Origin of the sequence: Allosphingosinicella sp. (assembly GCF_035626655.1) — a bacterium.
Lineage (GTDB): Bacteria > Pseudomonadota > Alphaproteobacteria > Sphingomonadales > Sphingomonadaceae > Allosphingosinicella.
Map to the genome: position 1 here is coordinate 1 of NZ_DASPNF010000011.1, position 53,782 is coordinate 53,782.

Annotated in this window: 60 protein-coding genes and 2 tRNA genes (1 of these 62 cut by a window edge); 33 read left to right on the top strand and 29 right to left on the bottom strand. The window is 69.4% G+C overall.

Annotated features, from left to right (window positions below; translation table 11 throughout):
* Positions 1-654, top strand: a 654-nt coding sequence (locus VEC11_RS11250) for a hypothetical protein (RefSeq protein WP_464131231.1), incomplete at its 5' end; no start/stop codon positions are given.
* On the opposite strand, the gene VEC11_RS11255 is transcribed toward VEC11_RS11250, so the two are convergent.
* The 7 genes from VEC11_RS11255 to VEC11_RS11285 form a co-directional block, all read right to left on the bottom strand.
* Positions 641-1,369 (bottom strand): metallophosphoesterase family protein, encoded by a 729-nt coding sequence (locus tag VEC11_RS11255; protein ID WP_464131233.1) that lies wholly within the window; start codon positions 1,367-1,369, stop codon positions 641-643. The genes VEC11_RS11250 and VEC11_RS11255 overlap by 14 nt on opposite strands.
* Complete coding sequence (locus tag VEC11_RS11260) at positions 1,353-2,141, bottom strand: nucleotidyltransferase family protein (protein WP_464131235.1); 789 nt, start codon at positions 2,139-2,141, stop codon at positions 1,353-1,355. Before VEC11_RS11260 ends, VEC11_RS11255 begins: the two co-directional genes overlap by 17 nt.
* Before the next feature lie 46 nt (positions 2,142-2,187).
* The gene (locus VEC11_RS11265) at positions 2,188-2,613 is read right to left on the bottom strand and encodes an FKBP-type peptidyl-prolyl cis-trans isomerase (RefSeq protein WP_464131237.1); all 426 of its coding nucleotides are present in this window, start codon (positions 2,611-2,613) and stop codon (positions 2,188-2,190) included.
* Positions 2,614-2,623: 10 nt separating this feature from the next.
* Entirely contained in the window at positions 2,624-2,899 is a 276-nt protein-coding gene (locus VEC11_RS11270; protein ID WP_464131241.1) for a hypothetical protein, read from the bottom strand.
* Positions 2,900-2,944: 45 nt separating this feature from the next.
* The gene (locus tag VEC11_RS11275; RefSeq protein WP_464131243.1) at positions 2,945-6,274 is read right to left on the bottom strand and encodes a DUF4062 domain-containing protein; all 3,330 of its coding nucleotides are present in this window, start codon (positions 6,272-6,274) and stop codon (positions 2,945-2,947) included.
* A complete protein-coding gene (locus tag VEC11_RS11280; RefSeq protein WP_464131245.1) occupies positions 6,274-6,753 on the bottom strand; it encodes a hypothetical protein in 480 nt (159 codons plus the stop codon). Before VEC11_RS11280 ends, VEC11_RS11275 begins: the two co-directional genes overlap by 1 nt.
* 57 nt (positions 6,754-6,810) lie before the next feature.
* A tRNA-Gly gene (locus VEC11_RS11285) sits at positions 6,811-6,885 on the bottom strand.
* Positions 6,886-7,044: 159 nt separating this feature from the next.
* Between VEC11_RS11285 and VEC11_RS11290 the strand changes: the two genes are divergently transcribed.
* From VEC11_RS11290 to VEC11_RS11300, 3 genes are read left to right on the top strand one after another with little or no spacing between them, the layout of a single operon-like run.
* Positions 7,045-7,956 carry a tetratricopeptide repeat protein gene (locus tag VEC11_RS11290; protein ID WP_464131249.1) on the top strand — a complete coding sequence of 304 codons (912 nt, stop codon included), beginning with the start codon at positions 7,045-7,047 and terminating at the stop codon, positions 7,954-7,956.
* Positions 7,957-7,972: 16 nt separating this feature from the next.
* Positions 7,973-8,596 (top strand): LON peptidase substrate-binding domain-containing protein, encoded by a 624-nt coding sequence (locus tag VEC11_RS11295; protein ID WP_464131251.1) that lies wholly within the window; start codon positions 7,973-7,975, stop codon positions 8,594-8,596.
* The gene (locus VEC11_RS11300) at positions 8,593-9,000 is read left to right on the top strand and encodes a hypothetical protein (RefSeq protein ID WP_464131253.1); all 408 of its coding nucleotides are present in this window, start codon (positions 8,593-8,595) and stop codon (positions 8,998-9,000) included. Before VEC11_RS11295 ends, VEC11_RS11300 begins: the two co-directional genes overlap by 4 nt.
* On the opposite strand, the gene VEC11_RS11305 is transcribed toward VEC11_RS11300, so the two are convergent.
* Positions 8,997-10,217: an FAD-dependent oxidoreductase gene (locus VEC11_RS11305; RefSeq protein WP_464131255.1), complete on the bottom strand. Its 1,221-nt coding sequence runs from the start codon at positions 10,215-10,217 to the stop codon at positions 8,997-8,999. The two genes, VEC11_RS11300 and VEC11_RS11305, sit on opposite strands and share 4 nt — an antisense overlap.
* A 101-nt stretch (positions 10,218-10,318) precedes the next feature.
* Between VEC11_RS11305 and VEC11_RS11310 the strand changes: the two genes are divergently transcribed.
* From VEC11_RS11310 to ribA, 5 genes are all read left to right on the top strand, one after another.
* On the top strand, positions 10,319-12,640 hold the full coding sequence (locus tag VEC11_RS11310; RefSeq protein ID WP_464131257.1) for a DNA translocase FtsK: 2,322 nt from the start codon (positions 10,319-10,321) through the stop codon (positions 12,638-12,640).
* 7 nt (positions 12,641-12,647) lie between these two features.
* Entirely contained in the window at positions 12,648-13,163 is a 516-nt protein-coding gene (locus VEC11_RS11315) for a hypothetical protein (RefSeq protein ID WP_464131259.1), read from the top strand.
* A gap of 82 nt (positions 13,164-13,245) precedes the next feature.
* On the top strand, positions 13,246-13,857 hold the full coding sequence (locus VEC11_RS11320; protein ID WP_464131261.1) for a LolA family protein: 612 nt from the start codon (positions 13,246-13,248) through the stop codon (positions 13,855-13,857).
* A gap of 225 nt (positions 13,858-14,082) precedes the next feature.
* Positions 14,083-14,877 (top strand): exodeoxyribonuclease III, encoded by a 795-nt coding sequence (locus VEC11_RS11325; RefSeq protein WP_464131263.1) that lies wholly within the window; start codon positions 14,083-14,085, stop codon positions 14,875-14,877.
* A complete protein-coding gene (gene ribA / locus VEC11_RS11330; RefSeq protein ID WP_464131265.1) occupies positions 14,877-15,923 on the top strand; it encodes a GTP cyclohydrolase II in 1,047 nt (348 codons plus the stop codon). The genes VEC11_RS11325 and ribA overlap by 1 nt, the downstream gene beginning before the upstream one ends.
* 25 nt (positions 15,924-15,948) lie before the next feature.
* Here the strand turns inward: ribA and VEC11_RS11335 are convergent, their stop codons facing one another.
* The 4 genes from VEC11_RS11335 to VEC11_RS11350 are packed head-to-tail and all read right to left on the bottom strand — an operon-like array spanning position 15,949 to position 18,117.
* Positions 15,949-16,611 (bottom strand): HAD family hydrolase, encoded by a 663-nt coding sequence (locus VEC11_RS11335; RefSeq protein ID WP_464131267.1) that lies wholly within the window; start codon positions 16,609-16,611, stop codon positions 15,949-15,951.
* Between the two features lie 5 nt (positions 16,612-16,616).
* A complete protein-coding gene (locus tag VEC11_RS11340; protein ID WP_464131269.1) occupies positions 16,617-17,039 on the bottom strand; it encodes a DUF4864 domain-containing protein in 423 nt (140 codons plus the stop codon).
* A 51-nt stretch (positions 17,040-17,090) separates the two neighbouring features.
* Positions 17,091-17,456 (bottom strand): hypothetical protein, encoded by a 366-nt coding sequence (locus tag VEC11_RS11345; protein WP_464131273.1) that lies wholly within the window; start codon positions 17,454-17,456, stop codon positions 17,091-17,093.
* A complete protein-coding gene (locus VEC11_RS11350) occupies positions 17,449-18,117 on the bottom strand; it encodes a YggS family pyridoxal phosphate-dependent enzyme (RefSeq protein ID WP_464131276.1) in 669 nt (222 codons plus the stop codon). The genes VEC11_RS11345 and VEC11_RS11350 overlap by 8 nt, the downstream gene beginning before the upstream one ends.
* Before the next feature lie 58 nt (positions 18,118-18,175).
* Between VEC11_RS11350 and VEC11_RS11355 the strand changes: the two genes are divergently transcribed.
* Positions 18,176-18,649 (top strand): thiamine phosphate synthase, encoded by a 474-nt coding sequence (locus VEC11_RS11355; protein WP_464131278.1) that lies wholly within the window; start codon positions 18,176-18,178, stop codon positions 18,647-18,649.
* Here VEC11_RS11355 and VEC11_RS11360 read toward each other — a convergent pair.
* Positions 18,646-19,380, bottom strand: a complete 735-nt coding sequence (locus VEC11_RS11360) for a hypothetical protein (protein ID WP_464131280.1) — start codon at positions 19,378-19,380, stop codon at positions 18,646-18,648. The genes VEC11_RS11355 and VEC11_RS11360 overlap by 4 nt on opposite strands.
* Before the next feature lie 235 nt (positions 19,381-19,615).
* Between VEC11_RS11360 and VEC11_RS11365 the strand changes: the two genes are divergently transcribed.
* The 4 genes from VEC11_RS11365 to holA are packed head-to-tail and all read left to right on the top strand — an operon-like array spanning position 19,616 to position 24,156.
* Positions 19,616-20,089: a DUF3576 domain-containing protein gene (locus VEC11_RS11365; RefSeq protein WP_464131283.1), complete on the top strand. Its 474-nt coding sequence runs from the start codon at positions 19,616-19,618 to the stop codon at positions 20,087-20,089.
* Between the two features lie 25 nt (positions 20,090-20,114).
* Complete coding sequence (gene leuS / locus VEC11_RS11370; protein ID WP_464131285.1) at positions 20,115-22,616, top strand: leucine--tRNA ligase; 2,502 nt, start codon at positions 20,115-20,117, stop codon at positions 22,614-22,616.
* Complete coding sequence (lptE, locus tag VEC11_RS11375) at positions 22,613-23,122, top strand: LPS assembly lipoprotein LptE (protein ID WP_464131287.1); 510 nt, start codon at positions 22,613-22,615, stop codon at positions 23,120-23,122. Before leuS ends, lptE begins: the two co-directional genes overlap by 4 nt.
* Positions 23,123-23,133: 11 nt before the next feature.
* Positions 23,134-24,156: a DNA polymerase III subunit delta gene (gene holA, locus VEC11_RS11380; protein ID WP_464131290.1), complete on the top strand. Its 1,023-nt coding sequence runs from the start codon at positions 23,134-23,136 to the stop codon at positions 24,154-24,156.
* Between the two features lie 42 nt (positions 24,157-24,198).
* Here the strand turns inward: holA and VEC11_RS11385 are convergent, their stop codons facing one another.
* The 6 genes from VEC11_RS11385 to VEC11_RS11410 are packed head-to-tail and all read right to left on the bottom strand — an operon-like array spanning position 24,199 to position 29,854.
* Positions 24,199-25,095 carry a ParB/RepB/Spo0J family partition protein gene (locus VEC11_RS11385; RefSeq protein WP_464131292.1) on the bottom strand — a complete coding sequence of 299 codons (897 nt, stop codon included), beginning with the start codon at positions 25,093-25,095 and terminating at the stop codon, positions 24,199-24,201.
* Positions 25,092-25,877 carry a ParA family protein gene (locus VEC11_RS11390; RefSeq protein ID WP_464131295.1) on the bottom strand — a complete coding sequence of 262 codons (786 nt, stop codon included), beginning with the start codon at positions 25,875-25,877 and terminating at the stop codon, positions 25,092-25,094. Before VEC11_RS11390 ends, VEC11_RS11385 begins: the two co-directional genes overlap by 4 nt.
* Entirely contained in the window at positions 25,874-26,521 is a 648-nt protein-coding gene (gene rsmG, locus VEC11_RS11395) for a 16S rRNA (guanine(527)-N(7))-methyltransferase RsmG (RefSeq protein ID WP_464131300.1), read from the bottom strand. Before rsmG ends, VEC11_RS11390 begins: the two co-directional genes overlap by 4 nt.
* On the bottom strand, positions 26,521-28,323 hold the full coding sequence (mnmG, locus tag VEC11_RS11400) for a tRNA uridine-5-carboxymethylaminomethyl(34) synthesis enzyme MnmG (protein WP_464131303.1): 1,803 nt from the start codon (positions 28,321-28,323) through the stop codon (positions 26,521-26,523). Before mnmG ends, rsmG begins: the two co-directional genes overlap by 1 nt.
* Before the next feature lie 38 nt (positions 28,324-28,361).
* Positions 28,362-29,624 carry a tRNA uridine-5-carboxymethylaminomethyl(34) synthesis GTPase MnmE gene (gene mnmE / locus VEC11_RS11405; protein WP_464131412.1) on the bottom strand — a complete coding sequence of 421 codons (1,263 nt, stop codon included), beginning with the start codon at positions 29,622-29,624 and terminating at the stop codon, positions 28,362-28,364.
* Positions 29,621-29,854: a DUF6489 family protein gene (locus VEC11_RS11410; RefSeq protein WP_464131307.1), complete on the bottom strand. Its 234-nt coding sequence runs from the start codon at positions 29,852-29,854 to the stop codon at positions 29,621-29,623. Before VEC11_RS11410 ends, mnmE begins: the two co-directional genes overlap by 4 nt.
* Before the next feature lie 75 nt (positions 29,855-29,929).
* Here VEC11_RS11410 and VEC11_RS11415 point away from each other — a divergent pair, with 75 nt between their 5' ends.
* Positions 29,930-30,628, top strand: coding sequence for a dienelactone hydrolase family protein (locus VEC11_RS11415; RefSeq protein WP_464131311.1), 699 nt, complete (start codon positions 29,930-29,932; stop codon positions 30,626-30,628).
* A 166-nt stretch (positions 30,629-30,794) separates the two neighbouring features.
* Here VEC11_RS11415 and VEC11_RS11420 read toward each other — a convergent pair whose 3' ends face one another.
* From VEC11_RS11420 to hemE, 4 genes are all read right to left on the bottom strand, one after another.
* Complete coding sequence (locus VEC11_RS11420) at positions 30,795-31,484, bottom strand: YjbE family putative metal transport protein (RefSeq protein WP_464131313.1); 690 nt, start codon at positions 31,482-31,484, stop codon at positions 30,795-30,797.
* Between the two features lie 24 nt (positions 31,485-31,508).
* Positions 31,509-32,765 (bottom strand): transcription termination factor Rho, encoded by a 1,257-nt coding sequence (gene rho / locus VEC11_RS11425; protein ID WP_464131315.1) that lies wholly within the window; start codon positions 32,763-32,765, stop codon positions 31,509-31,511.
* A 193-nt stretch (positions 32,766-32,958) separates the two neighbouring features.
* Positions 32,959-33,411, bottom strand: coding sequence for a CopD family protein (locus VEC11_RS11430; protein ID WP_464131414.1), 453 nt, complete (start codon positions 33,409-33,411; stop codon positions 32,959-32,961).
* Positions 33,411-34,460, bottom strand: coding sequence for a uroporphyrinogen decarboxylase (gene hemE, locus VEC11_RS11435; RefSeq protein WP_464131317.1), 1,050 nt, complete (start codon positions 34,458-34,460; stop codon positions 33,411-33,413). Before hemE ends, VEC11_RS11430 begins: the two co-directional genes overlap by 1 nt.
* Before the next feature lie 367 nt (positions 34,461-34,827).
* On the opposite strand from hemE, the gene VEC11_RS11440 reads away from it, so the two are divergent.
* From VEC11_RS11440 to VEC11_RS11490, 11 genes are all read left to right on the top strand, one after another.
* Positions 34,828-35,652: a pyruvate, water dikinase regulatory protein gene (locus tag VEC11_RS11440; protein ID WP_464131319.1), complete on the top strand. Its 825-nt coding sequence runs from the start codon at positions 34,828-34,830 to the stop codon at positions 35,650-35,652.
* Complete coding sequence (locus VEC11_RS11445; protein ID WP_464131321.1) at positions 35,649-36,242, top strand: Maf family protein; 594 nt, start codon at positions 35,649-35,651, stop codon at positions 36,240-36,242. Before VEC11_RS11440 ends, VEC11_RS11445 begins: the two co-directional genes overlap by 4 nt.
* A complete protein-coding gene (gene aroE / locus VEC11_RS11450; protein ID WP_464131323.1) occupies positions 36,242-37,045 on the top strand; it encodes a shikimate dehydrogenase in 804 nt (267 codons plus the stop codon). The genes VEC11_RS11445 and aroE overlap by 1 nt, the downstream gene beginning before the upstream one ends.
* On the top strand, positions 37,042-37,638 hold the full coding sequence (coaE, locus tag VEC11_RS11455; RefSeq protein WP_464131325.1) for a dephospho-CoA kinase: 597 nt from the start codon (positions 37,042-37,044) through the stop codon (positions 37,636-37,638). Before aroE ends, coaE begins: the two co-directional genes overlap by 4 nt.
* A gap of 8 nt (positions 37,639-37,646) precedes the next feature.
* Complete coding sequence (gene dnaQ, locus VEC11_RS11460) at positions 37,647-38,348, top strand: DNA polymerase III subunit epsilon (protein ID WP_464131327.1); 702 nt, start codon at positions 37,647-37,649, stop codon at positions 38,346-38,348.
* A 159-nt stretch (positions 38,349-38,507) separates the two neighbouring features.
* Positions 38,508-39,083, top strand: a complete 576-nt coding sequence (gene hpf / locus VEC11_RS11465; RefSeq protein WP_464131416.1) for a ribosome hibernation-promoting factor, HPF/YfiA family — start codon at positions 38,508-38,510, stop codon at positions 39,081-39,083.
* Between the two features lie 63 nt (positions 39,084-39,146).
* Positions 39,147-39,614 (top strand): PTS sugar transporter subunit IIA, encoded by a 468-nt coding sequence (locus tag VEC11_RS11470; protein ID WP_464131329.1) that lies wholly within the window; start codon positions 39,147-39,149, stop codon positions 39,612-39,614.
* Positions 39,604-40,068 (top strand): PaaI family thioesterase, encoded by a 465-nt coding sequence (locus tag VEC11_RS11475; protein ID WP_464131331.1) that lies wholly within the window; start codon positions 39,604-39,606, stop codon positions 40,066-40,068. The genes VEC11_RS11470 and VEC11_RS11475 overlap by 11 nt, the downstream gene beginning before the upstream one ends.
* 10 nt (positions 40,069-40,078) lie before the next feature.
* Positions 40,079-40,414 (top strand): DUF1491 family protein, encoded by a 336-nt coding sequence (locus tag VEC11_RS11480; RefSeq protein ID WP_464131333.1) that lies wholly within the window; start codon positions 40,079-40,081, stop codon positions 40,412-40,414.
* A 57-nt stretch (positions 40,415-40,471) separates the two neighbouring features.
* The gene (locus tag VEC11_RS11485; protein WP_464131335.1) at positions 40,472-41,044 is read left to right on the top strand and encodes a cell wall hydrolase; all 573 of its coding nucleotides are present in this window, start codon (positions 40,472-40,474) and stop codon (positions 41,042-41,044) included.
* A 40-nt stretch (positions 41,045-41,084) separates the two neighbouring features.
* Positions 41,085-41,579 (top strand): MmcB family DNA repair protein, encoded by a 495-nt coding sequence (locus VEC11_RS11490; protein WP_464131337.1) that lies wholly within the window; start codon positions 41,085-41,087, stop codon positions 41,577-41,579.
* A gap of 7 nt (positions 41,580-41,586) precedes the next feature.
* On the opposite strand, the gene VEC11_RS11495 is transcribed toward VEC11_RS11490, so the two are convergent.
* Positions 41,587-42,201 carry an ankyrin repeat domain-containing protein gene (locus tag VEC11_RS11495; protein WP_464131339.1) on the bottom strand — a complete coding sequence of 205 codons (615 nt, stop codon included), beginning with the start codon at positions 42,199-42,201 and terminating at the stop codon, positions 41,587-41,589.
* Between the two features lie 88 nt (positions 42,202-42,289).
* On the opposite strand from VEC11_RS11495, the gene VEC11_RS11500 reads away from it, so the two are divergent.
* From VEC11_RS11500 to VEC11_RS11510, 3 genes are read left to right on the top strand one after another with little or no spacing between them, the layout of a single operon-like run.
* Positions 42,290-42,874 (top strand): SCO family protein, encoded by a 585-nt coding sequence (locus VEC11_RS11500; RefSeq protein WP_464131341.1) that lies wholly within the window; start codon positions 42,290-42,292, stop codon positions 42,872-42,874.
* Positions 42,871-43,302, top strand: coding sequence for a YcgN family cysteine cluster protein (locus VEC11_RS11505; RefSeq protein WP_464131343.1), 432 nt, complete (start codon positions 42,871-42,873; stop codon positions 43,300-43,302). The genes VEC11_RS11500 and VEC11_RS11505 overlap by 4 nt, the downstream gene beginning before the upstream one ends.
* 37 nt (positions 43,303-43,339) lie before the next feature.
* Positions 43,340-43,999: a M48 family metallopeptidase gene (locus VEC11_RS11510; RefSeq protein WP_464131345.1), complete on the top strand. Its 660-nt coding sequence runs from the start codon at positions 43,340-43,342 to the stop codon at positions 43,997-43,999.
* Here VEC11_RS11510 and VEC11_RS11515 read toward each other — a convergent pair.
* Positions 43,996-46,050: a transglycosylase domain-containing protein gene (locus VEC11_RS11515; protein ID WP_464131347.1), complete on the bottom strand. Its 2,055-nt coding sequence runs from the start codon at positions 46,048-46,050 to the stop codon at positions 43,996-43,998. The genes VEC11_RS11510 and VEC11_RS11515 overlap by 4 nt on opposite strands.
* A gap of 433 nt (positions 46,051-46,483) precedes the next feature.
* On the opposite strand from VEC11_RS11515, the gene VEC11_RS11520 reads away from it, so the two are divergent.
* Positions 46,484-47,638, top strand: a complete 1,155-nt coding sequence (locus tag VEC11_RS11520) for an aromatic ring-hydroxylating oxygenase subunit alpha (protein ID WP_464131349.1) — start codon at positions 46,484-46,486, stop codon at positions 47,636-47,638.
* Here VEC11_RS11520 and VEC11_RS11525 read toward each other — a convergent pair.
* The 3 genes from VEC11_RS11525 to VEC11_RS11535 form a co-directional block, all read right to left on the bottom strand.
* Positions 47,565-48,926, bottom strand: a complete 1,362-nt coding sequence (locus VEC11_RS11525; protein ID WP_464131351.1) for an amino acid permease — start codon at positions 48,924-48,926, stop codon at positions 47,565-47,567. The genes VEC11_RS11520 and VEC11_RS11525 overlap by 74 nt on opposite strands.
* A gap of 111 nt (positions 48,927-49,037) precedes the next feature.
* A tRNA-Leu gene (locus VEC11_RS11530) sits at positions 49,038-49,124 on the bottom strand.
* Positions 49,125-49,292: 168 nt separating this feature from the next.
* Positions 49,293-50,393 (bottom strand): 6-phosphofructokinase, encoded by a 1,101-nt coding sequence (locus VEC11_RS11535; protein ID WP_464131353.1) that lies wholly within the window; start codon positions 50,391-50,393, stop codon positions 49,293-49,295.
* A gap of 72 nt (positions 50,394-50,465) precedes the next feature.
* Here VEC11_RS11535 and VEC11_RS11540 point away from each other — a divergent pair, with 72 nt between their 5' ends.
* Complete coding sequence (locus VEC11_RS11540; protein ID WP_464131355.1) at positions 50,466-51,791, top strand: MATE family efflux transporter; 1,326 nt, start codon at positions 50,466-50,468, stop codon at positions 51,789-51,791.
* On the opposite strand, the gene VEC11_RS11545 is transcribed toward VEC11_RS11540, so the two are convergent.
* Complete coding sequence (locus VEC11_RS11545; protein WP_464131357.1) at positions 51,763-52,488, bottom strand: DUF3426 domain-containing protein; 726 nt, start codon at positions 52,486-52,488, stop codon at positions 51,763-51,765. The genes VEC11_RS11540 and VEC11_RS11545 overlap by 29 nt on opposite strands.
* 99 nt (positions 52,489-52,587) lie before the next feature.
* On the opposite strand from VEC11_RS11545, the gene ftsE reads away from it, so the two are divergent.
* On the top strand, positions 52,588-53,376 hold the full coding sequence (ftsE, locus tag VEC11_RS11550) for a cell division ATP-binding protein FtsE (protein ID WP_464131360.1): 789 nt from the start codon (positions 52,588-52,590) through the stop codon (positions 53,374-53,376).
* Positions 53,377-53,386: 10 nt separating this feature from the next.
* A protein-coding gene (locus tag VEC11_RS11555) for a cell division protein FtsX (protein WP_464131362.1) crosses the window boundary here: on the top strand, positions 53,387-53,782 show its 5' portion. The gene runs 501 nt beyond the window's last position; 396 of the gene's 897 nt are visible here — the first part of the coding sequence; its start codon is at positions 53,387-53,389; its stop codon lies beyond the right edge, outside the window.

Sequence of the window (53,782 nt, forward strand, 5' to 3'; positions counted from 1 at the left end):
ACCTCCTCGCGCGTCGCCGTCGGCAGCGCCGACCGTACCGAGGCCCTGGTCGCCGTCATCGCCGCCCGCCGCGCGATCGACCGGGGCGTCGCTTTGGGCTTCCTCGAGCGGGTGTTGCAGCTGCGCTTCCCGAACCAGCCGCAGGCAGTCGGCGCGATCATCGCCGCCGCGCGCCAGCCGGTCACGCTCGCCCAGCTGCAGAGCGAGCTGGAGGCGCTGGGGCCGCAATTGATGGGCGCGCCGCCCAACCAGAGCTGGTGGGGCGCGTTTCGCGACGAGATCGGCAGCCTGATCGTCGTCCGACGCGCCGACACGCCCTCGGCCGAGCCGAGCCAGCGGCTGGACCGGGCCAGGCGATGGCTGCAGGCCGGTGAGGTGACCGCGGCGATCGCCGAGGTGCAGCGCATGCCCGGTCAGGAATATGGCGCCGCCTGGGTGACGCGGGCCGGGCGCTATGCGCTTGCCCACCGGGCACTCGACGCGATCGAGAATGCCGCCTTGCTGGAGCCGCACGCCCCGCCCGCCCAGGCGCAGCCGGCCGCGCAGCAGCAGCAGAGTCCGGCGCGACCTGCCGCTCGACCCGCGGCGCAGCCGGCCCGCCAGCCGGCGCGGCCGCAGCCCGCCCCGGCCCGCCCTCAGCCTACAGCGCGATAAGCGCGTAGGAGCGGCCCTTCTCGGCCTCCACCACCATCCGCGCGCAATTGTAGACGGGGGTGCCGCGCGGCGTCCGGCCCTCGTGGGTGCCGCGATGGGCATGGCCGTGGACGACGGCCGAGACATGGTCGAACCGGTCGATCGCGTCGGCGAGGCGCGAGCAGCCGAGGAAGGGATAGATTTCCGGCGGCTCGCCCGCGACCGTGTCGGCGACCGGCGAATAATGGAGGACGGCGACGTTCCGCTCGGTCTTCAGCGAGCGCAGGGCATTTTCGAGCTTGCGCGCCTCGTCCAGCGCCGCGTCGACGAAGGCCTTGATCGGGCCTTCGCCGAAGGCGCCGAGCTCGCCGCGGCCGAAGCCGCCGAGAAAGCCCTTCACCCCGGCAAAGCCGACTTCCCTGATCACCACCGCCTGCTCGGCGAGCACGGTCATGCCGGCGCCGTGCAGGATCTTCGCCACCTCCTCGGGCTGGCCGCATTCATAATCGTGATTGCCGAGCACGCCGACCACCGGGATGGTGCAGGAGCGCAGGTCCTCGGCGAGGATCTCGGCCTCCCGGGTCTTGCCGAAATTGGTGAGGTCGCCGCACAAGGCAAGCACGTCGGCGACCTCGGAAATCTCCTGGAAGAGGTCGCGGTAGCGATGCTCGCTGGTTTCGGTGACGTGGAGATCGCCGATCGCGGCCAGGGTGAAAGGCTCAGGCCTTGCGTTCATGCCGCTCCTCGATCCCCTTGCCGACCACGTCGGCGAAGCCCCATTCGGCGATGTCGGTGATGTAGTCGCGCGGGCTGAACAGGCGGCCGCGGCAGATCTTCATCCGCGCCGCCGGCATCTCGGCCTGCGCGTGCAGCCGGCCGAGCAGTTCGTCGAACAGCCAGCGCGGGATGCACTCGCGCTCGGTCGGGTAGATGAAGCGGAAGTTGAGGACGTGGATGAGCAGCACCTCCCAGTAGAGCTCCATCGCGTTCAGCAGATAGCGCCAGTCGATCTCGTCATGCTTCTTCAGGATGACATGGACGACGTCGGCGCCGTCATAGCGGTAGCGGTCCTGCAGGAAGAGCTTGGAGAGGACGAACTCGGTCGGCGGGGTGATGCGGACGTTGGTGCCGTAGACCTCCACCTCATAGGCCTCGCGATACCATTCGTCGGTGATCGGGATGGAGGCAGTGGAGATGTTGTAGATGACGTCAAAGAAATGCTCGCCCTTCCAGACCTTGCCGATCCAGCGCTCGTCCTCGATGTCGATGCGGTAGCCGCGGGCCTTGAAATAGCTGAGGATGCGGGGCGCGTCGGACGGCTTGCAAAAGACGTCCAGATCCTTGGTCGGCCGGGTGATCCCGGTATAGCAGGAGAGCGCATAGGTTCCCGACAGGAGGAAGGGGATGCCGGATTCGTCCAGCAATTTCAGGCTCTCCACATAGAAATCCACCGCCTCGGGCGGCGGCTCGAAGGCGGAGGCGTCGAGCGTTGGCAGCTGTGTGCTCATCGGGGGTCAGAACGGCCCCGTCATTGAAAGCGTTCCGAGTCCGCGCCTAGCGGGGCCGGGGCTGCACGCCGCGGCCGATGCGCCGCAAGGTGAGCGTGAAGACGAGGTCGTTGTTCGGCGGCACCATGCCCGGGCTGCCGCGCCGGCCATAAGCGAGCCGCGCCGGCACCCAGAAACGGTAGCGCCCGCCCTCGTTCATCAGCAGCAAGGCCTCGGTGAAGCCGGCGATCGAGCCGGCGACCGGGATGCCGGCGGGCGCGCTGGTCCGCTCGACGAGACGGCCGTTCCGGGCGAGCCGCACCTCGTACATCACCTGGACGGCATCCGCGCGCGTCGGCCGGCGCCCCGTCCCGGGTGCGAGCACCTGGAAGCGCAGGCCGGATTCGGTGGTGACGACGGGCGGTTCCGGCGGCGATCCGGCGGGCGGCGCGGGCGCCGCCGCCTGCAGGGCAGCGGCGATCAGCAGCAGCATGAAAGGACGCTCAGCCGCCGGGAATCTCGTCCGCGGTCGGATTCCACTGCCGCTGCGCGCGATCGATCGTGTCGCGATTCTCGCGCCGCGCTTCCTCCCACTGCGCCCGGGTCTTGCAGACCCGCGTCCGGCCAAGGCGCGAGCCGAGCTCGCCCGTGGTCCTGCAGATACGCTCGTGCGCCGAACGCGGCGGCGCCGGCGGCTCCTGGGCCGCGGTCTGAACCTGAGCGGTCGCGGCGGCCGGCATGATCGGCATGACAAGGGCCAGAATTGCCAGAATCTTCATGGCGCTATCCTCCCGCGCCGGAGCATCGCCAAAGCAGCCCGGCTGTCAAGGATCGCTCGATTGCGTGCTGCCGGGCGCTCCCCCTTCGCGCGCATCCCGCGCCGCGCACCAGGCGGCGAGCGGAAAGGCGGGCCCTGCCGACCAGTCGGGCACGCCGAGCGGGCCGATGCGCAGCGCCGGCACGAGCGGCTCGGTGCGCAGCCGGGCGGCCTCGACGAAGCGCGCCGCGCCCGCAGGCAGGGCGGGATGCTCGATCGCCGCGACCGCCTGCCGGATGGCCGGCGCCGCCTGCGGCCGGGCCAATTCGAGCGCGACGAGATAGGAACGGGCGCCGCCGCCGAGCGTCGCCCGGCTGTCGCCGTCGAACCAGCGGCTGCCGCAGAGCAGGGGCGGCGGGATCGCGTCGAACAGCAGGCGATAGGCGGCGCGGCCATATTCCATCGCCGCCAGGCCATCGATGTCGAACATCATACCGAAGCTCGGCGCATAGGACAGGCTGCGCGCGGTCTCCGGATCGGTCAGGATAGGATCGCGGCGGGCCCGGTCGATCACCCGCGCCGCCGCGGCGCGTGTCGCCGGGTGCGCCCCGCCGAGCGCCTCCTCCAGATGGTCGACGACATAGCGCAGCAGGTTCGGCGCAGAGTGGTCGTCGATTCGCGCCAGGGCGCGCGCGAGAAGCGCCGCGGCGGAGAGGGTCGAGGGATGCCTGAGGCCGAGCAGCCGCTCGCGCGCCTCGAGCACGGCACGCGCCTCATAGGACGCCTCGATCAGGTCGCCGCGGTCGCACAGGCTTTCGATGCGGTCGGCACGCGCATCCAGCGTCGCCGGATGACCGGCGCCGAACATCGCCGCCAGCCGGTCCAGCGCCTCGGCCCGCAATATTGCAGCCCCGGCTCGATCGCCTCGCGCGAGGGCGCAGTCGGCCAGCGCCCGCAGTGCTGCCGACAGCGTCTCGACGAAGGCCGGTCCGCGCAGCCGCAACCGTGCCACCGACGCCTTTAGCAGGGGCTCCGCCTCTGCCTCGCGCCCGGCGGCGATCAGCGCCCGCGCCAGCGCAAGCGCGGTTGCGACGCTGTCGTCATGATGCACCCCCAATCGCGCCTGCTGCCGTGCGAGCAGGCCGCACAGGCTCAGCGCCGCCTCCCCCGTCCGGCCGCGCGCCAGCTGCAATTCGGCGACGGCGCGCTCCGCGGCCAGCGCGGCCTGGTCATCCGGCCCGAGCCGCGCTCTCAGCGCCTCGAGGAGCATGGTCTGGAAATCGCCGACGGCCGTGCTCGCGGGATCGGCGAAGCGCAGGAAGCCCGCGATCGCCTGGCCGAGCCCGAGATCGGCACCGCCATGGCCGTGCCAGGCTTCGGCAAGCAGCGGCGCCGGGTCGCGCCCGAATGCGGCCAGAGCGCGCCAGTGGCCGAGCAGCTCGGTTTCGCCCCGGGCAAGGAGCGCCCGGAAGCGGCCGGGATCGACGAGCACGGCCTCAAGACGGTCCCAAGCGCCGGCGCGCGCGAGCTGCCAGGGAACCTCCTCCGCCCGGCGCGCGGCGTCCGCGCCGTCCAATCGCCTGGCGAGGGCGAGGCGGACGCCGGCGACGAGATCTTCGTCCTGGCAGTAGCGCGCGCCCACCGCCGCACGCGCCGTCTCGCTCGCCAGCGTCAGGCGGCGGCCGCGCCGGATGAGGCTCTCCGCCTCGATCAGGAAGGCCGACCATTGGATCGGCGTGACGCCCACCATCGCCGCGAGCTCGGATTCCTCGATCCCGGCGCGGCTCGCCCAGAGCAGCCGGAAGGCATTGGCGACCAGGTCGCGCCCGCAGTCGGTCTCGAGCCGGGCGAGCACGCGATCAACCAAGGCGGCGAGGTCGCCGGCCTCGAGATAATGAGTGAGGTACGCGCCGAACCGGTCGAAGTCCGCCGACAGCCGCAACTCGTCGAGCAAGGTGTGCAGGAAGAGCGGGTTGCCCGCCATCGGATGGCCGAGGATGCGCTCGAGATGCGCCGGCGCGAACGACTTGGAGAAACGCGCCGCCGCCTCGCCCAGCAGCCGGCGCCGCGCCGGCCGCTCGATCGCGTCGAGCGTGATGTCCTTCCATTGGCGCCGGCGCCAGACGTCGGTCACCGGATCGTCGCTTCGGGCATCGCTGAAGACCGGATTCGGATCGAAGTCGGACCCGAGGACGGCGCCAAGCCCCGCGTCGAGCTCCGGCGCCGGGCTGGCGACCATCTCGGTCCGGGTGCGGCCGCCGATGCGGTCGAACGGAGCGGCCGAAAAGTCGGCCGAATCTCCCTTTGCGGAGGCGAGCAGGACGAGACCCTCGGGCAGCGCCGTCGGCAGCCACAGCAGATCCTGGCCCTCGGCCAGCCGGTCGAGCGCGTCCAGCACCAGCAGGATCGGCCTGCCGCTTGCGCCAGCCAGCGCCGCCGCTGCGGCGAAGCAGGCGGCAAAGGCCGCTGCGGTGGCTGCCCCCTCGACCTCGACGGCCGCACCCTGCAGCCTCAGCCAGCCGACCAGCCGGCGGAGAATGTCGCCGGGACGATCGCTTTCCGGCCCGGCACCGACATGATGGCTGAACAGCGGCTGTGCGCTCCGTTCGGCCCGGTCCCGGCTCCACCGCGCGAGCAGCGCGCTCTTCCCGCTGCCCGGCGCACCCGTGACCAGCAGCGGCAGCGACCGAGCCTTCCTGCCCCATTTGTCGAGCGCGGCGAGCGCCGCCTCGGCTCCGACATGGCCATCCGCCAAAGCGAGCGCCACAGCCTCATGCTCGGCCGTCTCGCGTGCCACGGGATCGGCGAAGGCCGCTTCAGGAAAGTCGGCTTCGATCAACGCCTCCAGATCGGCGCGCAGCCGCGCGACCAGCGCCTCGGCGGTGGCCAGATTCTCGACCAGCGGCAGGCCGCTGTCGCGAATGCGCTGCTTCAGCGCCGCAAGCCTCCCGGCCGTGCCCGGCGGGCTCGCCCGCCCGGTCGGCGCGCGGAAGTAGAAGAGCGACCGCTCGGCGATCAGCGGCGAATCGTCGAGCGCGGCACGAAGCATCTCGATCTCGGTGACGCTCGCCGCCGTGCAGGCCGCAAGCCGGGGGTAGCGGGCAAGCAGCCGCGGCTTCGCCTCCCAGGTCGCGGCGCTGTAATGGTCGCCGAGCAGGCCGACGAAATAGGCGCAGCGCGCAATCTCCTCGAGACAGATGGGAATCACCTCGCCGCGCGCCTCTTGCTCGGCGGTGATCCCCCAGCGCAGATCGACCTCGACCAGATCGACGCCGCGCGTGCTGAGCCGCCGCCGCATCTCCGGGAACACCCGCCGGACCAGCAGATCGCGCTCCTCCTGGAATTCCTGCAGCGTGGAGGAAATGAACACGCGCGCGATGGCGGCGCGGTCGGCCATCAGCGGCCTTCGCCCTCCTCGCCGGCCTGAGCCGCGCGAACCTCGGCGCTGAAGTCCCGGCCCATGCGCGTCCGCACGACCCAGCTTTCCGCGTCACGCCGGGCGACGGTGCGCACCATCGATTTGCCGGGCTGGCCGGCGATCTGCTGGACGAAGGTGACGCGTTCCGGTGCGAGCGAGACATGCAGGCTGACATGACGGGTCCGCGCCATGTTCATAACGGTTTCGCTCACCTTCTCGCGCGACTGGACGTCGCCGGCCCCGGCCGACGTCGCCACCGGCAGCTCCAGCACGAGCGCGAGAGCCTTCGCGCCTTCCTCCTCACGAACGGCCAGGTCCCGGCGGACGGGCTCGAAGATAGCGTTGAGCTCGTCCCGCCGCCGCTGCTTTGCGGCGGGACTGCCGGCGAGGGCGGCCATCACGATGTAGAACAGCACGAACCCCGCAACGGGGATCAGGACCCACCAATACCAGGCCATTGCCGACTCTCCCTCCGGCGGCGGAGAGCCTATCATTTCGGCTGTGTTTTGGAAAACTGGAGCGGGCGAAGGGATTCGAACCCTCGACCCCAACCTTGGCAAGGTTGTGCTCTACCCCTGAGCTACGCCCGCTCTGAGCTTGCGCCGCCGGCTCCTGGCCGCCCGGCTGAGGTAAGGCGGCGGCTGCTAGCATGGGGCCTTGAGGCCCGCAACCCCCGACATGCGGGCTTGGCAGAACTGCCGCATATCCCACATAGGGGCGCGAGACAGGCGCTGATCGGAGAGTTCAACGTGGCCACCCTGGGACTGAGCGAAGCCGAACGCGAGGCGGTCGAGAGATTCCGCCGCGACGTGATCGAGCCGAGCATGACCTCCTTGATCCTGCTCGACTTCTGGGCGGAATGGTGCGGGCCCTGCAAGCAGCTCACGCCCCTGCTCGAGAAGGTGGCCGCCGATTATGCCGATCGCGGCGTCAGGCTGGTCAAGGTCAATGTCGACGAGGAGAAGTTCATCGCGGCCCAGTTCCGCGTGCAGCAGATCCCGACCGTCTACGCCCTGTTCCAGGGCCAGCCGGTCGCCGATCTTTCGAGCGCGCGCACCGAGGGCCAGGTGAGCGGCGCACTCGACCAGTTGCTCGCCCAGCTGCCGATCCAGGGCGAGGCCCAGCAGAAGGAAGCGGAGATCGAGCCGTTGATCGCGATGGGCGAGCAGGTGCTCGGCGACGGCGACGGCGAGCGCGCCGCCAATATCTTCGCGCAGATCCGGGAGATGGCGCCCGAGCATCCGGAAGTGATCTCCGGCCTCGCCCGCGCCCTGGTCGCCGCCGGGAAGATCGACGAGGCGAAGGCCGCGCTCGACGCCGCCCCCGAGAAGCTCGCCAAGGATCCCGCCATCGCCCGCGCCCGCTCCGCGCTGGCGCTGGCCGAGGCGGCGCCGGCCGGCGGCGAGACCGCGGAGCTGGAGGCCCGGATCGAGCAGGATCCCGACGATCACCAGGCGCGGCTCGACCTTGCCGGCGCTCTGATGGCGCAGGGCGACCGGGAGGGCGCCGCCGCCCAGCTGCTGGAGAGCATCCGCCGCGACCGCGAATGGGAGGAGGGCGCCGCCCGCAGGCGGCTGCTGCAGATCCTGGAGGCGGTCGGCCTCGAAGACCCCTGGGCAGGCCAGCAGCGCCGCCGTCTCTCCGCGATCCTGTTCGGATGAGCGGGGGGCTGCGCCGGTGACGCTGCTTCGCGTCCCGATCTTCCCGCTCGCCGGGGCACTGCTCTTCCCCCGCACCCAGCTGCCGCTGCACATTTTCGAGCCGCGCTACCGGGCGATGGTGCGCGATGCGATCGCCGGCGACCGGCTGATCGCGATGGTCCAGCCGAAGGACAATGAGGAGCCGCCGGCCCTGTTCGAGATCGGCTGCATCGGCCGGATCGAGGCCTGCGACGAGCTCGACGACGGCCGCTTCAACATCGTGCTGGAGGGGCTCAGCCGCTTCCGGATCGCGCGGGAGGCGGCGGTCGGCACGCTCTACCGCCAGGTCGATGCCGACCGCGCCGGCTTCGAGGAGGAGGACGAGCCCGTGCTCGGCCTCGCCCAGCGCGCCGAGGTGGAGCGCGAGGCGCGGCGCTATGCCGACGCGCTCGGCTATATGGTGGAATGGGAACAGGTCTCGCGCCTCGACGACGAGATGCTGGTCAACGGCATCGCCCAGATCGCTCCGCTCGACGTCGGCTCCAAGCAGGCATTGCTCGAGGCGACCCTGATCGCCGACCGCGCCGACCTGCTCGTCCAGTTCATGCAGTTCCAGCGCATGGCCCCCGGCGGGGCGGACGGGCCCGAGACCCTCCAATGAGCGGCGCGGTCGATCTCAGCGGCGACTGGATCGGCTTCTACAATTACGACTTCCCCTGCCCGCCGACCCAGTTCGAGGCGGCGATCCGCGATTGCGGCGGCCTGATCACCGGCGTCACCACCGAACGGTTCGACGGGCCGGACGGGCTCGGCACGGTGCTGCAGGCGGTGATCGACGGGCGGCGCGAGGGCGCGATCCTGCGCTTCACCAAGATTTACGACGATCTCGCGCTGGCGCCGGACGTGATCTTCTACGAAGGCCTGATCCAAAGCGAGGGCGACGAGGTCGAAGGGGATTGGTCGATCCCGGGCCAGGGCGCCGGCACCTTCATGATGATGCGCAAGAGCGGGAAGAAGGCGGCCGAGACGCTGAAGGTGGAGGAGAAGGTGCCGGCCGGCCGCTAGATGGGCAGGCCCCGCAGCAGGAGCGGCAATTCCCCGGCCTCGCCGCGCGCCTCGGCCATGAACCTTTCCTTGAGCGGCCCGATCCGCTGGACCGCGCCCATGCCGAGGCGGCGGATCGCCGAGGCGGCGCGCCCCGGCACGCCGTAGAGCCGGGTCAGGCTGTCGGTGGCGAGCGCGACCGAGAAGGTGTCGAGGCTGCGCCAGCGCTCGTAGCGGGCCATGAGCTGGGCATCGCCGGGGTCGAGGCCGAGGCGCGCGCCTTCGACCAGCACCTCGGCGAGCGCGGCGGCGTCGCGGAAGCCGAGATTGAGGCCCTGGCCGGCGATCGGATGGATGCCGTGCGCGGCGTCGCCGATCAAAGCGAGGCGCTCGGCGGTGATGCTGGCGGCATGATGGAAGCCGAGCGGATAGTTGAACCGCGGCCCGGCCAGCTCGATCGCACCGAGAAAGCCGCCCATCCGCTTCCCGATCTCATGCGCGAGCGCGCGGTCCGGCAGGGCCAGGGTCGGCGCGGCGTCGCGCGCCTTGACCGACCAGACGATCGCCGAGCGCGGCCGCCCGTCCTCGCCCGCCAGCATCGGCAGGATCGCGAACGGCCCCGTCGGATAGAAAATCTCGTAGGCGGTGGCCTCGTGCGACCGCTCGTGGGCGATGGTGGCGACGATCGCGACATGATCGTAGCGCCATTGCGCGACGGCGATGCCGGCCGCCGTCCGGGTCGGCGAGTTGCGCCCCTCGGCACCGATCAGCAAAGGCGCGGCGAGCAGCCGCCCGTCCGCCAGCGCGACGCGGACGCCGGCGCCGTCGCGCACGACCCCGGCCGGGCGGGCGGGCATCAGCAGGTCGAGCCGCTCCGCCGCCAGCGCCGTGTCGCGGAGCGCGCCGCGCAACAGCCGGTTTTCGACCATGATGCCGAGCGGATCGTCCTCCTCGCCGGGCGCGAACAATATGCCGCCGGGCTGCAACCCCTCGCTGACCCTGATCGCGCGGATCGCGCAGGTGACGCCCGCGAGCCTTTCGGCGACGCCGATCGCCTCGAGCATCCGCCAGGAGGAGCTGGCGACGGCGGTCGCGCGCCCGTCATAGCTGGGCGCGACCTGGGTGGCCGGATCGGCCGGGTCGACGACGAGCGTGGAGAGGCCGTGCCGGTCCAGCGCGATGGCCAGGGTCAGCCCGACCAGGCCGCCGCCGAGAATGATCACGTCCGCGCGCTGCATTTCGTCCCCCTAACGTTGCAATGAAGCAACGCCAAGCGCTTGACCGGGGAGTCACCAAGGGCGCATTAGGGAGCAGACGGGGAACATTTGGGGCACAGCAGATGGCGTCAAGCAGCGCGCGCAAGGCAGGGCCCGGCCGTCTCGACCAGTTGCGGGACGGCTCCAAGAGGCTCGCCAGAAGGTCGGGGAGCTTCCTCGCAGGCCTCTTCATCCTGATCTTCACCGCCTGCGCGCTCGTCGCCTTGCTCACCTACCACCAGAGCGATCCGTCGCTGAACACCAGCGCCGGCGGGCCCGTGGCGAACTGGATGGGCGGCGCCGGCGCCTGGCTGTCGGACATCCTGCTCACCCTTTCGGGACCGCCCGTCGGCCTGCTGCTGCCGCTGCTGCTGATCATCGGCCTCAGGCTGCTGCGCGGCGTCGAGCCGGGGCGCTGGCTGCGCAACCTGCTCGTCACCTTCGCCGGGATCATGCTGATCGGGCTGGCGGCCGGCATGTTCGCGGGCGGCGAGCTCTGGGGCCTGCCGGCCGGGTGGGGCGGCGGCCTCGGCCTGGCGCTCGCCAAGGGCATGGAAGCGCTGCTGAGCCTGCTCGGCGATCCCGGCATCGTGCAGCCGTTCCGGATCGCGGTCATCGCCATTGCCAGCGTGGCCGGGCTGGCGCTCGTCCTGCTCGGCCTCGGCCTCACCGCCGAGGAACGGCACTGGATCGCCTCGCGGCGGCTGCCGGTCCGCGGCGGCGGCGCGGGCGACGCGGACGGGGAAATCGCCCCGCCCGCCAATCGCCCGGCCCGCGCGCCCGTCGCGGAGCGCCCCTCGCGCGCCCCGGTCATCGCCGAGCCTGCGCGGGCGAAGGACAATGCGCGCCGGCCGCTGCGCGAGCGCCAGCCCTCGCTGGCGCTCGGCGACGCCTATACCCTGCCCTCGGTCGACCTGCTCAATCCGCCGCCGCCGCCGGTCAACGTCACGATCGACCGGGCCGCGCTGGAGCGCAACGCGCGGCTGCTGGAGTCCGTGCTCGACGATTTCTCGGTCAAGGGGGAGATCGTCGAGGTCCGCCCCGGCCCGGTGGTTACCATGTACGAGCTGGAGCCCGCCTCCGGCATCAAGGCGAGCCGCGTCATCCAGCTCGCCGACGACATCGCCCGCAACATGTCGGCCCTGTCGGCGCGCGTCGCCACCATCCCCGGCCGCTCGGTCATCGGCATCGAGCTTCCCAACGCCAAGCGCGAATCGGTGAGCTTCTCGGAGCTGGTCTCGAGCCCGGCCTTCGAGGACCAGGTGGCCTCGCTGCCGATCATCCTCGGCAAGAATATCGCCGGCGACCCGGTCGTCGCCGACCTCGCGCCGATGCCGCATCTGCTCGTCGCCGGCACCACCGGCTCGGGCAAGTCGGTCGGGCTCAACTGCATGATCCTGTCGTTGCTCTACCGGCTGACGCCCGAGCAGTGCAAAATGATCCTGATCGACCCGAAGATGCTGGAACTCAGCGTCTATGACGACATCCCGCATCTGCTCGCGCCCGTCGTCACCGAGCCCGCCAAGGCGATTCGCGCGCTGAAATGGACGGTCGAGCAGATGGAGGACCGCTACCGGATGATGGCCTCGGTCGGCGTCCGCCAGCTCTCCAGCTTCAACGCCAAGGTGCGCGAGGCGAAGATGAAGGGCCAGCCGCTCGGCCGGCGCGTGCAGACCGGCTACGATCCCGAAACCGGCCAGCCCCGCTACGAGATGGAGGAGCTGGACTATGAGGTCCTGCCCCAGGTCGTGGTCGTGGTCGACGAGCTCGCCGACCTGATGATGACCGCGGGCAAGGAGGTCGAGTTCCTGATCCAGCGGCTCGCGCAGAAGGCGCGCGCAGCGGGCATCCACCTGATCATGGCGACGCAGCGCCCCTCGGTCGACGTGATCACCGGCGTGATCAAGGCGAACCTGCCGACCCGCATCTCCTTCTCGGTCACCTCGAAGATCGACAGCCGCACGATTCTCGGCGAGCAGGGCGCCGAGCAGCTGCTCGGCAAGGGCGACATGCTCTACATGCCCGGCGGCAAGCAGATCGCCCGCGTCCACGGCCCCTTCGTCTCCGACGAGGAGGTGCGCGCCGTCGCCGATTACTGGCGCGGCCAGGGCCGGCCCGATTACGTCCAGGCGGTCACCGAGGAGCCCGAGGACGGCGGCTATATGTTCGAGGGCCAGCCGGTCGGCGAGGACGATGCCGAGACCCAGCTCTTCCGCAAGGCGGTCCAGGTCGTCGCCGAGAGCCAGAAGGCATCCACGTCATATCTCCAGCGGCAGCTGCGCGTGGGCTACAACAATGCCGCGCGGCTGATCGAGCGGATGGAGAAAGAGGGCTTTGTGAGTCAGCCCGACCATGTCGGCCGCCGCGAGGTGCTGATGGACCCCGAGGGCCGGCCTTTGGTCTGAGCCCGTCATGGCCGCCCCCGATTTCGCCCGTGAATTGATCCGGCCGGTGTCGCTGAAGCCGGCCGAGGGCGCGGTGCGCGACGCCGGGCGACTGATCGCCATGGTCCACGAGCTGCATAAGGCCGGCTATCAGCGCATCCGCATCCTCCCGAACATGGCGCCGAACGGCGTGCACTGGCGCTGCCGGATCAGCGATGCCGACAATTTCACGCCCGACGGCCTGGAGTTGCGCGGCGCCGGGCCCGGCCGGGTCGCCATGTACAGTTCGGGGGATGGATCGCGTTACTTCGGCTGGGAGGATGGCGGCACGCTGACCGCCCGCTTGCTGGCGCGGCGCTTCCTGGAGGTCTTTCCGGCGATCGCCGCGCACGGCGCCGGTCGGGACTGGGCCTATGCGGGCTGGCTGACCGACGTGCTCGGGCGGGCCGAGCATGGCAGCTTCGTTCGCTTCTACGCCGATTATCCGCTGGCCGAGGACGAGCTGGCGCTCTGGCGGCCGCCGCCCGTCCCCGCCGGCGCGTGAGGGAACCGCCGGGGTTCACTGGACATTCAAGCGGGGTGCGCGATAGGTCGCGCGACCCCCGTTCCTTGAAGGAAGTTACGTGATGACGCGCTTCAGCGCCCTTTTTCTTGCCGCCCCGCTGGTGCTCGCGGCGCCCGCGCCTGCCTTTGCGCAGACCGGCCTCGCCCAGGTACAGGCGCATCTGCGCGCCGTGCAGACGATGACCGCAGGCTTCACGCAGACCGACGCCCGCGGCCGCTCGCTCAGCGGCCGGCTGACGATCAAGCGCCCTGGCCGCATCCGCTTCGATTATGGCCGCGCCGCGAACATGCTGATCGTCGGCGACGGCCGGGCGCTCACCTTCCTCGATTATTCGGTGAACCAGCAGCAGCGCTGGCCGATCAACGACTCGCCGCTCTCCGTCCTGCTCAACCCGAGCCAGGATCTGAGCCGCTTCGCCCGCGTCGTGGAGGACAATCCCCGCTTCCTGTTGCTGCAGGCCCGGGACCCGCGGCGGCGCGAATTCGGCACGATCACCGTCCGTTTCCTCAAGTCGGCCTCCGCGCCCGGCGGCCTGATCCTCGAGGGCTGGAACGCGATCGACGCGCAGAACAACCGCACGGTCGTCAACCTCAGCGGCCAGCGCTTCAACGTGCCCGTGGCGGACAGCGCCTTCGCCTATCGGCCGATCCAGCGCCGGGGCCCGCGGCGCTAGCCGCCGCGACAAGGCGCCCCAAAATGGCCCAAATCCGTTCATCCGCGCGACAGGTGGGGGGTCCTAATATTCAGGCTGCAATTGCGGCGTTCCGCCCCGGGTTTTCCCCCTGTTGCCCGGCCGGTCATCGCAATTGACCTCGCGTAACAACGCTTGGTGGCCCTCGCTCCACGCCCCCGGAGCGGGGGCCTTCCATTTTGGGGGACGCTCGCTAAGTCCCCTTGAATGTCCTCCACGCTGAAGATCGCCTCCTGGAACATCAATTCCGTGCGCGCCCGTACGGACATCGTGCAGAAATTCCTCGTCGAGGAGGCGCCGGACATCCTCTGCCTGCAGGAGACGAAGGTTCGCGACACCGAATTCCCGCAGGAGCTGTTCCGCCGGCTCGGCTACAGGCATCTCTTCATCTGCGGCCAGCCCATGCATCACGGCGTCTGCATCGCCTCGAAGGTGCCGCTGCGCGAGGATCATCGGCACGACTGGCAGGACAATGGCGAGGCCCGCCATATCGGCGTGCTGCTGGAGAACGGGGTCCGGCTGGAGAATGTCTACGTGCCCGCCGGCGGCGACATTCCGGACCGGCAGCTGAACGTGAAGTTCGGCCAGAAGCTGGATTTCGTCGGGCGGATGACACGCTGGTCCGAGACGCTGGACCGGCCGACGATCATGGTCGGCGATTTCAACATCGCCCCGCTCGAATGCGACGTCTGGAGCCACAAGCAATTGCTGAACGTGGTCAGCCACACGCCGGTCGAGGTCGAGGCGCTGAACCGGCTGCAGGCGAGCAACGACTGGGTCGATCTCGGCCGCCATTTCTTCCCGGCGCCGCAGCGGCTGCACACCTGGTGGAGCTACCGTTCGCCCGACTGGACGAAGAACGACCGCGGCCGCCGGCTCGACCATATGTGGGCGACCGGCGAGGTCGCGAAGCAGGCGGTTGGCCACAAGGTCTACGAGCCCTGCCGCAACTGGCAGCGGCCGTCGGACCATGTCCCGCTGATGACGGAATTCGCCTTCTGATGGGCGCGCGGGACGTCGCCCGCGCCATCGACGCGCTGCGCCGCGGCTGGCCGGTGGCGCTGGGCGAGATCAGCTTCCTCGCCATCGAGACGGCCGACGAGACCGGCCTCGCCGCCTTCGACGGCCCTGACGCCCCTGCTGCGCTCCTGATCTCCGGCAATCGCGCCGCGACTTTGAAGCTCACCAACCAGCGCGACGCCGAGCCGGACGAACCGGTGCTGGTGAAGCGCGCGCCCTGGATCGACCTCGCCACCGCCAATGCGATTGCCGATCCGGCGCTCGACCTCGCCACGCCCTTCAAGGGGCCGTTCCAGACCGCGCCGCTCTGCTCGCCGCCGACGGCGCGTTCGGCGCTGCGCCTCGCCCGCCTCGCGGGGCTGCTGCCGGCCTTGTTCACCCGCCGCGACGGGCCGGCCGAGGCGCGGGCCGAAGTGGCTGACGTCATGACGTTCGGCAGCGGCGCCGACCTGCGCATCGTCTCCCGCGCGCGCCTGCCGAGCCGCTTCGCCGAGCAGGGCGAGATCATCGCCTTCCGCTCGGACGGCGACACGGCCGAGCATGTCGCCTTGCTGATCGGCGCGCCGAACGGCCAGCCGCCGCTGGTGCGCGTACACAGCGAATGCCTGACCGGCGACGCGCTGGGCTCGCTCAAATGCGATTGCGGGCCGCAGCTCGCCGCCGCGCTGGAGGCGATCGCCGCCTCGGGCTGGGGCATCCTGCTCTATCTGCGGCAGGAGGGGCGCAGCATCGGCCTCGTCAACAAGCTCAGGGCCTATCAGCTGCAGGACCAGGGCTATGACACGGTCGACGCCAATCTCCGCCTGGGCTTCGCCGACGACGAACGGGATTTCTCGGTGGCGGCGCGGATGCTGGAGGCGCTCGGCCAGACCCGGATCCGGCTGCTGACCAACAATCCCCGCAAGGTGGCCACGCTCGAAGCGGTGGAGATCGCAGTCGCCGAGCGGGTGCCGCTGAAGGCGGGCGCCGGCGTCCACAACCAGGCCTATCTCGACACCAAGCGGGACCGGTCGGGGCACCAGCTCTAGTTTACAACGCATCCGTTTCAGCGCCTCACGCGAGCAGGGCGGCGATCTCGTCGAAAGTGCGGGCGACCTGCCTGACGCCGAGCGCGCGCAGCCTTTCCTCATGGTCCGCCCGGCAATGGCTGCCGGCGACGAGGCCGATCACGGTCGCGCCCGAGGCCAGGGCGCCCTGCACGCCGACCGGCGAATCCTCGATGATCGCGCAGCGCTGGATCGGCACGCGCAGCGCCGCCGCGGCGTGCAGATAGAGGTCGGGCGCCGGCTTGCCGCGTTCCACATGCTCGCGCCCGGAGAAGATCATCCCGGCAAAGACGCCGTCCAGCCCGATATTCCTGAGGTGGCTCTCGATCCAGTGCGAGGAGCTGGAAGAGCAGATCGCCTTCGGCAGCTCGGGCGGGAGGCCGCGGACGAAGGCGACGGCGCCCTCCACTGCCGCGATCCCCTCGGCGATGGCGCGCGCATCCTCCTCGGCACGCGCGCTGTGGAAATCGTCCGGCAGCGCGCGGCCGATCCAGCGTTCGACGGCGCCGATGAAGTCGAGCCCGGCCAGACCCATGAAATTGTCCATCGCCTGCTCGACGCTGGTCGGATGGCCGCTCCGCGTCAGCCAGTCGGCGAGCTGGGCATTGCCCGCATATTCGCTCTCCAGCAGGACGCCGTCGAAATCGAAAATCAGGGCGTCAAAACGCATTCTGGTCAATTCATCCTGATGCCGGTGACCCGCCAGCCCTCTCCATCATGGACCAGACTCATCTCCGCTGTGCCGGTCCGGCCGCCCTGAAAGGTGACGCTGCCGGAAAGCCGGCCGTCGCTGTTGCGAACCGAGCGTGACGACCAGCTCCATGACGATGGCCGATAGGCGCCGACCGAGGCCGCCATCCGCTCCGCGCTCCCCAGTTCCTGCTGGAGCGACGGTGCCGCGAGGGCGAAGGCCTGGGCTTCGTTCCCGTCGCGCAGCGCGCTCATGAATGCGTCGGCGGCCTCCGATACGGGCCCGAGCGCAGCCCGCAGGATGAGGAAGAGCCCGACGCCGAAAATCACGAGCCCGCCAAGGACGAGCAGGAGGATTTTCCTGAGGCCGAAGCGGCGCCGGGGGCGTGTCGACGAGAGATCGGTCATCCTGGTCCTCCCTTATGCTGTCCGGCACGGACTCCGGCCGGCGGGGCGATATCAGCGAAGCACGAAGAACAGCACGGCGCCCACGATCGCGAGCGGGATCAGCAAGGTGATCAGCACGATCTTGATCACCAGCGGCGTCACCGACGGCCGCGGGCCCAGAGCGTTCGGATCGCCGCCGGTCCAGTGGACCCGCATCCAGCGGTTCTGGTTGCAGCGCGGGCAGCGAATCCGGTTGCGCGGTTCGCCGAGCGCCTTGTAGCGGACTCCGCCAATTTCCCAGATGTCGGTCGTGTCGGTCTGGCAATGTGGGCATTCCGTTTTCCAGAGGCGGGACTCGCGCTGCATCGCAGCGAACAATTCCGGCGAGGTGTGACGCCGGAGCATGCGCTGCATGCCGCTGAGATTGCCTTCAGCCATCTTCCGTCCCCCTTTGCCCGAACAGAGCGGTACCGACACGTACGTGAGTCGCGCCGATCATTACCGCGCTTTCATAATCGGCCGACATGCCCATGGAGAGTCCGGCGACGTCATGACGTCGCGCCAGCTTCGCCAGCAGAGCGAAAAAGGGCGCCGGCTCGGTATCGGCGGGCGGCAGGCACATCAGCCCCGCCACCGGCAGATCCGCCGCCCGCGCCTGCTCGAGCAGGCGGGGGAGGTCGGGGACGGCGCAGCCGCCCTTCTGCGGCTCGTCGCCGACATTGACCTGGAGGAAGCAGTCGGGCCGCCGCCCGCTCTTCGCCATCGCCCTGGCCAGCGCAGTCACCAGCGATTCCCGGTCGACCGAATGGATCGCGTCGAACAGCCGTACCGCCTCTTCGGCCTTGTTGGACTGGAGCCGGCCGACCAGGTGCAGGCCGATGTCGGGATGCCGCTCGCGGATCGCGGGCCACTTCTCCTCCGCCTCCTGGACGCGATTCTCGCCGAACACGCGCTGCCCGGCTGAGACCAGGCCGAGGATGCGCGGCGCGGGCTGGGTCTTGGAGACGGCAATCAGCGTCACCGCATCCGGTCTGCGGCCAGCCAGCCGCGCCGCCTTGCCGATCCGCTCCCGGACCTCGTCGAGCGATGAAAGCGCCATGCGGGATGCTATAGGAAGGCCCATGGGCCCAGACCAGCCTCTCCCGCGCCTCTGGCTGATGACCGACGAACGGCTCGGCCAGCGCCTGTTCGACGCGGTCGCGCGCCTGCCGGCGGGCGCCGGCATCGTCTTCCGCCATTACGGCATGGACGAGGAGGAGCGCCGCTTCCTGTTCGACAGGGTGCGGGCGGCGCATACGGGCCTGCTGCTGCTCGCCGGGCCGGCGGAAATGGCCGCCATGTGGGGCGCCGACGGCAGCCATGGCCGCCACCAGGGCGCGGTCACCGCCTCCGCCCACGATCTGGCCGAGTTGCGCATGGCCGAGGCGGTGGGCGCGCAGCTGGTCTTCCTCTCGCCCGTCTACCCAACCCGCTCGCATCCGGACGCGCAGGTGCTGGGCCCGGCCGGCTTCGCCGCGCTTTCGGCGGAGACGGAACTGCCCGCCGTCGCCCTGGGCGGGATGGACGCCCCGCGCGCGGAAGGGCTTGCGGGCGCTTATGGCTGGGCGGGCGTGGACGCCTGGCTCCGCTAGAAGCGGAAGGCGGTGCCGATATAGACGGCCTGGCTGTCGCGGCGGTCGTCGCGTGAGGTCGGATCGAGCCGGTCGCGGGAGATGCGGTAGCGGGCGCCGGCGGTCACGTCGATATTGCGGGCGATGCTGTAGGCGCCGCCGACGTCGAGCGAATAGGATTCGTCGCCGGTGACAAGCCGCTGAGCACCCTCGGCCCGCTCGGCACCGACCGCGACGCGGCCGGTCAGCCGCCGCGTGGGCTGGTAGGAAATGCCGACCCGGGCCGATTCGCGGACGCCCGAGATCAGGCCGCTGTCATTCTGCGCGACGTCGCCGGAAATGGCGAAGCGGCGCCAGCCGACCGAGACGCCGAGATTGTAGGAGCTGGGCGTGATCGCGGTGACGGCGGAGGCGGCGCTGGGCCCGACCTCGCGCGAGGCCAGAGCCGGCGTGCTGGCGCGGGCGCGGACGGCGACGCGCAGGCCGCGATTGGCGCGCTCGTTCTGCGCCGTGCTGGGCGTGAAGCTGAAGCCCGTGCTGAGCGGGTTGTTCGGGCGCCGGGCGAGCATGGCGCTGAGCCGCGGGTCGGCGACGGCGGGGGTGAAGGCGCCGAGCGGACGGCCTGACACCGGGGCGTTCATCCGCTGCTGCTGGGGATTGCGCTGCGCGAAGGCGGTCCAGGCCGGGGCGAGCACCAGTGCCGCCGCAAGCAGCGACGCGCTGACCGTCCCGATGGCACGCACCTTTCTCAACAGACTCACTCCCCTCCAGCCCGGCACTTAATCGCTGTTGCAGCCCTTTCCTAGCGATGGCAGGGGCGACAAACCTGAATCATCCCCGCATGTTGCATCATTCACACAATCCGCCTTTCCCGCACATGAAGCGTTCATCCGGCCCGGGCATGATGACGCCGCGTTCCAAGACGCTTGCCGCTGGCGTGGCGATATCTATAACGACGCTCAATCCCTTCCGTTTCAAGGACAGATTATGGCTCGCGTACTCACCTTCGGCCTGGCTGCCGCTGCCGCCTTCACCGTGGCCGGCTGCCAGTTCATCCGGGACGACATCAACCGGACTCTCGGCCGCAGCCCGGAGGACAATGCCCGGCGCGTCGACTATGCCGCCAGCCAGGTCACCCAGATCGGCGTCAACGCCTATCTCTGGCGCGCCTCGCTCGACACGCTCGCCTTCGCCCCGCTCGCCCAGGCGGATTCGAACGGCGGCGTGATCGTCACCGAATGGTATGTGAACCCGCAAAATCCCTCGGAGCGGGCCAAGGTCAGCGTCGCCATCCTCGACCGCGACCTGCGCGCCGACGCGCTGCGCGTGCTCGCCTCGCGGCAGACGCTGCAGAACGGCCAGTGGATCGACGCGCCGGTCACCGCCGCCACCGTGCAGCGGCTGGAGGAGATCATCCTCACCCGCGCCCGCGACCTGCGCCGCGCCGCCTTGGCCGGATAACCCCCTATCGGAGTAAGCTTTCGCGATGGCATCGCGCTTCAATCCATTAAAGGCCGATGCCCATTGGCAGAAAGTCTGGGAGGAAGGCGGGACGTTCCGCGCCTCCGACGACAGCGACCGGCCCCGCTCCTACGTGCTGGAGATGTTCCCCTATCCGTCGGGGCGCATCCACATGGGCCATGTCCGCAACTACACGATGGGGGACGTGCTCGCCCGCTACCGGCGGATGAACGGCCATGAGGTGCTCCACCCGATGGGCTGGGACGCCTTCGGCATGCCGGCCGAGAATGCGGCGATGGAGCGCAAGGTCCATCCGGGCGAATGGACCAGGGCCAATATCGCGACGATGAAGGCGCAGCTGAAGCGGCTCGGCTTCGCGCTCGACTGGAGCCGCGAGCTCGCCACCTGCGAACCCGATTATTACGGGCACGAACAGGCCCTTTTCGTCGACCTGTTCGAGGCGGGGCTGGTCTACCGCAAGGAGAGCGAGGTCAATTGGGACCCGGTCGACATGACCGTGCTCGCCAACGAGCAGGTGATCGACGGCCGCGGCTGGCGCTCGGGCGCCCTCGTCGAGCGGCGGAAGCTCGCCCAGTGGTTCCTGAAGATCACCGATTTCGCCGAGGAACTGCTCGACGGCCTCGACGGGCTCGACCAGTGGCCGGACAAGGTCCGGCTGATGCAGGAGAACTGGATCGGCAAGAGCCGCGGCATGCGCTTCCGCTTCCGGATCGCCGGGCCGAGGCCCGGGATGGAGGAGATCGAGGTCTTCACCACCCGGCCCGACACGATCTTCGGGGCGAATTCCGCCGCCCTCTCGCCGGATCATCCGATCGCGCAGGCGCTTGCCGCGGAACAGCCCGAGGTCGCCGCCTTCATTGCGCTCTGCAAGCAGGGCGGCACCACCGCCGCCGAGCTCGAGACCGCGGAGAAGCTCGGCTTCGACACCGGGCTCAAGGTGGTCCATCCGTTCGACCCCGACTGGCAGCTGCCGGTGTTCATCGCCAATTTCGTGCTGATGGACTATGGCACCGGCGCGATCTTCGGCTCGGCGGCGCACGACCAGCGCGACCTCGATTTCGCCCGCAAATACGGACTTCCCGTCCGCCGGGTCGTCGCCCCGACGGCCGAAGAGGCCGACCTGCCGATCGGCGACGAGGCGGATCTGCGCGACGGCGTGATCGTGAACAGCCGCTTCCTCGACGGGATGAGCGTCGAGGCGGCGATCGCCGAGGTGATCGCCCGCGCCGAGGCCGGGGGCTGGGGCGAGGGCACCACCGCCTGGCGGCTGAGGGACTGGGGCGTCTCGCGCCAGCGTTACTGGGGGACGCCAATCCCGATCGTGCATTGCGCCGCCTGCGGCGCGGTGCCGGTGCCGAAGGACCAGCTGCCCGTCATCCTGCCCGAGGACGTGGATTTCGAGACGCCCGGCAATCCGCTGGAGCGGCACCCGACCTGGAAGCATGTCGCCTGCCCGAGCTGTGGCGGCGCGGGGCGGCGCGAGACCGACACGCTCGACACGTTCGTCGATTCCTCCTGGTATTTCATCAGGTTCGCGAGCCAGCCGGGGAACCGGCCGTTCGATCCGGAGGTGGCCAAGCGCTGGCTGCCGGTGAACCAGTATATCGGCGGCGTCGAGCATGCAATCCTGCATCTGCTTTACGCCCGCTTCTGGACGCGGGCGCTCAAGCATATCGGCATGCTCGACCTGGAGGAGCCGTTCAGCGGCCTGTTCACCCAGGGCATGGTCACCCACCGCACCTATCAGGACGAGGCCGGCAACTGGCTGCTGCCCGAGGAAGCCGAGGCGGCGAAGGCGGCCGGGGAGAGCGTGAAGGCGGGCCGCGTCGAGAAGATGTCCAAGTCCAAGCGCAACACCGTCGATCCGGAGCCGATCGTCGACCAGTATGGCGCGGACGCGGTGCGCTGGTTCATGCTCTCCGACAGCCCGCCCGAGCGCGATCTCGAGTGGAGCGAGGCGGGGATCGAGGGCGCCTGGAAGTTCGTCAACCGGCTGTGGCGGCTCTCCGCGGCGAGCGAGGCCGGGGAGGGGACGGACATCGCGCTCGAGCGCAAGCTGCACCAGACGATCGCCGCGGTCGGAGCCAATATCGAGGCGCTGGCGTTCAACAAGGCGGTGGCAAACATCTACGAGCTGGCCAATGCGATCGAGAAGGCGCCGCCGTCCGCCTCGCGCACCGAGGCGGTGGCGGTGATGATGCGCCTGGTCGCGCCGATGGTGCCGCATGTCGCGGAGGAGGCCTGGGCCGCGGCCGGCAATCCGGGGCTCGTCGCCGACGCCGCCTGGCCCGAGGCCGACCCGGCCTTGCTGGTCGAGGACGAAGTCACGATCGCCATCCAGGTCAACGGCAAGCTGCGCGACACGGTCCGCACGGCCAAGGGCGCGGCGAGGGAGGATCTGGAGAAGCTGGCCGTCGCGAATACAGCGGTGCAGCGCATCCTCGCCGGAGCCGCGCCGCGTAAGGTGATCGTCGTGCCCGACCGGCTGGTCAACGTGGTCGCATGAGGGCGCGTGCGGCCTTGCTCGCCCTCGCGGCGCTGGCGCTGCCGGGCTGTGGCCTCAGGCCGCTTTATGCCGGCGGCGAGGCGGGACCGGTGGTGCGGACCCTGCGCGGCGTCCAGGTTGCGCCGATTCCGGGCCAGAATGGCTGGCTGGTGCGAACCGCGCTGCAGGACCGGCTCGGCAACAATGGCGGCGAGATCCGCTACCGGCTCGAGGTCGAGCTCAGCGACGACATTACCGGCTTCGGCATCCGCTCGGACAATGCCGTGACCCGCGAGCGGCGGACCCTGCGCGCCCGCTACCGGCTGGTCGACACCCAGCGCGGCACGGTGGTGCTCGATGCGACCGCGGGCTCGGACGCGGGCATCGACGTCGTCTCCAGCGAATATGCGACGGTGGCGGCCGAGCAGACCGCGCTCGAACGCCTCTCGACCGAGGTCGCCGACCAGATCGTCTCGCGCCTCGCCCTCTACGCCCAGCGCGGCGGCCGCCGCCCCGCCACCCGCTAGAGTCGAGGGACGTGAAGGCGAACCGGGCGCAGATCGAGAAAGCGCTGAAGGCGCCGGCCGCCACCCGCTTCTTCCTGCTCCACGGCCCCGACGATTCGGGCAGCCGCGCCCTCGCCAAACTGCTTGGCGCGGCCTTGGGGCCCGATGCCGAGCGGATCGACCTGACCGGCGCCGACCTCAGGGCCGATCCGGCAAGGCTCGCCGACGAGGCGGCCAGCATCTCCATGTTCGGCGGCGCGCGCTGGATCCAGGTCGAGCCGGCGGGGGACGAGACGCTGCCCGCGGTGGAGGCGCTGCTGGAGGCGCCGGTGGCGGGCAATCCCGTGATCCTGCTGGCGGGCGGCCTCAAGCCCGCCTCGAAGCTGCTGAAGCTCGCCCTTGCCGCGCCGGAAGCAGTCGCCTTCGCCTCCTACCTGCCCGACGCGCGCGACGCGGACCGCCTGGCCGCGGAGCTGGGCCGGGCCGAGGGGCTGACCCTGCGGCCCGACGTCGCCCGGCGGATCGCCGAGAGCTGCGGCGGCAACCGCGCGCTGATCGCGCAGGAGCTGGCGAAATTCGCGCTCTATGTCGGTGCCGCGCCCGAAGCGCCCAAGGCGATCGACCATGACGTGATCGACGCGCTCGGCGCCGACAGCGACGAGGGCGACCTTTCCCGCCTCGTCGACAGCGCCGTGGGCGGCGATCCGGCCGGGCTGGAGGCCGAGCTGGCCCGGCTCCATGCCGAGGGGCAGGAGGGCATAACCCTGCTCCGGGCCATGCTCCGCCGCATCGCCCTGCTCGCGCGGCTGCGCGCCGAAGTCGAGCAGGGCAGCACGCCCGCTGCAGTCATGGCGTCATCCGGCAAGTTATTGTTCTGGAAAGAGAAAGACGAGGTCGCCCGGCAGCTTGCCCGCTGGCGCGCGCCCTTGCTCGCCAAGGCCATGGCCCGGCTGCTCGAGGCGGAGCGGCAGGTGAAGGCCGCGGGCGGGATCGGCCCGCTGGCAGCCGACGAGGAATTGTTCGCGATCTGCCGGCAGGCGGGTCGGCTCAGATAAGCGCACGGAGGACAGAAGCAGCCTCACCCTCCGGCGCCCGAACTAGAACTTCTCGCCTGACAGCCGCTGGCAGATCATGTCGAGCTGGTCGAGGCTCGAATAGGCCAGCGTCACCTGCCCGCCTTTGGGGCTGTGCCTGATCGAGACCTTGAGGCCCAGAAGGTCGCCCAGCTGGCGCTCCAGCGCGGCGATGTCGGCGCCGGCGCCCTTATATTCGATCGGCAGGCGGCGCTGGCGGGCGGTCTTGCCGGCCGCGGCCAGTTTCTCGGTCTCGCGGACGGAGAGGCCGCGGCGGACGACCTCCTCGGCCAGCCCTTCCGGATCCTTGGCGGTGATCAGCGCCCGGGCGTGGCCCATGCTGAGCTGGCCGGTCCCCACCAGGACCTGCACCTTCCCCGGCAAATCAAGCAATCTCAACAGGTTGGCGACGTGCGAGCGGGATTTGTGGACGAGCTTGCCGAGCTCCTCCTGGGTATGGCCATATTCGTCGACGAGCCGCCGATAGGCCTGCGCCTCCTCGATCGCGTTGAGGTCCTGGCGCTGGATATTCTCGATCAGCGCGACCTCGAGCGTCTCGTCGTCGCTGAACTCGCGGACGATCGCCGGGATTTCGTGCAGCCGCGCCCTTTGCGCCGCGCGCCAGCGCCGCTCGCCGGCGACGATCTGGAAACGATGGCCGTGCGGGCGGACGATGATCGGCTGGATCACGCCGCGCGTCTGGATCGATTCCGCGAGCTCGGCCAGCGCCTCCTCCTGGAAGATGCGGCGCGGCTGGCCCGGATGCGGCTCGATGCCGGCGACGGGGATGAGCTGGACGGCGCCCGAGGCCGTGCCACCGGTGCCGGGGCGAACCGCCGCTTCCTGCTGGACCTCGCCGAGGAGGGAGGAGAGGCCGCGGCCGAGCCCGGCGGGGCGCTTCCTGGGAAAGGGCTCGCTCATGCCGCCGCCTTCGCCTGCCGGGGCAGGCGGCCGATCAGCTCGCGCGCGAGGGCAATATAGGCTTCGGAGCCCGGGCAGCGATGGTCGTAGATCAGGGCCGGGATGCCGTGGCTCGGCGCCTCCGAGAGCCGCACGTTGCGCGGGATCACCGTGTCGAACACGATCTTGCCGAGGCAGGCGCGGACGTCGTCGGCGACCTGCGAGGAGAGATTGTTGCGCCGGTCGAACATGGTGAGCGCGACGCCGATGATCGAGAGTTCGGGATTGAAGCGGGCGCGGATCCGCTCGACCGTCTGCAGCAGCTGGCTGAGCCCCTCCAGCGCGAAGAACTCGGTCTGCAGCGGCACCAGGATCGCATTGGCGGCGATCAGGGCGTTGACCGTGAGCAGGCCGAGCGAGGGCGGGCAATCGATCAGGCAGACATCCCATTTGACGTCGGCCGTGCCCTCCAGCGCCTTGTCGAGGCGATGGGTTCTTCCTTCAAATTCAATGAGTTCGATCTCGGCGCCGGACAGATCGACGGTCGCGGGGATGATGTCGAGCCGGGGCACCGGGCTGGCGACCACGGCGTCCTCCAGGGTCGACTGACCGGTCAGCAATTCGTAGGAGGAAAGCGAACGTTGCGCATGCGTAATGCCCAGCCCGGTCGAGGCATTGCCCTGCGGATCTAGGTCGATCAGCAGGATGCGCAGGCCGCTGGCAGCGAGCGCCGTGGCGAGGTTGATCGCCGTGGTGGTCTTGCCGACCCCGCCTTTCTGGTTGGCGACCGCGATGCGGATCATCGACGCTTGTCCTTTCCTACAAGGCGGACCGGCGCGTGGCGGACGCCTGCGGCGACGATGATCTGCGCCGCGGCGTCGGTCACGCTCGGTTCGAGCCGGAAGTCACCCTGCCACGAAGGAGCGAGCGCCGCCAGTTCCGCGGACGCATTTCGTCCCTTTGGAAGCAGCCACAGGCTCTTTTGTGTGGAGAAAGCTGTGCCCAAGCTGAGGAGCTTTTCCAGGGGGGCGAAGGCGCGGGCGCTGATCACCTTGAAGGGGCGCGGCGGGAGTCGCTCTGCCCTGGCGTGCAGGATCTCCACCTCAAGGCCCATGAGCCCGGCCGCACGGCGCAGGAAGTCGACGCGCAGGCGCCGCTCCTCGACCAGAGTGACGGGCCCGTCATGGAGCGCGGCGGCGACGAGGCCGGGGAAGCCGGCGCCCGTGCCAAGATCAATCCAGGACGCACCGGCAGGGGCGAAACGAAGCAATTGCGCCGAATCCGCAATGTGCCGCAGCCAGATTTGGCCCAATGTTCCACGTGAAACGAGGTTTTGCTGCTCGTTCTCCGCGCGTAACAGATCGGCGAAGGCGTCGAGCTTGGCCATTGTTTCACGTGGAACATCGCACTCTCGCTCGACCCAGGCCCGCGCCGCCGTCTCGTCCATCAGGCGGCCCTGCGCCGGGCGTGGATGAGGATTGCCGCCAGCGCCGCCGGCGTGACGCCCCGGATGCGGGAAGCGGCCCCCAGCGTGGCGGGCCGGGCCGCGGACAGCCGTTCGATCATTTCGTTCGAAAGACCGGGGATGCCGGCATAATCGAGCGCGCGGGGCAGGCGCACCGCCTCGTCAGAGCGCAGGCGGGCAATCTCCTCCTCCTGCCGGGTGACATAGGGGGCGTAGCGATGGTCCTGGATCGCCTCCTCGAGGATGTCGGGGCGAAGCGCGGCGAGCCCAGGGGCGAGGGAGATCAGCAGGGCCGCGTCCGTTTCGGGATGAAGGAGCCGCGCCGCGAGCGTCCGGCCTTCGACCTGGCGGGAGAAAATGGCCTCCACCCGCGCCCGCTCCGCACGCAGCGCCTCGAAACGGCGCTGCCGCTCCGGCGAGACGCAGCCGGCGGCGATGGCATGGGGCGTGAGCCGCGCCGCCGCATTGTCCGCGCGCAGCCGCAGCCGGTATTCGGCGCGGGCGGTCAGCATGCGATAGGGCTCGGTCACGCCCTGCAGGACGAGGTCGTCGATCATCACGCCGATATAGGATTCGGCGCGGTCGAACAGGATCGGCGCCTTGCCCTCGGCCAAGGCGGCAGCGTTCAACCCGGCGACCAGGCCCTGCGCCGCCGCCTCCTCATAGCCGGTGGTGCCGTTGATCTGGCCGGCAAGATAGAGGCCGTCCACGTCGCGGACGCCGAGCGTCGGCTCGAGGATGCGCGGGTCGACATGGTCATATTCGACCGCATAGCCCGGCTGAAGGATCTCGGCCCGCTCCAGGCCCGCCATCGAGCGGACCATGGCGAGCTGCACGTCCTCGGGCAAAGATGTGGAAATGCCGTTCGGATAGACGGCGGGATCGTCAAGCCCCTCAGGCTCAAGGAAGATCTGGTGGCCGTCGCGGTCGCCGAAGCGGTGGACCTTGTCCTCGATCGAGGGGCAGTAGCGGGGGCCGACGCCGCTGATCTCGCCGGCGAAGAGGGGCGAGCGGTCGAGGCTGGCGCGGATAAGGTCGTGCGTGCGGGCATTGGTGCGGGTGATCGCACAGAAGAGCTGGGGCGCGACCCGGCCCTCGCTCATCGGCGACATCGTCCAACCCTCGTTGTCCGACTCCTGCCGCTCCAGCGCCGCCCAGTCGATCGTGCGGCCGTCGAGCCGCGGCGGCGTTCCGGTCTTCAGACGGGCGAGCGGCAATTCCAGCGCATAGAGCTGATGGGCGAGGGCGGTCGCCGCGCGCTCGCCGACGCGGCCGCCGGCGCAGCTGGTCATGCCGAAATGCAGCTTGCCGCCGAGGAAGGTGCCGGTGGCGAGGATCACTGCCCTGGCCGAGAGCGAGCGCCCGTCCGCCAGCGCCAGCCCGGTGACGCGGCGGCCCTCGAGGCGCAGCGCGCTGGCCTCTCCCTCGACGATCTCAAGCCCCGCCTGGGCATCGACCAGGGCGTGGATCGCCGCCTTGTAGCGCTTGCGGTCCGCCTGGATGCGGGGGCCACGCACGGCGGCGCCCTTGCTGGCGTTGAGCATGCGATAGTGGATCGCGGCATGGTCGGAGGCGCGCGCGATCAGGCCGTCGAAGGCGTCGACCTCGCGGATCAGATGACCCTTGCCGAGCCCGCCCATGGCCGGGTTGCAGGACATCGCCCCGATCTGGTCGCGGCTGAAGCTGACCAGCGCCACCGCCGCGCCCATGCGCGCCGCCGCGGTCGCCGCCTCGGTGCCGGCATGGCCGCCGCCGACCACGATGATGTCATACGTCTCGCTCACGGGGCCGCGCCCTACAGCATTTGTTCCACGTGGAACACTCACTTCCCGATGCAGAAGCGGCCGAACAGGGCGTCAAGCATGTCCTCGACCCCCGCTTTGCCCGTGACCCGGTCCAGCGCGGCCCGGGCGGTGCGCAGCGCCTCCGCGGCGATGATCAGGTCGGGCGAGGTTGCATCGGCCAGGGCCGCGGCCGCCTCGGCGATCGCTTTCCGATGACGCGCATTGAGCGCAATCTCGCCCGGGACCGGCAAGAGATCAGCGGCACGCGCCTGGAGCAGTGCGACCAATTCGCCGAGACCCTCGCCGGTGACGACCGAGGTGGCGAGCTCCGCGTCGGCCGGCGCCGGCGCCAGGTCCGCCCTGGCGTGGAGCCGGATCGCCCCCGCCGGCGCCTCGTCCGGCGGCCCGAGCCAGATGATGATGTCCGCCCCGGCGAGCGAGGCGCGGGCGCGGTCGACGCCGATCGTCTCAACCACATCCGCGGTCTCGCGCAGTCCGGCCGTATCGGTCAGCAGGAACGGCGTGCCGCCAATCGCGACGGGCGCCTCCACCAGATCGCGCGTCGTTCCCGGAAGATCCGTCACGATCGCCGCTTCGCGACCCACCAACGCATTGAGAAGACTGGACTTTCCAGCATTCGGCGGCCCCGCGATGACAACCCGGACACCGTCCTTGAGCCGCTCGGCGCCCGGACGCGCCACTGCCTCCGCCATCTCCTCCCGCAACGCCGCCAGCCGCGGCTCGAAATCGGCCGGCAAGGGCGCGACGTCGCCCTCGTCGGAGAAATCAAGCGCCGCCTCGATCTGGGCGGACAAGGCCAGCAATTGCTCCTGCCACGCCGCGACCTGCCGGCTCAGCCGTCCGCCCATCAGGGCGAGCGCGGCCCGGCGCTGGCCCTCGGTCTCCGCCATGAGCAGGTCGCCCAGCCCCTCGGCCTCGGCCAGGTCGAGCGCGCCATTCTCGAAGGCGCGCCGGGTGAACTCGCCGGGCAGGGCCGCCCTTAGCCCCTCCATCGCCCCGAGCGCGCCGAGCGCCCGCGCGATCAATGCGCGGCCGCCATGGAGATGCAGCTCGGCGACATCCTCGCCGGTCGCGCTCTTCGGCCCCGGCAGCCAGAGAATAACTGAATTATCAAGCAGTTGACCGTCAACACGGAGCTTGCGGAAGGTCGCGACCCGCGGCTCGGGCAGACGGCGGGCCAGGGCGGCGAGCGCGGCGCCGGCCCGCGGCCCGCTGATCCGGACGATTGCGACCCCGGCCGGCGGCGCGCCCGAGGACAGAGCGAAGATCGTGTCCCTCAGCGCGGCGCCTTCCCCATCTGGTCGAGCATCTGCTTCCACATGTTCATGCCCGCCTCGTTCATCGGCCCCCAGGCCTTCATCATCTCGCCGAACATCTCCGGGGCGGCGCCGTCGGTGACCGCCGCCTTCATCTTCTCGACATAGGCCTCGTGGACGGGGCTGAGATCGGGCAGGCCAAGGAAGCGGCGGGCCTCCTCGGGCGTGCAATCGACGTCGACCGATACTTTCATGAGCCTCTCCTCATGCCTGTTGGCTGGCGTGGCTCTAGGTCTATAGGGGCGCGACTCGCAAGTGGAGGACGCGTCATGCCCCTGATTTCGATCGAGACCCTCGACCATGACGGCAGCTTCAATGCCTGGCTCGCCGAGCCGGAGGGCACGCCCAGGGGCGCGATCGTCGTCATCCAGGAGATTTTCGGGGTGAATCCCGGCATCCGCGCCAAATGCGACCATTGGGCAAGCCTGGGCTATCTCGGCCTCGCGCCCGATCTGTTCTGGCGAATCCAGCAAGGGGTCGAGCTCGACCCCGACGTGCCCGAGCAGTTCCAGGAGGCGCTCGCCCTGATGCAGAAGCTCGACCAGGACAGGGCGATCGCCGACATCGAGGCCTGCATCCGCGCGGCACGGTCTCGCCTTCCCGAGGGGGCGAGGGTCGGCGCGGTCGGCTATTGCCTCGGCGGCCGGCTCGCCTTCATGACCGCCGCGCGCACCGACGTCGACGCGTCGGTCGGCTATTATGGGGTGATGCTCGAGGCATTGCTCGGCGAGAAACACGCCATTGCCCGGCCGCTCATGCTCCATATCGCCGGCGCCGACCACTTCGTGACGCCCGACAAGCAGGCGCTGATTCATGAAGGCCTGGACGATCATCCGCGGGTGACGCTCTACGATTATCCGGGCGAGGATCACGGCTTTGCCACGGAAGCGGGCGACCGGCGGAGCGAGGCCGCGGCGCAGCTGGCCGACAGCCGCACCGAGGCCTTCTTTGCCGAGCATGTGGGCTAGAGGGCGCTCAACCCCTCAGCGCGCCTTGCGCGTTGCCCAGATCAGGAAGCGCGCCCAGAAGGCGCATTGAGCGCAATCCTGGGCGGCGCGTGCGTTCTGTGTCCCCATGGGCGCCAGACTAAGCCCGGGCCCATTGCAGTTTCAAGACAGTCCTGAAGCGCGCCGTCTAGTGGGCGAGGCGGGCTGCCGCGTCCGGCCAGATATATTGCAGCAGGCCGACATTGTGGTCGACGAAGCCCTCGTAGATCATCTTGCCGGCCACCCAGAGGATGACGAGCAGGCCGATCCAGGCGATCCAGCGATAGCGATCGATATATTTGGCGATGAGGTTCGCGGCGAGGCCCATCAGGGCGACCGAGAGCAGCAGCCCGATCATCAGGATGCCGGGATGCTCGCGCGCGGCGCCGGCGACGGCCAGCACATTGTCGAGGCTCATCGAGACGTCCGCGACCGCCACCGCCCAGGCGGCGCCGGCGAAGCTCTTGGCCGGGCGCAGGCCCGAAGCCTCGTTCCCCTCGGTCGCGGGATCGTCGGGCACATGCCTGATCTCGCGGTACATCTTCCAGGCCACCCAGAGCAGCAGGATGCCGCCGGCGAGGATCAGGCCGACGATCTGCATCAGCTGGGTCACCATCAAGGCGAAGATGATGCGGAGCACCAGAGCGGCGAGGATGCCGATCATGATGACCTTCTTGCGCTGGTCGGCGGGCAGGCCCGCGGCCAGCGCGCCGACGACGATCGCATTGTCGCCGGCGAGCATGACGTCGATCATCAGCACCTGGCCGAAGGCCGCCAAAGCCGCCGGATCGCTCAGGTTGCTGAAGTCGTGGACGATCGCGTTCCAGAGCTCGAGCATGTGCCTCCCCAACCCTCGATGGGCTTACTGGTTCATCGAGGCGAAGAAGTCCTCGTTGGTCTTCGAATCCTTCATCTTGTCGAGCAGGAACTGCATGGCGTCGACCGTGCCCATCTGCATGAGGATGCGGCGGAGGACCCACATCTTCGAGAGCGTGCCCTGCTCGACGAGCAATTCCTCCTTGCGGGTGCCGGACTTGCCGACGTCGAGCGCCGGGAAGATGCGCTTGTCGCTGACCTTGCGGTCGAGCACGATCTCGGAATTGCCGGTGCCCTTGAACTCCTCGAAGATCACCTCGTCCATCTTGGAGCCGGTGTCGATGAGCGCGGTGGCGATGATCGAGAGCGAGCCGCCTTCCTCGATGTTGCGGGCGGCGCCGAAGAAGCGCTTCGGTCGCTGCAGCGCATTGGCGTCGACGCCGCCGGTCAGCACCTTGCCCGAGCTCGGCACCACCGTGTTGTAGGCGCGGCCGAGGCGGGTGATGGAATCGAGCAGGATGACGACGTCCTTCTTGTGCTCGACGAGACGCTTGGCTTTCTCGATCACCATCTCGGCGACCTGGACGTGACGGCTGGCCGGCTCGTCGAAGGTCGAGGAGATGACCTCGCCCTTCACCGAGCGCTGCATGTCGGTGACCTCCTCGGGCCGCTCGTCGATCAGCAGCACGATCAGGAAGACCTCGGGATGATTGTCGGTGATCGCCCGGGCGATGTTCTGCAGCAGCACGGTCTTGCCGGTACGCGGCGGCGCCACGATCAGGGCGCGCTGGCCCTTGCCCTGCGGAGAGATGATGTCGATCACCCGCGCCGAGCGGTCCTTGATCGTCGGATCGGCGCTGTCGAGGGTCAGCTTCTCGTCGGGATAGAGCGGGGTGAGATTGTCGAAATTGACGCGGTGGCGGACGGCGTCGGGATCGTCATAATTGACCTGGGTGACGCGGACGAGGCTGAAATAGCGCTCGCCCTCCTTGGGGCCGCGAATCTCGCCCTCGACCGTGTCGCCGGTGCGGAGGCCGAACTTGCGGACCTGGTTGGGAGAGACGTAGATGTCGTCGGGGCCGGCCAGATAGTTGGAATCGGCGGAGCGCAGGAAGCCGAAGCCGTCCTGCAGCACCTCGATCGTGCCCTGCCCCATGATCTCGTTGCCGCTGTCGGCGCGGACCTTGAGGATCGAGAACATCAGCTCCTGCTTGCGCAGCGTCGATGCGCCCTCGACGCCCAGCTCCTCGGCCATGGCGACCAGCTCGGCGGGGGTCTTCTGCTTGAGGTCGTTCAAATGCATGTCGGGTAACTCTTGAAAATACGGATTCCGGGCGTGGGAGCTCGGAGATTCGGGAGAATGTGGCGGCTTGAACACCCGCGCGGACGGCAGGCTAACGACTGTTCTGGCCGTTATGCTCCGCCCCTGGGCAAGTCAAGCCGAGCGAATGGAGGGCCGCTCCGGCTTTCGCCGGGACGACGCGGCGACAGGCCGGTCAGAAGGGCCGGACGATCACCAGGACGACGATCAGCACCACGGCGAGGCCGGGGACCTCGTTCATGATCCTGAGCGCCTTGCCGGAGACCGGGCGGATGCCCCGCTCCAGCTTCTTGCCATAGTCGACCATCCAGCCGTGATAGCCGGAGAGCAGGACGACGATGGCGAACTTGGCGAGGAACCAGGGCTGGGTCCAGGCGCCGATCGTGTGGGCGAGCAGCAGGCCGAAGAGCCAGACCAGGATCATCGCGGGGGTGATGATGATCTTGCGCAGCTTCTTCTCGCGCTCGATCCACCGTCGCTCCTCGTCCGAGCCCGGCGCGCTCTCCTGGTGATAGACGTAGAAGCGCGGGAGCATGAACAGCCCCGCGACCCAGAAGATCACGAAGATGATGTGGCCGGCCTTGAGCCAGGGATAGAGCAAGATCAGAACCGTTTCGAAGCTGTCGATCACGCCGCTCGCCCGGACGGCGACCGCCGCACCAGCTCAAGGAGCCGCTCGACATGGGCGATCGGGGTTTCCTTGATGATGCCGTGACCCAGGTTGAAGATATGCGGCCTCCCCGCGAGGCTAGATAGGATGCGCGCCACCGCCTTTTCAAGCGCCTCCCCGCCGGCCAGCAAGGCGAGCGGATCGAGATTGCCCTGCACGGGCAGGTCGGCGGGCAGCACAGAATCGGCCCAGGCGGGATCGACCGTCTCGTCGAGCCCGATCGCGTCGACCCCGGTTTCGCGCGCATAAGCGGCGAGCTTCGCGCCGGCGCCCTTGGGAAAGCCGATCACCGGGATGTGGGGATGCCGCGCCTTCAGCGCCGCGACGATCCGCGCGGTGGGCGCGATCACCCATGATTCGAACTGCGCGGGGGCGAGGCTGCCGGACCAGCTGTCGAACAATTGCACGGCCTCGACCCCGGCCTCGATCTGGCCGGAGAGATAGTCGACGGTCATCGCCTCGATCGCGCCGATGATCTCGGCGAAGGCGCCCGGATCGGCATATGCGGCCTGCCGCGCCTCCGCCTGGTCGCGACTGCCCTGGCCCGCCACCATATAGGTCGCGACCGTCCAGGGGCTGCCCGCAAAGCCGAGGAAGGTGGTTTCCGCCGGGAGCGCGGCCTTCACTTTCTCCACAGTCCGGTAGACGGGCTCGAGACGGGCCGGCACAGCCGTCAGCCCGCTCAGCACAGCGTCGGTCAAAGGCGGCGACAGACGCGGACCCTCGCCTGCCTCGAAGCGCAGATCCTGGCCGAGGGCATAAGGCACGATCAATATGTCCGAGAACAGGATCGCCCCGTCGAAGCCGAAACGGGCGATCGGCTGGAGCGTGACCTCCGCCGCGGCCTCGTGATCGTTGACGAGCTCGAGAAAGCCGCCCTTCGCCGCCCTCAGCGCCCGATATTCGGGCAGGTAGCGTCCGGCCTGACGCATCAGCCAGATCGGAATAATATCGCTTTTTCCACCGCTTAGCACGTGGAGCAAGGGCTTGTGAGGCGCGAGCGTCAAGTCGGAGGGCTCCGCTCTCTTATCCTTAAATATATATTTATAAGAGAGTCTGTTGATGTTGATAGGCGGTGGACGAACGGGGTTTATTGCCTCGCACAAATTTTGCCAACAGCTTGACTCCCCCGCAGGCGCGCATTCCCGCGGATTCGCCCCGGCCATCCCCGTTTTCCACATCGGACCGGTGGATTTTTTCCCATGTTCGCGGCGCTGTGGATGAAACGGCCCGGAGCGTGGACGAATTCCGTCCCTGGCTTTGCCCCGAGCCTTAAGCCGGGCATTTCCCCAAGGTTTTCCACAGCGAATGACTCTTTCGTGATCGCGCCTTTGCGTCGTAAGACCCGTGGCCGAACCTGCCGAAGGCGCGCCGTTGAAACAGCTCCATCTGCATCTCCTCTCGGATTCCACCGGCGAGACGCTGGACATGGTCGCCAAGGCCTGCCTCGCCCAGTTCGACAATGTCGAGGCGCTGCATCATCTCTGGCCGATGGTCCGCTCCGAGGGCCATCTCGACCGCGTGCTCGACGATGTCGAGCGGCGGCCGGGGCTGGTCCTGTACACGGTCGTCAACCGCGAGATCCGCCGCGAGCTCGAGCGCAAATGCCGGCAGCGCGGGATCAACGCGGTTTCGGTGCTCGATCCGGTGATCGACGCGCTCTCGGCGGTGAGCGGCGAGGCGGCGAAAGGCAGGGCCGGGCGGCAGCACGCGCTCGACGCCGCCTATTTCGCCCGCGTCGACGCGATCCAGTTCACCATCGCGCATGACGACGGCGTCGGCTCGGAGAATTGGGAGGAGGCCGACATCATCCTCGCCGGCGTCTCGCGCACCTCGAAGACGCCGACCTCCATCTATCTCGCCAATCGCGGCTTCAAGGTCGCGAACGTGCCGCTCGTGCCGGAATCGCCGCCGCCGGCGGTACTCTACGGTCTCAGGCACCCGATGATCGTCGGCCTCACCACCAATATCGAGAGACTGATCCAGATCCGCCGCAACCGCCTGCTTTCGCTGAATCAGGTGCCGGAGACCGATTATGTGGACAATGAGGCGGTCAATGCCGAGCTGGCCTTCGCGCGGCGGATGTTCGCCGACAATGGCTGGCCCGTGATCGACGTCACCCGCCGCTCGATCGAGGAGACCGCGCTCGCCATCGTCAAGCTCTGCGCCGAGCGCAGCGAGCAGGCCGAAGGCCAGTGAGATTGCTGCTCGCCTCGCAAAGCCTGGCGCGGCGGGAGATGCTGGCGGCGGCGGGCCTGGCCTTCGAGACGGTATCGGCGCCGCTCGACGAGGAGGAGGCCAAGGCCGGCCTCGCGGCGGCGGGCTTCGAGCCCTGGAACGTCGCGGAGATGCTGGCCGAGCTCAAGGCGAGGAGTGTGCCCGCCGAGGCCGAGACATTGGTGATCGGCGCGGACCAGGTGCTCGAGCTGGACGACGGCACGATGCTGTCCAAGGCGGGATCCCGCGAGGAATTGCTGGGCCAGCTCCGGATGCTCGGCGGTCGCACCCACTGGCTGCACAGCGCCGCGGTGGTGACCGAGGCGGGCGAGCGGGTCTGGGGCGATACCGAAAGCGTCGAGCTCAGGGTCAGGCCCCTGAGCGAGGCCTTTCTCGAAACCTATCTCGACGCCGAATATGAGGCAGTGAAGCACTGCGTCGGCGGCTACCGGATCGAGGGCCGCGGCGTGCAATTGTTCGAGGCGGTCGAGGGCAGCCATTTCGCCGTGCTCGGCCTGCCGCTTCTCCCCCTGCTCGCCTATCTGCGCGAGCGTGGGTTGGCGGCAAGGTGATGGGAATTCCCTATGCCGAGGTGATCGGCGATCCGGTCGCCCATTCGAAATCGCCGGCAATCCACAGATATTGGCTGGACCAGCTCGGGATCGAGGGGGATTACCGGACGACACGAGTCACTGCGGACGAGCTTCCCGATTATCTCGCGGCGCGGCGCGACGATCCCGACTGGCGCGGGTGCAACGTCACCATGCCTTTGAAAGAAGACATACTCTCGCTGCTCGATACCAACGCCCTGACGCGGCGTATCGGCGCCGTGAACACCGTGGTTCGCTATGACGGGATGCTCACCGGGACCAATACGGACTGGCAGGGCATCAATCTCGCCCTTGATACAGCGCGAATCGATCCGGAACGCGTCGCCGTCATTGGCGCCGGCGGTGCGGCGAGGGCGGCGCTGGCCGAAGTGCGAATGCAGAAGGTGCTCCACGTCATTCTGATCAACCGCTCGCCCGAAAAGGCGGCTGCGCTGTTGGAGCTGTTCGGGCTTCACGGCAAGGTTCTGCCGCTCGGCACAGCCCCCGATGTTGATCTGCTGATCAACGCGAGCCCGTTGGGTATGGCCGGCTATCCAGCGCTCGATGTCGACCTCTCGCGCCTCAAGGCTGACGCGACCGTCTTCGACATGGTGTACCATCCGCTCGAAACGCCACTGCTGCGGGACGCACGGGGCAGAGGCCTGAAAACCGTGGACGGGCTGAGCATGTTGATTCACCAGGCGTCGATAGCATTCACCCACTTTTTCAAGGTTTCGCCCGAGCCGGCCGACTCCGCCGAGCTCCGCGAAAGGCTGACGTCATGACGCTGCTCGTCGGCCTCACCGGCTCGATCGGCATGGGCAAGTCTACCGTGGCGAAGATGTTCGCCGAGGAGGGCGTGCCGGTCTTCGATGCCGATGCGGCCGTCCATCGCCTGCAGGGGCCGGACGGGGCGCTGGTCGCCGAGATCGAGGCGCATTTCCCCGGCACGACCGGGCCCGAGGGGGTGAATCGCGGCGCGCTGGCCGAACGGGTGCTGGGCGAACCGGAGCAGCTCAGGCGGCTTGAAGCGCTCATCCATCCGGCCGTGGCGCGGGCACGGCGGGAATTCATCGCGGCGCATGACGGCGCGCCCGTGATCCTGCTCGACATTCCCTTGCTGTTCGAGGCGGGCGGGGTGAACGAGGTCGACAAGGTCGCGGTCGTCTCCGCAGCGTCGGCGGTGCAGCGCGAGCGCGTGCTCGCCCGGCCCGGCATGACCCCCGAAAAATTCGAGAAGATCCTGGCCCGCCAGCTCCCGGACGCGGAGAAGCGCGCCCGCGCCGACTTCGTCATCCCCACCGACGTCAGCCTCGAGGAAACCCGCGCCTCGGTCCGCCGCATCCTCGCTTGCCTAAACGGGCAGGGGGATTCATAGGCGAAGGCATGCGGGAAATCGTTTTTGACACCGAGACGACCGGCCTCAGCCCACTCAACGGCGACCGGGTGGTGGAGATCGGCTGCGTCGAGCTGTTTAACCGGTGCGAGACCGGGCGGCACTTCCACTCCTATTTCAATCCGTGCCGGCCGATGCCGAGCGAGGCGGAGGCAGTGCACGGCCTCTCCGACACCTTCCTCTCCGACAAGCCGCTTTTCGCCGATGTCGTCGAGGACCTGCTCATGTTCATCGGCGAATCGCCGATGATCGCGCACAATGCCGCCTTCGATTTCGGGTTCATCAACGCCGAGCTCGGCCAGTGCGGCCGGCCGAGCGTCTGCATGTCGCGCATGGTCGACACGCTCTCCATCGCCCGCCAGAAATTCCCCGGCGCCAAGCACAGCCTCGATGCGCTCTGCACCCGCTTCGGCGTCGACCGCTCGCAGCGGATCAAGCATGGCGCCTTGCTCGACGCGCAACTGCTCGCCCAGGTCTATGTCGAGCTGACCGGCGGCCGCCAGATCGGGCTCACCCTGGTCGCCGAGCTGATTGAGGACCAGTCCGCCACCGCCGAGGCGGCGGAGACCTTGATCGAGCCCGTATCCGTCGCGATCCGCCCGGCCCGCCCGCATGCGCCGAGCGAGGCGGAAGCGGCCCGCCACGCGGCCTTCCTGGCGAAGATCAAGGACCCGATCTGGAACCGGCTTTAAGCCACGTCATTGCGAGGAGCGCAGCGACGAAGCCCATGCCCTCTGACCGGATTGCTTCGCTGCGCTCGCAATGACGGTTTCGTTTCCCAGCCACTCTCTGCCCAGTTGACCAAAGCCGCGGCTGCGCCCACATGCGCCGGTACAGCATTGGAGACGATGATGGACATCCGGGTCTCCGGTCATCAGATCGATACCGGCGAGGCGCTGCAGCAACAGGTGGACGAGCGGCTCCATCAGATCGCCGACAAATATTTCTCCCGCGCCATCTCCGCCCAGGTCACCTTCGGCAAAGGCCCCTACGACCATAGCTTCACCTGCGACATCGTCGCCTATGTCCCGCAGGGCGTCGTCCTGAAGGGCTCGGCCGGCGGGGCGCTCGCCCCGGTCGCCTTCGAGCTGGCCGCCGACCGGATCGAGACCCAGCTGCGCCGCTACAAGCGCCGGCTCAAGGACCGCCACGCCCAGACCGCGCACGCCGAGGCGGAGTTCGATGCGGGCTATACCGTGTTCGCGCCGCCGCCCGAGCCCGAGGAGCCGGCCGACAATCCGCCCGTCGTCGCGGAGACGCGGGTCGACATCCCGACCGCCAGCGTCTCCGACGCGGTGATGCTGCTCGACCTGCGGAACACCAACGCCCTGATGTTCAAAAACAGCGCGACGGGCGCCTTCAACATGGTGTACCGGCGCCACGACGGCACGATCGGCTGGGTCGAGCCCCAACGCGGCGGCCTCTGAAGGCACCACCTTGCCCCTTCTGCCCTTTCCCCCGGAGGCTCCGGCCTCCCAACCGGTGTGATGATGAGCGATCTTTCGGATTTATTGAGCGACAGGGCGATCGACGCCGATCTGGTGGCGGCGAACAAGAAGGGCCTGTTCCAGCAGCTCGCCGCGGCGGCGGGACGGCTGACCGGCCTGCCCGCCAAGACGATCGCCGCCAGCCTCAATGCGCGCGAGAAGATCGGCTCGACCGGCTTCGGCGGCGGCGCCGCCATCCCGCACGGCAAGATCGAGGGGCTGGACAATGTCTTCGGCTTCTTCGCCCGGCTGGAGACGCCGGTCGACTTCCAGTCGATCGACAATATGCCGGTGGATCTGGTCTTTCTTCTGCTTTCCCCGCCCGATGCGGGGGCGGACCATCTGAAGGCGCTGGCGCGGGTCAGCCGCATCTTCCGCGACAGCCAGACCGTGGCCAAATTGCGCGGCGCCCGCTCGCGCGACGCGATCTACGCCCTGCTCGCGGGCGGGGAAGCGCGGGATGCCGCCTGAAGGGGCCACCGGGGGCGAGGCCGCGCACTTCCGCGCGCTCGAATCGCTCTACCGGTCGGCGGCAATCAACGACCTGTTCGAGTCCGAGATCGAGATCAGGGAGGCCGGCGTCGCCCGGATCCGCTTCGAGGTCGCGCCGGCCAGCTATCATGCCGCCGGCGCCGCCCACGGCACGCTCTACTTCAAGATGATGGACGATGCGGCTTTCTATGCCTGCAACTCGATGGTCAGCGACCGCTTCCTGCTGACCACGGCCTTCAACCTCGTCTTCACCCAGCCGCTGCGCGCCGGGCCGGTGATCGCGGAGGGACGCTGGGTCTCCGGCCGCCGCCGTGTCTTCGTGGGCGAGGCGCGGCTGCTGCTGCCCGACGGCGAGGAGGCGGCACGCGGCACTGGCACCTTCATGCGCTCGCACATCCCGCTCTCGGGCCTCGACGGCTATCGCAGCCGGTGAGCGCCGGGAGGTGACTGCGCGGCTTTCCAGCCAGGTTCTCGTCTCCTCATTGCTCCGGCGCGCCCAGGCCGAGGGCGGCTTCGGCGTGGTGCTCGCCAAAGGCGACGCGACCGCGGGCGCAGTCATGGTGGTCCTCGCCGAGCGCGGGACTCGGACCGCCTTGCTCGAGCGGCTGCTGCAGCCGGACGGCAGCTATGCCTGGCAGGCGACGGGCCGGGCGGAGACGGAGGAGGAATTCCAGGCGTTGGTCGCGCGGCGCCGCCGCAGCGATCCCGATCTCTGGATCGTCGAGCTGGACGTCGCGGACGGCGAACGCTTCGCCGCTGAAATGAACGCCCCCGGTTGATTCGCTGCGGTCGCCGGGCTCTTCTCCGGCCGTCCAGGGGCAAGCGGGGGCTTCTTCATGCGGATCCGGATCGGGCTGGCCTTCCTCGCCGCGGCATGCATCGCCATGCCCGCCCGGGCCCAGACCGCGCTGACCGCCGCCAATCTCGGCATCGAGGGTCTTGCCGATCCCGCTCCGGCACCGGCAGCGACGACATCGGAGGTCGAAGTGGTCGGCCGGCCGCTCAGCGAGCTCGTCGCCATCCATGCGGCCGGCGCCACCGCGGACGACGAGACCGAATGCCTCGCCCGCGCCGTCTATTGGGAATCGCGCGGCGAGCCCTTGTCCGGCCAGCTCGCCGTCGCCGAGGTGGTGATCAACCGCGCCCGCTCGGGCCGGTTCGCGCCGACCCTGTGCGGCGTCGTCCGCCAGCCCTACCAATTCTCCTTCGTCCGCCGCGGCTATATCCCGCAGCCGCCGCAGGGCTCGCGCGACTGGCAGACCGCAGTCGCCATCGCCCGCATCGCCACCGATCGGCTCGCCGAGGGCGGCGCGCCCGACGCCTTGTTCTTCCACGCCCGGCGGATCAATCCGGGCTGGCGGCGGCTGACCCGCATCGCCACGGTCGGGAATCACGTCTTCTACCGCTGACCCACTTCCGTTCGTTCCCGTTTCATTCTAGTTTTCGGGCATGGCCTCCCTCCTGCCCGAGTCGTCCGACTGCTTCGCCGACGCGCCCCTGATCGCGCAAGACGTCGCCCGCGGCGTCACCCGGATGTTCTTCCGCGCCGACATGTATGCGCTCTGCGAGGTGCCGCTGCCCAACGGCCGGCGCGCGGACATGATGGCGATCGACGCGCGCGGGCAATTGACCATCGTCGAGATCAAGGTCTCCCGCGCCGACCTGATGGCCGACTGCAAGTGGGCCGACTATCTCGACTATTGCGACCTTTTCTACTGGGCGGTGCCGGCCGGCTTCACGCTGGCGCCGTTCGAGGAAGACGGCTTCGGCGCGGGCTGCGCCGGGCTGATCGTCGCCGACCGCTACGATGCGGAGATGGTCCGCGAGGCGCCCCGCCGCCCGCTCGCCGCCGCCCGCCGCAAGGCGGAGACCCTGCGCTTCGCCCGCCGCGCCGCGCGCCGGCTCGCCGGCGATCTTGATCCGGGGCTGGCCGGGCTGGATTGAGCCCGAGCTAGGGGCGCGGCGTCGGCGGCGTCAGGCCGGAGACGGTGGGCGTCGCGGCCTGCGGATTTTCCAGCAGCCGCAGGATTCCCGTCGCCCGATTGTCCTGGCGCGCATAGTCGATCGCCGAATTGCCGGCGACATGGTCGGTCTGGTTCGGATCGGCGCGGTTGCGGAGCAGCATGCGCACCATCGGCATGTCGCGGCGGTGGACGGCGAAGATCAGCGGAGTCTCACCGCGATTGTTGCTCTGGTTTACATTGGCCCGCCCCCGGCCAAGCAGGATCTCCGCCCCTTCCAGCCAGCCGAGCTGGGCAGCAATGATCAAGGGCGTATTGCCCTCGCGGTCGCCGACGTCGGCGCGGGCGCCGCGGCCGAGCATGTAGGCCAGCCAGCCGGAATCGCGGCCGCGCACCAGAATGTGCAGCGCATTCTCCCCGGTGCTGGCGTCGCGATGGTTGATCGCGGTCGAGCTCGGATTGGAGAGGATGCGCTCGGCGGTGTTGCCGTCGCGCTCGCGCACCGCCTTCAGGAAGGTGTAGCCCTCGGAAAAGCTCTGCGCCGCCACCGGCACGGCGATCGCCGCCAGCGCGGCCGCGAGCAGGAGCGTCTTGGTTCTGGCCATCCGCCTGATAATCCCTACATGATATGCGAACTTGATCCGCGGCCCTTAGCAAAGCAAGGCTGCGCCTGTCATGAATGAAAGCGTCCCAGTGCGTCGCAGCGCCGTCCTTACCCTTCTGCTGGTCCTGCTGCTTGGTGCCTGCGCCCAGGCCGCCCCGCAGGATCCGCCGCTCAAGGGCGCGCGGCTCGGCGGCGCCTTCTCGCTGACCGACCAGAACGGCCGGCGGGTCACCGAGCGCAGCTGGCCGGGCAAATATAAGCTGGTCTATTTCGGCTATACCTTCTGCCCCGACGTCTGCCCGGTCGATATGCGGGTGCTGGGCGCGGGCCTCAGGCGGTTCGAGGAGCGGGATGCCCAAGCGGGGGCCCTGGTCCAGCCGATCTTCGTCAGCGTCGATCCGGCGCGCGACACGCCGCCGGTGCTGCGCGAGTTCGTCGCCAATTTCCACCCGCGCTTCGTCGGCCTGACCGGCACGCCGGACGAACTCGCCCGGATGGCGCGCGCTTATGGCGCCTCCTACATGCGCCGCGAGGGGGCGACGCCGGGCAGCTATCTGATGGACCATACGCGCAACGCGGTCCTCTATGATCCCGAGGGCCGGCCGCTCGCCATCATTCCCTATGACCAGGGACCCGACGGCACCGCCAACGAGCTGGCGCGCTGGGTGAGATGAGGGAGCGTTTCTGGGAGCTGCCGATCGAGAGCCTCGACCGCGAGGAATGGGAGGCCCTGTGCGACGGCTGCGGCAAATGCTGCGTGCACAAGCTCGAGGACGAGGTCACCGGCGAGCTCTTCCCGACCAACGTCGCCTGCCGGCTGCTCGACCGCCAGGCCTGCCGCTGCACCAATTACAGGATGCGCAAGGCGCTGGTGCCCGATTGCGTGCGGCTCGACCTGAAGCAGCTCCGCGAGATCGACTGGCTGCCCTCGACCTGCGCCTATCGCCTGCGCGGCGACGACAAGAAGCTGCCGGACTGGCATTATCTGGTCAGCGGCAGCCGCGAGACGGTGCACGAGGCCGGCATGTCGGTGCGCGGCTGGACGATATCGGAGGACGACGCTGGCGATCTGGAGCTTCATCTCGTCGACAGGCCCTTCTAGGCCCGGCGCTTCCGAGCTGCGCATCGGCGAAACGCCGGTGCGCCTGAAGGTGTCGCCGCGCGCCCGCAAGCTCCGACTCAGCGTCGACCCGCGCACCCGCTCGGTCCTGCTCACCGTGCCGCGCCGCGTCTCGCAGCGCCGGGCTCTGGCCTGGGCGAGCGAGCACCGGCAATGGATCGAGCGGCAGCTGGCCGAGATTCCGCCGCCGCGCCTCTTCGCGCCGGGCGAGATCGTGCCCGTGCATGGCGAGCCCCATGTGATCGACTGGGTGTCCGAGCGCCCGCGGAAGATCAGCCAGCAGGCCGGCCGGCTCGTCTGCGGCGGTCCGCTCGACGGCCTCGACCGCCGGATCCTGCGCTGGCTGAAGGCCGAGGCGCTGACCGTGCTGACCCGGGAAACCCGCGACTATGCCGCGAAGGCGGGCGCGAGGCTCGAGCGCGTCGGCATCGGCGATCCGATCTCGCGCTGGGGCAGCTGCTCAAGCAAGGGCGTTATCCGCTACAGCTGGCGGCTGATCCTCGCGCCGGAATTCGTCCGGCGGGCGACGGTCGCGCATGAGGTGGCGCATCTCATCCACCTGAATCACGGGCCCGACTTCCATGCCCTGGTCGCCGAGATCCTCGGCACCGATCCGCGGCCGGCCCGCGCCTGGCTAAAGCGCGGGGGCGCCGCCCTCCACCGCATCGGTCCGCGTTAGGCGCCGGTCAGCGCACCCTCGGTCAGCCGGGTATCACGCTCGTCGTCATCGGGCGGGCGGAGGCCCTCATCCTCGGGCGGCAGACCCTCGTCCGGGCGGAAGATCTCGTCGCGCGGCGGCGGGCCGTCGCGCTCGACCGGATTGCCGTCGGCGTCGACAAAGGGCTCGTCATTGGGCGGGGCGATTTCCAGCAGCGCATTGTCGCCGCCCTCCACCTCCCATTCGGGGCCGGTGGCGTCGGTCTGGAACTGCTCGACCGGCCGGTTGGCGACGGCGCGGACCATGAGATCGTGGAAGGCGCGCGCGGGCGCCTGGCCGCCCGAAAGGCCGGGCAGGGCGCGATTGTCGTCCCGGCCCATCCAGACGCCGGTGGTGAGCCCGCTCGAAAAGCCGATGAACCAGCCGTCCTTGTTGGAGCTGGTCGTGCCGGTCTTGCCCGCGGTCGGCCGGCCCAGGGCCGCGCCGCGGCCGGTGCCGTGCTCGACCACGCCCTGCAGCAACTCGGTCATCTGCGCCGCCACCCAGGGCGCGACGAGCACGCGCGGCTCGTCCGTCGGATGCTGGTAGAGGAGAGTGCCGTCCGCCGTCGTCACCCGGCGGATGCCGTAGGGCGTCACCCCGACGCCGCCGCGCGCCACCGAGGCATAGGCCCGGGTCATGTCGATCAGCCGCACGGAGTTCGAGCCCAGCGCCATCGATGGATTGGTCTCGATCCGCGTCGTCAGGCCGAAGCGGCGGGCCATGTCGGCCACGGCGCTGGTCCCGACCTGCTGGGCGAGGCGCACCGCCACCGTGTTCACCGAATAGGCGAAGGCGATGCGGATCGGGATCGGGCCCATGAAGCGGCCGTTGCTGTTGCGCGGCGACCAGCCGCCGATCGTGATCGGCTCGTCGGCGACATTGCTCTCGGGCCGGTACCCCGATTCGAGCGCGGTCAGATAGACGAACAATTTGAACGAGGAGCCGGCCTGGCGGTTGGCCTGGGTCGCCCGGTTGTAGCTGGAGCCGACATAGTCGCGGCCGCCGACCATCGTCCGCACGGCCCCGTCCCGGTCGAGCGTGACCATGGCGCCCTGCGCGCCGCGCGGCGTGTTGGCGTTGATCGAGGCGCTGGCGGCGCGCTGCATGTTGGGATCGATCGTCGTCCAGACGTCGAGCGGCGCCCGGCTCTCGTCGATCAGCGTGTCGAGCTGGGGCAGCACCCAGTCGATGAAGTAGCGGTTGCTGTCCTGCCGCTGGGCGACGCGGGCGAGCTGGATGGAATCGATGTCGGCACCGTCGGCTTGGGCCTGGGTGATCGCGCCATTCTCGACCATCAGCCCGAGCGCGACGCGGCCGCGGTCCCGCGCGGCGGCGAGATCGGCGGTCGGCGAGTAATTTGAGGGCGCCTTGACCAAGCCGGCGATGATCGCGGCCTCGGCGACGCTGAGCTGGGTCGCGCTGTGGCCGAAGAAGCGGCGCGAAGCGGCATCGATGCCATAGGCGCCGCCGCCGAAATAGACGCGGTTCAGATAGAGTTCGAGGATCTGCTCCTTGCTGAACTGCCATTCGAGCGCCAGCGCCAGGATGCCCTCGCGCAGCTTGCGGGCGAAGGTACGGTCGCTGTTCAGGAAGATGTTGCGGGCGAGCTGCTGGGTGATGGTGGAGCCGCCCTGCCGCCAGCGCCCCTCGGTGATCCTGAGCCAGGTGGCGCGGACCATGCCGATCGGGTCGACGCCCGGATGATTGCGGAAGCGCCGGTCCTCGACCGCGATGATCGCCTCGCGCATGACCGGCGGGATCCGCTCATAGGGGATCCACTCGCCGAAGCTCGGCCCCATCGTCTGGATGATCTGGCCATTGGCGGCGCGCACCCGGATCATCTGGCCGAGATCGTCGCGCCGGACCATCTCCGGAAAGCTGGGCAGCTGGCTGACCGCGACCGAGACGGCGATCACGAGCGCCACCGCGGCGATCACGAAGGTGTAGAGCGAGACCTTGAGCGTCGCGATCAGATAGCGCTTGAAGCGCGAACGCTGCTTCGGTCCCGGGTCTTCAGCGGCAGTTGCCATGGCGGGTTAGGACCCAAACTTGGTGCCGGAGTGGGCCGTGATCGGCCGGAGAAGCCGGCTGGGTAGGAGAGTGCCGAAGGCCGGGCCCGGCAGCCCGGACAAGGGGCTCGACGCCGCCAGCCGGCTTCTCCGGCCGACCGCGTAGCGGCGGGCTGTCCTTTGCCGCCTGGCGACGTCGCCGCGGCGGTCACGATGAATGATCATCGCTCCCTTCTTGCTCCTTGCCAGACGACAAATGCCAACCCGTCACGACCGCCTCCGGCACCAAGTTTGGGTCCTTTGGATAGAGTCGGCGAGTCACGGGGGCAAGCAGAAGCGCGTTCCGGCTTAACGCCGCCTTACTTGCCGTCCCGGCCGGCGCCGTCGTGGCCGAGGAAAGTCGTCTGGCGCGACTTTTGCGCGGTTGCTAGAGGGGCGGCAGAGGAAGCTCGCCATGTCCGACGTCGCCCGCCTGCGCCCCGTGCCCGACGACCGGGAGGATCTCAGCCTCCCCGGCTGGGTCTATCACGATCCGGACTATTATCGCGTGGAGATGAAGCGGCTGATCCGCCCCGCCTGGCAGATCGTCTGCCATGCCAACGACATCCCAGGCGCCGGCGACTGGCGCACGCTGGAGATTGACGGCGAATCCATCCTCGTCATCCGCGGCGCCGACCGGGCGATCCGGGCGTTCGCCAATGTCTGCCGGCACCGCGGCTCGCGCCTCGTCGACGGCGAGGCGGGCTGCGCTAAACGGCTCACCTGCCCCTATCATGCCTGGACCTATGCCAGCGACGGCCGCCTCGTCGGGGTGCCGATGAAGGAGCATTATCCGGGGCTGGACTTGACCGCGCTCGGCCTGCTCCCGGTCGAGCTGGAGCTCTGGCGCGGTTTCGCCTTCGTGCGGCTGGAAGGAGGGGGGCCGAGCGTCGCACAGATGATGGCGCCCTATGAGGCGGAGGTGGCGCCGCATCGGTTCGAGGAGCTGCAGGCGATCGGCCGGATCACGCTGCGCCCGCGCGACGTCAACTGGAAGAATGTCGCCGACAATTATTCGGACGGGCTGCACATCAACGTCGCCCATCCCGGCCTGACCCGCCTGTTCGGCACGGGCTACGGGATCGAGGCCGGTCCCCATGTCGACCGGATGTGGGGCGACCTGCTGGACCGGCCGTCGGCCAATCCCTCGGAGCGCGCCTATCAGCATTTCCTGCCCGCAGGGGCGGGACGGCGCTGGCTCTATTTCAAGCTCTGGCCGAATGTCGCCTTCGACATTTATCCCGACCAGGTCGATTTCATGCATTTCGTGCCGGTCGGGCCGACCGAGACGATGATCCGCGAGATCAGCTACGCGCTGCCGGACGACCGCCGGGAGATGCGCGCGGCGCGCTACCTGAACTGGCGGATCAACCGCCAGGTCAATGCCGAGGACGCCACGCTCATCCGCCGCGTCCAGCAGGGCATGCATTCGGCTTATTACCGCCCCGGGCCGCTGGGCAGCAGCGAGGTCTGCCTCAGGAGCTTCGCGCAGAAGCTCAGGCGGCTGATTCCGGAGACGAGGCTGGATTCGCCGCCGGCGCCCGGCTGGGGCGCTTTGCCAGGCGCATGATCAGATAGAGCGGCAACCCGACCAGGGTCATGCCGATGCTCCACAGGCTCGCCTCGATCCCTGCGCCGTAAAGCGCCCAGAGCGAATAGACGAGGCCGGCCAAAGCGATGGCGACGAATGTGGCCGACGTCTCGATCTGCCCGTTTGCCGCCAGCCGCAGCGCGGCCAGCGCGCCGGCGACGTAGAAGATGATCGTGACCGACGTGGTCACCAGCACCATGAACTGGAACAGGTCGGCAAGCCCGCGCGAATAATTGAGCAGGATCAGGATCGTGGCGAGCGCGCTCGAGAAGATGTGGATCCGGTAGGGCGCCTCCCGGCGATTCTCCGCGCCCAGCCAGGCGGGAAGCAGGCGCGACCGCACCAGCGACAAAGGCAGCTCACCCTGCAGCAGCACGAAGCCGTTGATCGCGCCCAGGGCGGCGATCGCTGCGAAGAGGGCGACCAAGGCGCCCGCCTGGGGGCTGACCAGCTCGCCGAAGAAGAGAGCGAAGGGCGCCTGCGAGTCCGCGATCGCGGCGGCCGGCAGCATCAGCGTGACGGCCGAGCAGGCGAGCAGGTAGATCAGCCCGGTGATCGCCGTCCCCCAGATCGTTGCGCGGGGGACGGTCCGGTCCGCATTTTCCACGCGTTCGCCGGCCGCCATCGCGCTTTCGAAGCCGAGCATGGCGAACAGGGTGAAGGTACCGGCGGCGTTGATTCCGGCAAGATCGATCGGCACGCTGCCATGCGGCGCGAGCGCCGTCTCGCCCCGGCCGAGCAGCCAGACAGCGACCAGGATCGCGCCGCCCAGCGGCAGGAGCTTCAGCAGGACGGTCAGCACCTGGACGGAGCCCGCCGTGCGCACCCCCAGGCAGTTGACGAGCGTGAACAGCCAGACGACGCCGATGGCGATGCTCGCGCCGAGGGCGGGATCGGCCAGCCCGGGCGCGAGGAAGGCGAGGTTGCGGACCACGGCAACGGCGAGGGTAGCGTTGGTGACCCAGATCGAGATCCAGTAGCTCCAGGCGACGACGAAGCCGACCCCTTGTCCGAAGGCGGCCGCAGGATAGGAGAAGGGGCCGCAGCTGTCGGCGCGGCCACGTGCCAGCCGGGTCAGCACAGTCACGAGGCACAGCGTCCCGGCGATCGTCACCAGCCAGCCGTAGACGGAGTTCCAGCCGAGCGGGGCCAGGTCCCGCGGCAGCAGGAAGACGCCGGAGCCGATCATGTTGCCGACGACGAGGGCGACGCACATCCAGAAGCCGAGCTTCCTGCGGTGGATGGTCTGTGGAGGGGCCCCCGCCATAAGCGGGTGGTGCGCTATTTTCGGGCGATGGGGAAGGGGGCCCGGCCCTTCGCTGTCGCTCGGGATTCATCCAGCACAAATCGTCCCCCGGACGATTTGAGTCTGGATGAATGGTGCGGTCGAGAAGACTCGAACTTCCACGGCCTTTCGGCCACAGCGACCTCAACGCTGCGCGTCTACCAGTTCCGCCACGACCGCACGTGCTGCGCCGGAGGGGTTCCTCCGGCCGGTAGGAAGCGGGCCTCTAGCAGCGCTGTCAGCGATACGCAACGCCTACCACGACCCGTCATTGCGAGCCAAGCGAAGCAACCCGGCAAGGTCCAGATTGCCGCGTCGCTCCGCTCCTCGCAATGACGGAGAAAGCCCTCAGTACAGGAACATCGGCATGCCCTCGACGCGCATCAGCCGCGCGCGATAGGCGGCGCGGTCGTAGAGGGCGCTGACGTCGACCGACTTCTTGCCCTTGAGCAAAGTGTCGATCGGGACGTGGCTGTAATTGCCGTCCGAGAGGGTCACCATTCGCCCCGCCTCACCCCGCTCGATCAGCTGCACGGCGAGCCCGCCGAAGGCGAAGCCGACCATCCGGTCCATCGCGTCCGGCTCGCCCGAGCGCATCAGGTAAGCGAGCTCCTGGATGACGACGCCCTCGCCGAGCCGCGCGGTGATCTCGTTGCCCAGCCGCTGGCCGATGCCGATGTCGCCGCGCTGGCTGGCGGGCTTGGACATCTCGCCCTCGCCATTCGCCTCGCCGGCGATGCTCGCCCCCTCGGAGATCACGCACATCGCATAATGGGCCGGATTGCTGGCCTTGTCCTCCGCGAGCAGGGGCAGCAGCACGTCGAGATCGGCCGGCACCTCGGCGATCACCGTCCGGTCGACCTGGGCGAGGAAGCCCGCAAGCAAGGCGGTCTCGCCGCTCCGCCGGCCGAACAATTCGATCACGCCGATCCGCTCATGGCTCTCGACCGTGGTCCTCAGCGCATTGATCGCCTCGACCGAGCGGCTGACCGCGGTCGAGAAGCCGATGCAATAATCCGTGCCGAACACGTCATTGTCCATCGTCTTGGGCACGGAGACCACCGGCACGCCCTGCGCGGAGAGATGGGCGGAGAAGCGCAGGGTGCCGTCGCCGCCGAGTGTCACCATGGCGTCGATGCCGAGCGCGTCGAGCACGCTCAGCACGTCGCCGGTGCGGTCGCCTTCCGCCATCGTCCGCGGGTCGCGGCGCGAGGTGTGGAGCACGGTGCCGCCGGTCCGGTCGATCCCGCGCACCGTTTCCCGGTTCAGCTCCAGGCTGTTCGCAGCGATGCTGTCCGGATCGGCCGGGTCGATCGCCATCACCCCTTCCCAGCCCCGCCGGAAGCCGGTCACCGCCCAGCCGAGCGCGTCGGCCGAGAGCACGACGGAGCGGATGCAGGCGTTGAGCCCGGGCACGTCGCCGCCGCCGGTCAGTATTCCTATGCGCATCCCGACCGTCTATCGGCGGGCGCGATGGAGGACAACCTGAGAGACGGATGGCGTGGCGAGGCCGGGCGCATCTTGCGCCTGGCCTGGCCGATCATGCTGACCAGCCTCAACTGGACGCTCATGCACATGATCGACGTCGCCGTGGTCGGCCATTACGGCACGGCCGAGCTGGCGGCGCTGGGGGCGAGCCGCACCGTCACCTTCATCGTCCTCGTCATGGGCTTTGCCGGGCTCACCGGCATTCTCGTCTTCGCCGCGCGCGCGGACGGCGGGGAGCGCTATGCCGAGACCGGCGACATCTTCCGCTCGGGCCTCGCGCTCGCCCTGATCGTCGGCGTGGTCAGCGCCGCCGTGCTCGGCATCTTCGCCTTCGACCTGCTCGGCCTGTTCGGCGTCGAGCGGGCGCTGCAGCGGCCCGGCGCCAATGTCGTCCAGGCGATGGCGCTCGGCTTTCCGGCGCAGTTGTTGCTCGGCGCGGCCTCTTATTTCCTGGAGGGGATCAGCCGGCCGCAGCGGGTGATGACCGTCAACCTGCTCATGCTTCCGGTCAACGGCCTGCTCGCCTGGGCCTGGGTGGGCGGCCATTGGGGGCTGCCCGCCCTCGGCGCGGTCGGCGCCGCCTATGCGACCGCGACCGTCTCCTGGGCCGGGGCGCTGGCGATGATCCTGATCGTCTGGTTCCTGCCGCGGGCGGCGGCGCGGCGGGTGCGCGATTTCAGTGGCCCGGCCTTGCTCCGGGCGCTGAAGGGGGCGGGGCCGCTCGCCTGGTTCGGCCTCGTGCCAGCGCTCGGCGCGACCCTTGAGCTGGCCGGCTTCTCGACCCTGATGGTGCTTTCCACCCAGCTCGGCAATGCCGCGGCCGGCGCCTTCCAGGCCATGCTCTCCATCCACAATATCGCCTTCGCGCTCTCCATGGGCTTCGGCTCGGCGGCGGGCGTGCGGGTCGGCAATGCGGTGGGCGCGGGCGAGCCGGACCAGGCCTGGCCGCGGGCGATGCTCGCCGCGACCCTGTGCGCCGGCTTGCTGGCGCTCATCTCGCTGCTGCTCGTCTCGGCCTCCGCTGTCCTCGTCTGGCCCTTCTCCGACGATCCCGAGGTGCTTGCCCTCGCCGCCCTGATGCTTTCGATCATGGGCGCCTTCCTCGTCTTCGACGGCCTGCAATATGTGTTCGGCGCCTCGCTTCGTTCGCTCGGCGAGCAGGTCTGGGCCGGAATAAACGGGATCATCGGCTTCTTCCTGATCACGGGCGGCACCGGGCTGCTGCTGGTCAGGAACGGCTGGGGCCCGGGCGGCCTCGCCTTCGCCGCCGGCATCGGCATGCTCGCCACCGCCGCGCTCCAGTTCGGCCGCTTCTTTTACGTGCTGAAGCTCAGGAGATCGGGCCGAAGCTCAGGCTGAGCTGGCGGCCGCCCGCGGGCACGTCCCGCTCGGCGCTGTCGAAGCGGCGGGTCTCGCGCGGCGCGAGGTCGCGCACCGGCGGCGCGATCGACCAGCTGTGGACGACGCGGCCCTGCCCGTCGCGCAGCTCGGCCCGGATCTGCGGCACGCGCTGGGTCTCGTCGCTGGTGTTGGTGATCTCGCCATGCAGGACGAGCAGGTCCTGCCCGCTCGCCAGCCTTGTGCGCTCGGTCGTGCCGTTGATGGTCAGCGCATTGGCGCTCTGCACCGGCAGGAAAACCCGGCGCACCGCCTCCGGAAGGCCGAAGACCTGCAGCGCGACGACGCCGGCGACCATCAGCAAAGCCGCGACGATGGCGATGATCGTCCACATTCTCGCCCGGTTGCGGCGCGGCCGGCGGCCGGGCTCCCACTCCTCCTGGACCGGCTCCGGCTCGGGCTCGGGCGCCGGCTCCTCCGGCCGGGTCCAGCTCGGCGGGGGTGGCGGCTCGGGCCGGGGGGCGACGGCGGGCGGGGCGGGGACGGGCGGTTCGGCGGCGGCCTGCTCGGCCGAGGCGGCCATGTCGAGATCGAGCGCGGGCGGGTCCTGCACCCAGGAATAGCGGCAATTGGCGCAGCGCACGCGGCGCCCGGTCGGTCCGATCGCGCTGTCCGGCACGACATAGCGGGTCTTGCAGGACGGGCAGGAGAGGATCATCGGCTACGCGCGCTCTCGGGACTGGTTGCCGACTCTAAGCACGGGCGAGTCGCCTGTTGCAAGCGTGTGACGGCCCGAAAGGGTCCGTCGAAGGGCGTAATGCTTGAAGCGGACCGCACCGGCATGCCATTGCTGCCCCCAGGCAGAGCATTGGGGGCAGGGAGCGAACCGCTGAACACGAGCGGAGCGATCGTTCAATTCGAGAATGTCGGGCTGCGCTACGGCACCGGCGCCGAGACGCTGTCCGATCTCGCCTTCACCCTGCGCGAAGGCGGGTTCTACTTCCTCACCGGCCCGTCCGGCGCCGGCAAGACGTCATTGCTGAAACTGCTCTATCTCGCGCTCAGGCCCAGCCGTGGCCTGATCCGGCTGTTCGGCCAGGACATCGTCACCATGCCGCGCGACCGGCTGCCCGGATTCCGGCGGCGGATCGGCGTCGTCTTCCAGGATTTCCGGCTGGTCCCGCATTTGTCGACCTTCGACAATGTCGCGCTGCCGCTCAGGGTCGCGGGGGTCGCCGACAAGGATCTGGAGACGCCGGTCAGGGAGATGCTCGCCTGGGTCGGCCTCGCCGACCGGGCCAGCGCGCGGCCGGCAACCCTCTCGGGCGGGGAGCAGCAGCGCGTCGCCATCGCCCGGGCGGTGATCGGCCGGCCCGAGCTGCTGGTCGCCGACGAGCCGACCGGCAACGTCGATCCGGACATGGCCCGGCGGCTGCTCTTTCTGTTCGACAGCCTCAACAAGCTCGGCACCACGATCGTCGTCGCGACCCACGATCTGCATCTGCTGACCGAGATCCAGCGCGCCGAGATGCTGCGCCTTGACCGCGGCCAGATCGCCGACCCGACCGGCGCGCTCCGCCACCCGCCCAAGCGGGCGGAGCAATGAGGGCGCCCCGATGAAAGGCGGTGTGCGCAAGTTCGGCCGGGCCGAGCGCGGCCTGCTGCCCGAGGGGCGGCTCGCCGGGCCGATGCCCTGGGTGATCGCGATCATGATGTTCCTGACCGTCCTCGCCGCCGCCGCCGGCATGGGCCTGGCCAGCGCCGCCGCGCGCCTGGACGAGCAGATCGGCGGGCGCGTCACCATCCAGATCGTCGAGGCCAATCCGGCGCGCAAGGCGGCGCAATCCCGGGCCGCGGTCGCCGCTATCCAGCGGCTGCCCGGCGTGGTCGCGGTGCGCCCGGTGCCGGAGGAGGAGATCAACCGGCTGCTCGTGCCGTGGCTCGGGCAGGGCGGCATCGCCGAGGACATCCCCGTGCCGGCCCTGATCGACGTCGATCTGACGCCCGAGGGG

What these genes read in the sequence shown, in the direction of transcription:
- VEC11_RS11255 (WP_464131233.1), bottom strand. Translation starts at nt 1,369, where the DNA reads ATGAACGCAAGGCCTGAGCCTTTCACCCTGGCCGCGATCGGCGATCTC.
- VEC11_RS11260 (WP_464131235.1), bottom strand. Translation starts at nt 2,141, where the DNA reads ATGAGCACACAGCTGCCAACGCTCGACGCCTCCGCCTTCGAGCCGCCG.
- VEC11_RS11265 (WP_464131237.1), bottom strand. Translation starts at nt 2,613, where the DNA reads ATGCTGCTGCTGATCGCCGCTGCCCTGCAGGCGGCGGCGCCCGCGCCG.
- VEC11_RS11270 (WP_464131241.1), bottom strand. Translation starts at nt 2,899, where the DNA reads ATGAAGATTCTGGCAATTCTGGCCCTTGTCATGCCGATCATGCCGGCC.
- VEC11_RS11275 (WP_464131243.1), bottom strand. Translation starts at nt 6,274, where the DNA reads ATGGCCGACCGCGCCGCCATCGCGCGCGTGTTCATTTCCTCCACGCTG.
- VEC11_RS11280 (WP_464131245.1), bottom strand. Translation starts at nt 6,753, where the DNA reads ATGGCCTGGTATTGGTGGGTCCTGATCCCCGTTGCGGGGTTCGTGCTG.
- VEC11_RS11300 (WP_464131253.1), top strand. Translation starts at nt 8,593, where the DNA reads ATGAGCGGCGCGGTCGATCTCAGCGGCGACTGGATCGGCTTCTACAAT.
- VEC11_RS11305 (WP_464131255.1), bottom strand. Translation starts at nt 10,217, where the DNA reads ATGCAGCGCGCGGACGTGATCATTCTCGGCGGCGGCCTGGTCGGGCTG.
- VEC11_RS11310 (WP_464131257.1), top strand. Translation starts at nt 10,319, where the DNA reads ATGGCGTCAAGCAGCGCGCGCAAGGCAGGGCCCGGCCGTCTCGACCAG.
- VEC11_RS11315 (WP_464131259.1), top strand. Translation starts at nt 12,648, where the DNA reads ATGGCCGCCCCCGATTTCGCCCGTGAATTGATCCGGCCGGTGTCGCTG.
- VEC11_RS11320 (WP_464131261.1), top strand. Translation starts at nt 13,246, where the DNA reads ATGACGCGCTTCAGCGCCCTTTTTCTTGCCGCCCCGCTGGTGCTCGCG.
- VEC11_RS11325 (WP_464131263.1), top strand. Translation starts at nt 14,083, where the DNA reads ATGTCCTCCACGCTGAAGATCGCCTCCTGGAACATCAATTCCGTGCGC.
- ribA (WP_464131265.1), top strand. Translation starts at nt 14,877, where the DNA reads ATGGGCGCGCGGGACGTCGCCCGCGCCATCGACGCGCTGCGCCGCGGC.
- VEC11_RS11335 (WP_464131267.1), bottom strand. Translation starts at nt 16,611, where the DNA reads ATGCGTTTTGACGCCCTGATTTTCGATTTCGACGGCGTCCTGCTGGAG.
- VEC11_RS11340 (WP_464131269.1), bottom strand. Translation starts at nt 17,039, where the DNA reads ATGACCGATCTCTCGTCGACACGCCCCCGGCGCCGCTTCGGCCTCAGG.
- VEC11_RS11345 (WP_464131273.1), bottom strand. Translation starts at nt 17,456, where the DNA reads ATGGCTGAAGGCAATCTCAGCGGCATGCAGCGCATGCTCCGGCGTCAC.
- VEC11_RS11350 (WP_464131276.1), bottom strand. Translation starts at nt 18,117, where the DNA reads ATGGCGCTTTCATCGCTCGACGAGGTCCGGGAGCGGATCGGCAAGGCG.
- VEC11_RS11355 (WP_464131278.1), top strand. Translation starts at nt 18,176, where the DNA reads ATGACCGACGAACGGCTCGGCCAGCGCCTGTTCGACGCGGTCGCGCGC.
- VEC11_RS11365 (WP_464131283.1), top strand. Translation starts at nt 19,616, where the DNA reads ATGGCTCGCGTACTCACCTTCGGCCTGGCTGCCGCTGCCGCCTTCACC.
- leuS (WP_464131285.1), top strand. Translation starts at nt 20,115, where the DNA reads ATGGCATCGCGCTTCAATCCATTAAAGGCCGATGCCCATTGGCAGAAA.
- lptE (WP_464131287.1), top strand. Translation starts at nt 22,613, where the DNA reads ATGAGGGCGCGTGCGGCCTTGCTCGCCCTCGCGGCGCTGGCGCTGCCG.
- VEC11_RS11385 (WP_464131292.1), bottom strand. Translation starts at nt 25,095, where the DNA reads ATGAGCGAGCCCTTTCCCAGGAAGCGCCCCGCCGGGCTCGGCCGCGGC.
- VEC11_RS11390 (WP_464131295.1), bottom strand. Translation starts at nt 25,877, where the DNA reads ATGATCCGCATCGCGGTCGCCAACCAGAAAGGCGGGGTCGGCAAGACC.
- rsmG (WP_464131300.1), bottom strand. Translation starts at nt 26,521, where the DNA reads ATGGACGAGACGGCGGCGCGGGCCTGGGTCGAGCGAGAGTGCGATGTT.
- VEC11_RS11410 (WP_464131307.1), bottom strand. Translation starts at nt 29,854, where the DNA reads ATGAAAGTATCGGTCGACGTCGATTGCACGCCCGAGGAGGCCCGCCGC.
- VEC11_RS11415 (WP_464131311.1), top strand. Translation starts at nt 29,930, where the DNA reads ATGCCCCTGATTTCGATCGAGACCCTCGACCATGACGGCAGCTTCAAT.
- VEC11_RS11420 (WP_464131313.1), bottom strand. Translation starts at nt 31,484, where the DNA reads ATGCTCGAGCTCTGGAACGCGATCGTCCACGACTTCAGCAACCTGAGC.
- rho (WP_464131315.1), bottom strand. Translation starts at nt 32,765, where the DNA reads ATGCATTTGAACGACCTCAAGCAGAAGACCCCCGCCGAGCTGGTCGCC.
- aroE (WP_464131323.1), top strand. Translation starts at nt 36,242, where the DNA reads ATGGGAATTCCCTATGCCGAGGTGATCGGCGATCCGGTCGCCCATTCG.
- coaE (WP_464131325.1), top strand. Translation starts at nt 37,042, where the DNA reads ATGACGCTGCTCGTCGGCCTCACCGGCTCGATCGGCATGGGCAAGTCT.
- dnaQ (WP_464131327.1), top strand. Translation starts at nt 37,647, where the DNA reads ATGCGGGAAATCGTTTTTGACACCGAGACGACCGGCCTCAGCCCACTC.
- hpf (WP_464131416.1), top strand. Translation starts at nt 38,508, where the DNA reads ATGGACATCCGGGTCTCCGGTCATCAGATCGATACCGGCGAGGCGCTG.
- VEC11_RS11470 (WP_464131329.1), top strand. Translation starts at nt 39,147, where the DNA reads ATGAGCGATCTTTCGGATTTATTGAGCGACAGGGCGATCGACGCCGAT.
- VEC11_RS11475 (WP_464131331.1), top strand. Translation starts at nt 39,604, where the DNA reads ATGCCGCCTGAAGGGGCCACCGGGGGCGAGGCCGCGCACTTCCGCGCG.
- VEC11_RS11485 (WP_464131335.1), top strand. Translation starts at nt 40,472, where the DNA reads ATGCGGATCCGGATCGGGCTGGCCTTCCTCGCCGCGGCATGCATCGCC.
- VEC11_RS11490 (WP_464131337.1), top strand. Translation starts at nt 41,085, where the DNA reads ATGGCCTCCCTCCTGCCCGAGTCGTCCGACTGCTTCGCCGACGCGCCC.
- VEC11_RS11495 (WP_464131339.1), bottom strand. Translation starts at nt 42,201, where the DNA reads ATGGCCAGAACCAAGACGCTCCTGCTCGCGGCCGCGCTGGCGGCGATC.
- VEC11_RS11505 (WP_464131343.1), top strand. Translation starts at nt 42,871, where the DNA reads ATGAGGGAGCGTTTCTGGGAGCTGCCGATCGAGAGCCTCGACCGCGAG.
- VEC11_RS11515 (WP_464131347.1), bottom strand. Translation starts at nt 46,050, where the DNA reads ATGGCAACTGCCGCTGAAGACCCGGGACCGAAGCAGCGTTCGCGCTTC.
- VEC11_RS11520 (WP_464131349.1), top strand. Translation starts at nt 46,484, where the DNA reads ATGTCCGACGTCGCCCGCCTGCGCCCCGTGCCCGACGACCGGGAGGAT.
- VEC11_RS11525 (WP_464131351.1), bottom strand. Translation starts at nt 48,926, where the DNA reads ATGGCGGGGGCCCCTCCACAGACCATCCACCGCAGGAAGCTCGGCTTC.
- VEC11_RS11535 (WP_464131353.1), bottom strand. Translation starts at nt 50,393, where the DNA reads ATGCGCATAGGAATACTGACCGGCGGCGGCGACGTGCCCGGGCTCAAC.
- VEC11_RS11545 (WP_464131357.1), bottom strand. Translation starts at nt 52,488, where the DNA reads ATGATCCTCTCCTGCCCGTCCTGCAAGACCCGCTATGTCGTGCCGGAC.
- ftsE (WP_464131360.1), top strand. Translation starts at nt 52,588, where the DNA reads ATGCTTGAAGCGGACCGCACCGGCATGCCATTGCTGCCCCCAGGCAGA.